This window comes from Streptomyces sp. NPDC093094, from assembly GCF_044754345.1.
In the GTDB taxonomy this organism is placed as follows: domain Bacteria; phylum Actinomycetota; class Actinomycetes; order Streptomycetales; family Streptomycetaceae; genus Streptomyces.
Window position 1 is genome coordinate 1 of record NZ_JBIVOX010000003.1, and the last position, 54464, is coordinate 54464.

The 54464-nt window shown below is 72.2% G+C and carries 55 protein-coding genes, 1 rRNA gene, 2 pseudogenes and 1 riboswitch (1 of these 59 running past the window's edge); of the genes and pseudogenes, 36 read left to right on the forward strand and 22 right to left on the reverse strand.

Annotated features, from left to right (window positions below):
- The 11 genes from rrf to ACIQGV_RS06025 form a co-directional block, all read left to right on the forward strand.
- Positions 1-93: ribosomal RNA gene (gene rrf / locus ACIQGV_RS05975) — 5S ribosomal RNA — on the forward strand; the annotation flags it as partial.
- Between the two features lie 111 nt (positions 94-204).
- Positions 205-813 (forward strand): CDP-alcohol phosphatidyltransferase family protein, encoded by a 609-nt coding sequence (locus ACIQGV_RS05980; protein WP_402491079.1) that lies wholly within the window; start codon positions 205-207, stop codon positions 811-813.
- Between the two features lie 114 nt (positions 814-927).
- Positions 928-3423, forward strand: a complete 2496-nt coding sequence (locus ACIQGV_RS05985; protein ID WP_402491082.1) for a sugar phosphate nucleotidyltransferase — start codon at positions 928-930, stop codon at positions 3421-3423.
- 98 nt (positions 3424-3521) lie between these two features.
- Complete coding sequence (locus tag ACIQGV_RS05990) at positions 3522-4445, forward strand: DUF881 domain-containing protein (RefSeq protein WP_402491085.1); 924 nt, start codon at positions 3522-3524, stop codon at positions 4443-4445.
- A complete protein-coding gene (locus ACIQGV_RS05995) occupies positions 4442-4774 on the forward strand; it encodes a small basic family protein (protein WP_003988855.1) in 333 nt (110 codons plus the stop codon). The genes ACIQGV_RS05990 and ACIQGV_RS05995 overlap by 4 nt, the downstream gene beginning before the upstream one ends.
- A gap of 5 nt (positions 4775-4779) precedes the next feature.
- A complete protein-coding gene (locus tag ACIQGV_RS06000) occupies positions 4780-5616 on the forward strand; it encodes a DUF881 domain-containing protein (RefSeq protein ID WP_402491088.1) in 837 nt (278 codons plus the stop codon).
- Between the two features lie 61 nt (positions 5617-5677).
- Positions 5678-6613 (forward strand): FHA domain-containing protein, encoded by a 936-nt coding sequence (locus ACIQGV_RS06005; protein ID WP_402491090.1) that lies wholly within the window; start codon positions 5678-5680, stop codon positions 6611-6613.
- Between the two features lie 43 nt (positions 6614-6656).
- Complete coding sequence (locus ACIQGV_RS06010) at positions 6657-7394, forward strand: MerR family transcriptional regulator (RefSeq protein WP_402491093.1); 738 nt, start codon at positions 6657-6659, stop codon at positions 7392-7394.
- 86 nt (positions 7395-7480) lie between these two features.
- On the forward strand, positions 7481-7954 hold the full coding sequence (locus tag ACIQGV_RS06015; RefSeq protein WP_067026588.1) for a bifunctional nuclease family protein: 474 nt from the start codon (positions 7481-7483) through the stop codon (positions 7952-7954).
- A gap of 262 nt (positions 7955-8216) precedes the next feature.
- A complete protein-coding gene (locus ACIQGV_RS06020) occupies positions 8217-8861 on the forward strand; it encodes a MerR family transcriptional regulator (protein ID WP_402491097.1) in 645 nt (214 codons plus the stop codon).
- Between the two features lie 65 nt (positions 8862-8926).
- A complete protein-coding gene (locus tag ACIQGV_RS06025) occupies positions 8927-10360 on the forward strand; it encodes a DNA polymerase IV (RefSeq protein WP_402491100.1) in 1434 nt (477 codons plus the stop codon).
- Between the two features lie 157 nt (positions 10361-10517).
- On the opposite strand, the gene ACIQGV_RS06030 is transcribed toward ACIQGV_RS06025, so the two are convergent.
- Complete coding sequence (locus ACIQGV_RS06030) at positions 10518-10907, reverse strand: PRC-barrel domain-containing protein (RefSeq protein ID WP_402492386.1); 390 nt, start codon at positions 10905-10907, stop codon at positions 10518-10520.
- A 115-nt stretch (positions 10908-11022) separates the two neighbouring features.
- A riboswitch (glycine riboswitch) is annotated at positions 11023-11118 on the forward strand.
- Positions 11119-11296: 178 nt separating this feature from the next.
- Between ACIQGV_RS06030 and gcvP the strand changes: the two genes are divergently transcribed.
- Positions 11297-14182: an aminomethyl-transferring glycine dehydrogenase gene (gene gcvP, locus ACIQGV_RS06035; RefSeq protein WP_402491103.1), complete on the forward strand. Its 2886-nt coding sequence runs from the start codon at positions 11297-11299 to the stop codon at positions 14180-14182.
- 262 nt (positions 14183-14444) lie between these two features.
- On the opposite strand, the gene ACIQGV_RS06040 is transcribed toward gcvP, so the two are convergent.
- A complete protein-coding gene (locus tag ACIQGV_RS06040) occupies positions 14445-14651 on the reverse strand; it encodes a DUF5999 family protein (protein ID WP_402491105.1) in 207 nt (68 codons plus the stop codon).
- Positions 14652-15034: 383 nt separating this feature from the next.
- Positions 15035-15622 (reverse strand): hypothetical protein, encoded by a 588-nt coding sequence (locus ACIQGV_RS06045; protein WP_402491108.1) that lies wholly within the window; start codon positions 15620-15622, stop codon positions 15035-15037.
- A 578-nt stretch (positions 15623-16200) separates the two neighbouring features.
- On the opposite strand from ACIQGV_RS06045, the gene ACIQGV_RS06050 reads away from it, so the two are divergent.
- Both ACIQGV_RS06050 and ACIQGV_RS06055 read left to right on the forward strand, forming a co-directional pair.
- A complete protein-coding gene (locus ACIQGV_RS06050) occupies positions 16201-17718 on the forward strand; it encodes a glutamate--cysteine ligase (RefSeq protein WP_402491111.1) in 1518 nt (505 codons plus the stop codon).
- A gap of 171 nt (positions 17719-17889) precedes the next feature.
- Complete coding sequence (locus ACIQGV_RS06055; protein WP_402491114.1) at positions 17890-18690, forward strand: CPBP family intramembrane glutamic endopeptidase; 801 nt, start codon at positions 17890-17892, stop codon at positions 18688-18690.
- A 75-nt stretch (positions 18691-18765) separates the two neighbouring features.
- On the opposite strand, the gene ACIQGV_RS06060 is transcribed toward ACIQGV_RS06055, so the two are convergent.
- Entirely contained in the window at positions 18766-19575 is an 810-nt protein-coding gene (locus ACIQGV_RS06060) for a PhzF family phenazine biosynthesis protein (protein ID WP_402491117.1), read from the reverse strand.
- Between the two features lie 165 nt (positions 19576-19740).
- Here ACIQGV_RS06060 and ACIQGV_RS06065 point away from each other — a divergent pair, with 165 nt between their 5' ends.
- Positions 19741-20346 (forward strand): PadR family transcriptional regulator, encoded by a 606-nt coding sequence (locus ACIQGV_RS06065; protein WP_402491120.1) that lies wholly within the window; start codon positions 19741-19743, stop codon positions 20344-20346.
- A gap of 90 nt (positions 20347-20436) precedes the next feature.
- On the opposite strand, the gene ACIQGV_RS06070 is transcribed toward ACIQGV_RS06065, so the two are convergent.
- Positions 20437-20865: an SRPBCC family protein gene (locus ACIQGV_RS06070; RefSeq protein WP_402491123.1), complete on the reverse strand. Its 429-nt coding sequence runs from the start codon at positions 20863-20865 to the stop codon at positions 20437-20439.
- Positions 20866-21187: 322 nt separating this feature from the next.
- Between ACIQGV_RS06070 and ACIQGV_RS06075 the strand changes: the two genes are divergently transcribed.
- Both ACIQGV_RS06075 and ACIQGV_RS06080 read left to right on the forward strand, forming a co-directional pair.
- Positions 21188-21751, forward strand: a complete 564-nt coding sequence (locus tag ACIQGV_RS06075; RefSeq protein ID WP_402491126.1) for a Clp protease N-terminal domain-containing protein — start codon at positions 21188-21190, stop codon at positions 21749-21751.
- A 72-nt stretch (positions 21752-21823) separates the two neighbouring features.
- Positions 21824-22828 (forward strand): EamA family transporter, encoded by a 1005-nt coding sequence (locus tag ACIQGV_RS06080; RefSeq protein ID WP_402491128.1) that lies wholly within the window; start codon positions 21824-21826, stop codon positions 22826-22828.
- Between the two features lie 77 nt (positions 22829-22905).
- Here ACIQGV_RS06080 and ACIQGV_RS06085 read toward each other — a convergent pair whose 3' ends face one another.
- Entirely contained in the window at positions 22906-23538 is a 633-nt protein-coding gene (locus tag ACIQGV_RS06085; RefSeq protein ID WP_402491131.1) for an FMN-binding negative transcriptional regulator, read from the reverse strand.
- Entirely contained in the window at positions 23538-24221 is a 684-nt protein-coding gene (locus ACIQGV_RS06090; RefSeq protein ID WP_402491133.1) for a pyridoxamine 5'-phosphate oxidase family protein, read from the reverse strand. The genes ACIQGV_RS06085 and ACIQGV_RS06090 overlap by 1 nt, the downstream gene beginning before the upstream one ends.
- A 35-nt stretch (positions 24222-24256) precedes the next feature.
- On the opposite strand from ACIQGV_RS06090, the gene ACIQGV_RS06095 reads away from it, so the two are divergent.
- A complete protein-coding gene (locus ACIQGV_RS06095; RefSeq protein ID WP_402491136.1) occupies positions 24257-25588 on the forward strand; it encodes an aminotransferase class I/II-fold pyridoxal phosphate-dependent enzyme in 1332 nt (443 codons plus the stop codon).
- A 376-nt stretch (positions 25589-25964) separates the two neighbouring features.
- Here ACIQGV_RS06095 and ACIQGV_RS06100 read toward each other — a convergent pair whose 3' ends face one another.
- Positions 25965-27002, reverse strand: coding sequence for a DMT family transporter (locus tag ACIQGV_RS06100; RefSeq protein ID WP_402491139.1), 1038 nt, complete (start codon positions 27000-27002; stop codon positions 25965-25967).
- A gap of 74 nt (positions 27003-27076) precedes the next feature.
- On the opposite strand from ACIQGV_RS06100, the gene ACIQGV_RS06105 reads away from it, so the two are divergent.
- A complete protein-coding gene (locus ACIQGV_RS06105; protein WP_402491142.1) occupies positions 27077-28036 on the forward strand; it encodes a LysR family transcriptional regulator in 960 nt (319 codons plus the stop codon).
- Here the strand turns inward: ACIQGV_RS06105 and ACIQGV_RS06110 are convergent.
- Complete coding sequence (locus ACIQGV_RS06110) at positions 27999-28466, reverse strand: pyridoxamine 5'-phosphate oxidase family protein (RefSeq protein WP_402491144.1); 468 nt, start codon at positions 28464-28466, stop codon at positions 27999-28001. The two genes, ACIQGV_RS06105 and ACIQGV_RS06110, sit on opposite strands and share 38 nt — an antisense overlap.
- 126 nt (positions 28467-28592) lie before the next feature.
- On the opposite strand from ACIQGV_RS06110, the gene ACIQGV_RS06115 reads away from it, so the two are divergent.
- On the forward strand, positions 28593-29228 hold the full coding sequence (locus ACIQGV_RS06115) for a cysteine hydrolase family protein (protein WP_402491147.1): 636 nt from the start codon (positions 28593-28595) through the stop codon (positions 29226-29228).
- A gap of 35 nt (positions 29229-29263) precedes the next feature.
- Here ACIQGV_RS06115 and ACIQGV_RS06120 read toward each other — a convergent pair whose 3' ends face one another.
- Positions 29264-29689: a Rieske (2Fe-2S) protein gene (locus ACIQGV_RS06120; protein WP_402491150.1), complete on the reverse strand. Its 426-nt coding sequence runs from the start codon at positions 29687-29689 to the stop codon at positions 29264-29266.
- A 158-nt stretch (positions 29690-29847) separates the two neighbouring features.
- Between ACIQGV_RS06120 and ACIQGV_RS06125 the strand changes: the two genes are divergently transcribed.
- The 7 genes from ACIQGV_RS06125 (at position 29848) to ACIQGV_RS06155 (ending at position 36027) form a co-directional block, all read left to right on the forward strand.
- A complete protein-coding gene (locus tag ACIQGV_RS06125) occupies positions 29848-30603 on the forward strand; it encodes a HipA family kinase (protein ID WP_402491153.1) in 756 nt (251 codons plus the stop codon).
- Positions 30604-30632: 29 nt separating this feature from the next.
- Complete coding sequence (locus ACIQGV_RS06130; RefSeq protein ID WP_402492387.1) at positions 30633-31049, forward strand: DUF3037 domain-containing protein; 417 nt, start codon at positions 30633-30635, stop codon at positions 31047-31049.
- A 192-nt stretch (positions 31050-31241) separates the two neighbouring features.
- Positions 31242-32003: a 3-oxoacyl-ACP reductase FabG gene (fabG, locus tag ACIQGV_RS06135; protein WP_402491156.1), complete on the forward strand. Its 762-nt coding sequence runs from the start codon at positions 31242-31244 to the stop codon at positions 32001-32003.
- An 11-nt stretch (positions 32004-32014) separates the two neighbouring features.
- Positions 32015-32776: an SDR family oxidoreductase gene (locus ACIQGV_RS06140; RefSeq protein WP_402491158.1), complete on the forward strand. Its 762-nt coding sequence runs from the start codon at positions 32015-32017 to the stop codon at positions 32774-32776.
- 238 nt (positions 32777-33014) lie between these two features.
- On the forward strand, positions 33015-34598 hold the full coding sequence (locus ACIQGV_RS06145) for an ABC transporter substrate-binding protein (RefSeq protein WP_402491161.1): 1584 nt from the start codon (positions 33015-33017) through the stop codon (positions 34596-34598).
- Positions 34599-34677: 79 nt separating this feature from the next.
- The gene (gene ung, locus ACIQGV_RS06150) at positions 34678-35364 is read left to right on the forward strand and encodes a uracil-DNA glycosylase (protein WP_402491164.1); all 687 of its coding nucleotides are present in this window, start codon (positions 34678-34680) and stop codon (positions 35362-35364) included.
- 138 nt (positions 35365-35502) lie between these two features.
- Positions 35503-36027, forward strand: a complete 525-nt coding sequence (locus tag ACIQGV_RS06155) for a hypothetical protein (RefSeq protein ID WP_402491167.1) — start codon at positions 35503-35505, stop codon at positions 36025-36027.
- A gap of 42 nt (positions 36028-36069) precedes the next feature.
- On the opposite strand, the gene ACIQGV_RS06160 is transcribed toward ACIQGV_RS06155, so the two are convergent.
- The 3 genes and pseudogenes from ACIQGV_RS06160 to ACIQGV_RS06170 form a co-directional block, all read right to left on the reverse strand.
- Positions 36070-36579, reverse strand: a complete 510-nt coding sequence (locus ACIQGV_RS06160) for a hypothetical protein (protein WP_402491170.1) — start codon at positions 36577-36579, stop codon at positions 36070-36072.
- Between the two features lie 112 nt (positions 36580-36691).
- Positions 36692-37204: a DinB family protein gene (locus tag ACIQGV_RS06165; RefSeq protein WP_402491171.1), complete on the reverse strand. Its 513-nt coding sequence runs from the start codon at positions 37202-37204 to the stop codon at positions 36692-36694.
- 124 nt (positions 37205-37328) lie between these two features.
- Positions 37329-37625, reverse strand: a pseudogene (locus ACIQGV_RS06170) (TetR/AcrR family transcriptional regulator); the annotation flags it as partial.
- Between ACIQGV_RS06170 and ACIQGV_RS06175 the strand changes: the two are divergent.
- Positions 37621-38481 (forward strand): annotated as a pseudogene (locus tag ACIQGV_RS06175) (FAD-dependent monooxygenase); the annotation flags it as partial. The pseudogenes ACIQGV_RS06170 and ACIQGV_RS06175 overlap by 5 nt on opposite strands.
- Complete coding sequence (locus ACIQGV_RS06180; protein WP_402491174.1) at positions 38453-39364, forward strand: Gfo/Idh/MocA family protein; 912 nt, start codon at positions 38453-38455, stop codon at positions 39362-39364. The pseudogene ACIQGV_RS06175 and the gene ACIQGV_RS06180, both read left to right, overlap by 29 nt.
- On the opposite strand, the gene lnt is transcribed toward ACIQGV_RS06180, so the two are convergent.
- The 4 genes from lnt to ACIQGV_RS06200 form a co-directional block, all read right to left on the reverse strand.
- Positions 39282-40853: an apolipoprotein N-acyltransferase gene (lnt, locus tag ACIQGV_RS06185; protein ID WP_402491177.1), complete on the reverse strand. Its 1572-nt coding sequence runs from the start codon at positions 40851-40853 to the stop codon at positions 39282-39284. The genes ACIQGV_RS06180 and lnt overlap by 83 nt on opposite strands.
- A 111-nt stretch (positions 40854-40964) precedes the next feature.
- On the reverse strand, positions 40965-41444 hold the full coding sequence (locus tag ACIQGV_RS06190) for a nuclear transport factor 2 family protein (RefSeq protein WP_402491180.1): 480 nt from the start codon (positions 41442-41444) through the stop codon (positions 40965-40967).
- Positions 41445-41532: 88 nt separating this feature from the next.
- Positions 41533-41715, reverse strand: a complete 183-nt coding sequence (locus ACIQGV_RS06195) for a hypothetical protein (protein WP_402491182.1) — start codon at positions 41713-41715, stop codon at positions 41533-41535.
- A gap of 559 nt (positions 41716-42274) precedes the next feature.
- Positions 42275-43150: an undecaprenyl-diphosphate phosphatase gene (locus ACIQGV_RS06200; protein ID WP_402491185.1), complete on the reverse strand. Its 876-nt coding sequence runs from the start codon at positions 43148-43150 to the stop codon at positions 42275-42277.
- A 269-nt stretch (positions 43151-43419) separates the two neighbouring features.
- Between ACIQGV_RS06200 and ACIQGV_RS06205 the strand changes: the two genes are divergently transcribed.
- Positions 43420-44214, forward strand: coding sequence for an alpha/beta fold hydrolase (locus tag ACIQGV_RS06205; RefSeq protein WP_402491187.1), 795 nt, complete (start codon positions 43420-43422; stop codon positions 44212-44214).
- On the opposite strand, the gene ACIQGV_RS06210 is transcribed toward ACIQGV_RS06205, so the two are convergent.
- Positions 44201-44668: a winged helix-turn-helix transcriptional regulator gene (locus ACIQGV_RS06210; RefSeq protein ID WP_402491190.1), complete on the reverse strand. Its 468-nt coding sequence runs from the start codon at positions 44666-44668 to the stop codon at positions 44201-44203. The two genes, ACIQGV_RS06205 and ACIQGV_RS06210, sit on opposite strands and share 14 nt — an antisense overlap.
- A gap of 147 nt (positions 44669-44815) precedes the next feature.
- Between ACIQGV_RS06210 and ACIQGV_RS06215 the strand changes: the two genes are divergently transcribed.
- Entirely contained in the window at positions 44816-45985 is a 1170-nt protein-coding gene (locus ACIQGV_RS06215; protein WP_402491192.1) for a thiolase family protein, read from the forward strand.
- 114 nt (positions 45986-46099) lie between these two features.
- Here ACIQGV_RS06215 and ACIQGV_RS06220 read toward each other — a convergent pair whose 3' ends face one another.
- On the reverse strand, positions 46100-46888 hold the full coding sequence (locus ACIQGV_RS06220) for a TVP38/TMEM64 family protein (RefSeq protein WP_402491195.1): 789 nt from the start codon (positions 46886-46888) through the stop codon (positions 46100-46102).
- 66 nt (positions 46889-46954) lie between these two features.
- Here ACIQGV_RS06220 and ACIQGV_RS06225 point away from each other — a divergent pair, with 66 nt between their 5' ends.
- The 3 genes from ACIQGV_RS06225 to ACIQGV_RS06235 all read left to right on the forward strand — a co-directional run bounded on the left by ACIQGV_RS06225 (position 46955) and on the right by ACIQGV_RS06235 (position 50041).
- On the forward strand, positions 46955-47695 hold the full coding sequence (locus tag ACIQGV_RS06225) for a DNA alkylation repair protein (protein WP_402491198.1): 741 nt from the start codon (positions 46955-46957) through the stop codon (positions 47693-47695).
- A 237-nt stretch (positions 47696-47932) separates the two neighbouring features.
- Positions 47933-49102: an elongation factor Tu gene (tuf, locus tag ACIQGV_RS06230; protein ID WP_402491201.1), complete on the forward strand. Its 1170-nt coding sequence runs from the start codon at positions 47933-47935 to the stop codon at positions 49100-49102.
- Between the two features lie 93 nt (positions 49103-49195).
- Positions 49196-50041 (forward strand): spermidine synthase, encoded by an 846-nt coding sequence (locus ACIQGV_RS06235; RefSeq protein ID WP_402491203.1) that lies wholly within the window; start codon positions 49196-49198, stop codon positions 50039-50041.
- On the opposite strand, the gene ACIQGV_RS06240 is transcribed toward ACIQGV_RS06235, so the two are convergent.
- Positions 50003-51376, reverse strand: coding sequence for an MFS transporter (locus ACIQGV_RS06240; RefSeq protein WP_402491206.1), 1374 nt, complete (start codon positions 51374-51376; stop codon positions 50003-50005). The genes ACIQGV_RS06235 and ACIQGV_RS06240 overlap by 39 nt on opposite strands.
- An 87-nt stretch (positions 51377-51463) precedes the next feature.
- On the reverse strand, positions 51464-52507 hold the full coding sequence (locus ACIQGV_RS06245) for a hypothetical protein (protein ID WP_402491209.1): 1044 nt from the start codon (positions 52505-52507) through the stop codon (positions 51464-51466).
- Between the two features lie 144 nt (positions 52508-52651).
- Between ACIQGV_RS06245 and ACIQGV_RS06250 the strand changes: the two genes are divergently transcribed.
- On the forward strand, positions 52652-53089 hold the full coding sequence (locus ACIQGV_RS06250) for a DUF4442 domain-containing protein (RefSeq protein ID WP_402492389.1): 438 nt from the start codon (positions 52652-52654) through the stop codon (positions 53087-53089).
- 242 nt (positions 53090-53331) lie between these two features.
- Positions 53332-53976, forward strand: a complete 645-nt coding sequence (locus tag ACIQGV_RS06255; protein ID WP_402491212.1) for a DedA family protein — start codon at positions 53332-53334, stop codon at positions 53974-53976.
- A 309-nt stretch (positions 53977-54285) separates the two neighbouring features.
- On the opposite strand, the gene ACIQGV_RS06260 is transcribed toward ACIQGV_RS06255, so the two are convergent.
- Positions 54286-54464, reverse strand: the 3' end of a protein-coding gene (locus tag ACIQGV_RS06260) for a gamma carbonic anhydrase family protein (RefSeq protein WP_402491214.1). 337 nt of this gene lie beyond the right edge of the window; the window shows 179 of its 516 coding nt (coding positions 338-516); its start codon lies beyond the right edge, outside the window — the gene reads right to left on this strand; its stop codon occupies positions 54286-54288.

Here is a 54464-nt window from a genome sequence, read left to right on the forward strand (position 1 = left end):
ACGCCCGGTTACATTCCGAACCCGGAAGCTAAGCCTTACAGCGCCGATGGTACTGCAGGGGGGACCCTGTGGGAGAGTAGGACGCCGCCGAACAATTCTTATGCAGCTCTGGCCCTCAGGTGATTCACCTGAGGGCCAGAGCTTTTTTGCGTTGAGGTAGGGTCAGGGGGCATCGTTGGCACGTTTACCGCAGGAGGCCCCCGGGTGGAGGTCCAGGAGACCCGAGTCCAGACGGACAGGGTGCTCACCATCCCGAACATCCTCAGCATGGCGCGTCTGCTCGGCGTACCCCTCTTCCTGTGGCTGATTCTCAGGCCCGAGTTCGGCGGGCCGCAGAGCGACGGCTGGGCGCTTCTCGTACTGGCCCTGAGCGGGGTCACCGACTATCTGGACGGCAAGCTCGCCCGCCGGTGGAACCAGATCAGCAGTCTTGGCCGGCTCCTGGACCCCGCTGCCGACCGGCTCTACATTCTCTCGACCCTGGTCGGACTCACCTGGCGCGAGATTCTGCCGCTCTGGCTGACCGCGGTACTGCTGGCGCGAGAACTGGTCCTCCTGGTGATGGTGGGTATCCTCCGGCGCCACGGGTACCCGCCGCCGCAGGTGAACTTCCTCGGGAAGGCAGCTACATTCAACTTGATGTACGCCTTCCCCCTCCTCCTGCTCAGTGACGGGAGCGGTTGGATCTCGTCACTCGCCGCTGTTTTCGGATGGGCGTTCGCAGGATGGGGTACAACCCTCTACTGGTGGGCAGGAGTGCTCTATGTAGTGCAGGTCCGCCGTCTCGTTCGTGCGGACTCCATGGCCGATTGAGTTCGCGGATTGCCGCGGACGTGACCGAGCGATCGCCCGCAACGAAATGTGCGGGACGATTCGGGCGGGTGAAGTCGGCTAGACCGTCGTCTCTTCGAGGAGGACGCTTCCGACATGAAGGCCGTCGTGATGGCCGGTGGCGAGGGCACACGCCTTCGCCCCATGACCTCAAGCATGCCCAAGCCGCTCCTGCCAGTGGCCAATCGGCCGATCATGGAGCATGTCCTGCGGCTGCTCAAAAGGCATGGGCTCACCGAGACCGTCGTCACTGTCCAGTTCCTGGCGTCGCTGGTGAAGAACTACTTCGGTGACGGTGAAGAGCTCGGGATGGAGCTCACCTATGCCAACGAGGAGAAGCCACTCGGTACCGCCGGAAGCGTCAAGAACGCCGAAGAGGCGCTGAAGGACGACGCTTTCCTCGTCATCTCCGGTGACGCGCTCACCGACTTCGACCTCACCGAGTTGATCAACTTCCACAAGGAGAAGGGCGCGCTCGTCACGGTCTGCCTGACACGTGTGCCCAATCCGCTGGAATTCGGCATCACCATCGTCGACGAAGAAGGAAAGGTCGAGCGCTTCCTCGAGAAGCCGACCTGGGGGCAGGTTTTCTCCGACACGGTGAACACCGGCATCTATGTCATGGAGCCGGAGGTATTCAACTATGTCGAGGCCGATGTCCCGGTGGACTGGTCCGGTGACGTCTTCCCTCAGCTGATGAAGGAAGGCAAGCCGGTCTACGGCTTCGTGGCCGAGGGCTACTGGGAGGACGTCGGCACCCACGAGAGCTACGTCAAGGCGCAGGCCGACGTTCTGGAGCGCAAGGTCGACGTCGAGATCGACGGCTTCGAGATCTCGCCGGGAGTGTGGGTGGCGGAGGGCGCCGAGGTGCACCCCGACGCCGTGCTGCGCGGGCCGCTCTACATCGGTGACTACGCCAAGGTCGAGGCCGGCGCCGAGATCCGCGAGCACACCGTCGTGGGATCGAACGTGGTCGTCAAGAGCGGCGCCTTCCTGCACAAGGCCGTGGTGCACGACAACGTGTACGTCGGACAGCACAGCAATCTGCGCGGATGTGTCGTCGGCAAGAACACCGACATCATGCGGGCCGCCCGGATCGAGGACGGCGGGGTCATCGGTGACGAATGCCTGATCGGTGAAGAATCGATCGTGCAGGGCAATGTGCGGGTCTACCCGTTCAAGACGATCGAGGCCGGTGCCTTCGTCAACACGTCGGTGATCTGGGAGTCCAGGGGGCAGGCGCATCTCTTCGGCGCCCGTGGTGTCTCCGGGATCCTGAACGTGGAGATCACTCCTGAGCTGGCCGTGCGGCTCGCGGGCGCGTACGCGACGACTCTGAAGAAGGGCTCCACCGTCACCACGGCCCGTGACCACTCCCGTGGCGCACGCGCACTGAAGCGGGCTGTCATCTCCGCGCTGCAGGCCAGCGCCATCGACGTACGGGACCTGGAGAACGTACCGCTGCCCGTGGCACGGCAGCAGACGGCCAGGGGCAGCGCCGGCGGAATCATGATCCGGACGACGCCCGGGGTGCCGGACTCGGTGGACATCATCTTCCTCGACAGCCAGGGCGCCGACCTGTCGCAGGGCAGCCAGCGGAAGCTGGACCGGGTGTTCGCGCGGCAGGAGTACCGGAGGGCCTTCCCCGGAGAGATCGGGGACCTGCACTTCCCGGCGAGCGTCTTCGACTCGTACACAGGTTCGCTGCTGCGGAACGTCGACACCACCGGTATCGCCGAGTCGGGGCTGAAGGTCGTCGTCGACGCGTCGAACGGAAGCGCCGGTCTGGTGCTGCCCAGCCTGCTGGGCAAGCTCGGGGTGGACTCGCTGACGATCAATCCCGGTCTCGACGAGTCCAGGCCGACCGAGACGGCCGAGGCGCGACGGTCGGGGCTGGTGCGGCTCGGCGAGATCGTGGCGTCCGCGCGGGCCGCGTTCGGCGTGCGGTTCGACCCGGTCGGTGAGCGGCTGTCGCTCGTCGACGAGAAGGGGCGCATCGTCGAGGACGACCGGGCGCTACTGGTGATGCTCGACCTGGTGGCCGCCGAGCGGCGCAGCGGGCGGGTGGCCCTGCCGGTGACGACGACACGGATCGCCGAGCAGGTGGCGGCGTACCACGGGACGCAGGTGGAGTGGACGACGACGTCGCCGGACGACCTCACGCGGGTCGGGCGGGACGAGACGACCATCTTCGGAGGCGACGGCAAGGGCGGCTTCATCGTCCCCGAGTTCAGCAGCGTGTTCGACGGTACGGCGGCGTTCGTGCGGCTGATCGGGCTGGTGGCGCGGACCCAGCTCACGCTGAGCCAGATCGACGCGCGCATTCCGCGCGCGCACGTCCTCAAGCGCGATCTGGCGACCCCGTGGGCGGTCAAGGGCCTGGTGATGCGGAGGGTCGTCGAGGCGGCCGGAGACCGCTCCGTGGACACCACGGACGGCGTGCGGGTGGTGGAGACGGACGGACGCTGGGTGATGGTCCTTCCCGATCCCGCGGAGGCCGTCACCCATCTGTGGGCGGAGGGTCCCGACGACGCCTCCGCGCAGGCTCTGCTCGACGAGTGGTCGGCTGTCGTGGACAGCGCCGGGCGGTAGAAAGGGCAGCACACGCGCGTGCCGGACAAGTGCCCCCAAGGGGGCCTGTCCGGCACGTCGGTGGGGCCATTCGGAGGTACCGGCCGCGACGTGCGACGATGTGCGGCATGTCGCAGCAGCCCCCCGTTCGGAGCAGTCCCGGCGTTCCGCGCCCGGACGCGTCCATGTCGCTGCTCACCAATGTCATGGACCACAGCCTCGACGACGGCTACGCGGAGGCCGCGGCGCGCAGGGAGGCCGCGGGCGAGGGCGGACTGCCCAGGACGCTCAGGGCGAAGCTCGGCCTGGCGGCCGGCCTGGTGCTCGCGGCGCTCGTGGTCACGGTCGGAGCGGCGCAGGCCAGGGTCGCGGCTCCCGTGGTGGCCAAGGAGCGCGAGGAGCTGATCGACCGCATCGGGCGCGAGACGGACGCCGCGGACGAGCTGGAGGAGTCCGTGGAGTCGCTGCGGGACGACGTCGGGGCGCGGCAGCGGGCGGCGCTCAAGGACAGCGGCGGCAGCGGCCAGGCGGAGCTGGTGGGGCTGCTCTCGGGCGCCGTGGAGGTCCACGGTCCCGGGGTGAAGCTGGTCGTCGACGACGCCGAGGGCACTTCCGACGGCGGGGACGGTGACCCGCGCGGGTCGTCCGGGTTCTCCGACACGGGGCGGGTGCGCGACCGTGATCTCCAGCGTGTGGTGAACGGGCTGTGGGAGTCGGGTGCCGAGGCCGTGTCCATCAACGGGCAGCGGCTGACGGCGCTGTCCGCGATCAGGGCCGCGGGTGACGCGATACTGGTCGACAACAGACCGCTGGTGCCTCCGTACACGGTGCTGGCGGTGGGGGACGGCAAGAAGCTGAGCACCCGGTTCCAGGACAGCGCGGACGGGCTGTATCTGCATGTCCTCCAGGAGAACTACGGGATCCGGACCGCCCTCTCCGTCGAGGACGACCTGCGGCTGCCCGCTGCGCCGAGCCTGATCGTACGTACAGCACAGCCGAGAACCGAGACAGCACAGCCGCAAGCTGAGAAGGGCACATCGTGATCGCCGTACTGGGCCTCGTCGTGGGAGTCGTGGCCGGCCTGTTGGTCCGGCCTGAGGTTCCGGCGGTGGTCGAGCCTTACCTGCCCATCGCCGTCGTGGCGGCGCTGGACGCCGTGTTCGGTGGTCTGCGGGCCATGCTCGACGGGATCTTCGACGACAAGGTGTTCGTGGTGTCGTTCCTGTCGAACGTGGTCGTCGCCGCGTTGATCGTGTTCCTCGGGGACAAGCTGGGCGTGGGCGCCCAGCTGTCCACGGGTGTGGTGGTCGTGCTCGGCATCCGGATCTTCTCCAACGCCGCCGCGATCCGGCGGCACGTGTTCCGGGCGTGAGGCCGATGAGCAACCAGGACGAGGCGCCCGAGAACCGCCTGCGCAAGGAGCTTCCCGAGGAGGTGCCCGCGGCGGCCGCTCCGGCGGAGCCGCCGGCCGAGGAGCCGGCGGAGGCCGCGCTCACGGGCCGCCAGCGGCTGGGCAAGGGTTTGTGGCCGCCGCGTGTCACACGGGCCCAACTCATCGTCGCTGTGCTGTTGTTCGGTCTGGGCTTCGGTCTGGCCGTGCAGGTGGCGTCCAACAGCGACGACGACACCGCCCTGCGCGGCGCGCGTCAGGAAGATCTTGTTCGCATCCTCGATGAACTGGATGACCGTACTCAGCGTCTTGAGGACGAGAAGCAGGGTCTGGAGAAGCAGCGGGACGAGCTGGAGAACAGCTCCGACCAGGCGGAGGAGGCCCGGCGGCAGACGATCGAGAAGGAGAGGCAACTCGGCATCCTGGCGGGCACGGTGGCCGCGCAGGGGCCCGGGATCACGATGACGATCGACGACACCAAGGGGACGGTCGAGGCGGACATGCTGCTGGACGCGGTCCAGGAGCTGCGCGCCGCCGGCGCCGAGGCGATCCAGGTCAACGATGTGCGTGTGGTCGCGGGAACCTATCTGACGGATTCCGACGACGGCGTGAGCGTCGACGGGAACAAGATCAACGCACCTTATCGTTTCAAGGTCATCGGCAAGCCCCAGGATCTCGAACCGGCCCTCAACATCCCAGGAGGTGTGGTGCAGACGCTGGAGAAGGAGCAGGCCACGGTCACCGTGGAGCGCTCCGACAAGATCGTCGTGGACGCCTTGCGGACGGTGAAGCGGCCTGACTACGCTCGGTCGTCCTCGCAGTGAACCGGGGGTGCATGGGGGCCGTCCGTCGAGGGCATGAGGTTGCGGGGGGTCGGCGCACCGAATGGGTGGTGCGTGGTGGAAACTGTCTGGTGGCGACGGACGTTGTGAGGATGTCCGGGTCTGCCATGGAGTGCAGTCAGGGTTCGTCCTGCCCCACGGGCGGGTCTATTTCGGTCAAGGGGAATCGCCCGTGAAGTTGTTTGCGAAGTTGTTCGGCAAGAGCGCGCGAGAGGGCAGCGACAGCAGTGCCACTGCTCGTCATCGCGCACAGCCCGATGCGGAGAGCCGCCCGCTGTTCCGCGACCAGGTCGCTGGTCCGGGCGCGTCGTCGGTTGACCCTGCCCAGGCCGGAGGCATAGGTTTCGGGCAACCGTCGACCTCAAGTACGGGTGGAGGGTTCCCTCACGACCCGTACGCGTCCAACGCCCCGGCGGGGCAGCCGCGGCAGGAGGATCCGTCCATGTCGGCCCTGGTGTGTACGAGGTGCGGTCACCGCAACGCGGAGAACAGCCGCTTCTGCTCGAACTGCGGTGCTCCGCTGCGGCCGGGCGTCACCCCGGAGCGTCCGTCGGAGACGACGTCCACGATCTCCATCAGTGGTCTGGAGGCGTACGACGCCGAGGTGACCGGCCAGACGGCCGTTCCCGCGCTGTCGCCCGAGGCGCAGGCCGCCGTGGACGCGCTGCCGCTGGGTTCGGCGCTGCTGGTCGTGCGCCGGGGTCCGAACTCGGGCAGCCGCTTCCTGCTGGACGGCGACCTGACCACGGCCGGGCGGCACCCGCAGAGCGACATCTTCCTGGACGACGTCACGGTCTCGCGCCGCCATGTGGAGTTCCGGCGCGCGGGGGACGGCACGTTCACCGTCGCCGACGTGGGCAGCCTGAACGGCACGTACGTCAACCGTGAGCGGATCGACCAGGTCGCTCTGTCCAACGGTGACGAGGTGCAGATCGGAAAGTACCGGCTCGTTTTCTACGCGAGCCGGCAGGGCATCTGACCCGCCCCGGACCTGAGTCCGGGGGAACCCCCAGGGAAGGTCCATGCTTCAAACACCGAGCGGCGGTGCCGGGAGCGGCACCGCCGCCGCGGACAGTGGACTGATGAGTATCGGCACGGTGCTGAACGTGCTGCGCGAGGAGTTCCCCGAAGTCACCATCTCCAAGATCCGTTTCCTGGAGTCGGAAGGGCTCATCGACCCGCAGCGCACCCCTTCGGGGTACCGCAAGTTCAGCGCGGGCGATGTCGAGCGCCTCGGTCATGTGCTGCGGATGCAACGGGACCACTATCTGCCGCTGAAGGTGATCCGCGAGTACCTCGACGCCGTCGAGCGCGGTGAGGACGTGCGGCTTCCTGCGCTCGGCCGGCAGCGTGACGGCGAGGGCCTTCCGGAGGCGGTCGAGGCGCCCGCGGCGGCCCGGATCGGGCGGGCCGAGCTGATCGCCGCGGCCGGGATCGAGGAGTCCGAGCTGGCGGAGTGGGAGTCGTACGGGCTGATCACGCCGCTGCCGGACGGGGTGTACGACGCCGAGACGGTGACGGTGGCGTCCCTGGTGACGGAGCTGGGCCGGTTCGGGATCGAGCCGCGTCATCTGCGGATGATGAAGGCGGCGGCCGACCGGGAGGCCGGGCTGGTGGACCAGGTCGTGGCCCCGCTCAGACGGCACCGGAACCCGCAGACCCGCGCCCACGCCGAGGCCCGCGCCAAGGAGCTCGCGGGGCTCACCCTGAAGCTGCACGCGGCGCTGATCCGGACCGCGCTCGGGGTCCGTCTGCCGTGACCGGGGACGCCTCCGCGGCGGCCGGATCGGGCTCGCGCGTCCGGCCCGACTACCCAAACGTCCCGGGCACGGCCTAGGGTTGCTGTGTGAACGAGCTCGATGTCGTAGGTGTCCGGGTCGAAATGCCCTCCAACCAACCGATCGTGCTCCTGCGCGAAGTGGGAGGCGACCGCTACCTCCCCATCTGGATCGGGCCGGGGGAGGCGACGGCGATCGCCTTCGCCCAGCAGGGCATGGCCCCCGCACGGCCGCTGACCCATGACCTGTTCAAGGACGTGCTGGAGGCCGTCGGCCAGGAGCTCACCGAGGTGCGCATCACGGACCTGCGTGAGGGCGTGTTCTACGCGGAGCTGGTGTTCGCCAGCGGCGTCGAGGTGAGCGCCCGCCCGTCCGATGCCATAGCGCTGGCCCTGCGCACCGGCACGCCGATCTACGGCAGTGACGGGGTGCTCGACGACGCGGGCATCGCGATCCCGGACGAGCAGGAGGACGAGGTGGAGAAGTTCCGCGAGTTCCTCGACCAGATCTCGCCCGAGGACTTCGGCACCAGCAATCAGTGAGACGCGGCGGGCCGGCCGGGCGGAGAGGTTCCGCCGGGCCGGCCGTACGCTGTCGGATCGGCTCGGACCTCGGCACATGCCACCGGCGATCGAGTGCGTCCTGCGGCCCCTTCCGGGCGCATTCGGCTAGCCTTTCCCCGCGGTTGGGTACGGGAAACCACTCCTGGGGTGATTATCACTCGGCGTGCCGAGTGTGGCGATCGTTGACGCACCCTTGGTGACTGCCTACCGTCGAGAGGGCAGGTCAAGGACGGAGGTCGGCGTGAGAAGCAGCGGCGACGGTACGGCTGGGGGTGCTCCCGGACGCGGTCCGGGGGAGGGCGGTCCGTACCCGCTTCATGGCAGCGCGTCCGATCGTGCTCCCCAGCGGCCCGTGGCGGTGCCCAGCGGCGCGGGGGCGGCGCCGGTGGCGCCCGAGCAGATCGGTTACCGGGGGCCGACGGCCTGTGCGGCCGCAGGGATCACCTACCGGCAGCTGGACTACTGGGCGCGCACCGGACTGGTCGAGCCCAGCGTGCGGCCCGCGTACGGGTCCGGGACCCAGCGCCTGTACAGCTTCCGGGACGTCGTCGTCCTGAAGATCGTCAAGCGGTTCCTGGACACGGGTGTGTCCCTGCAGAACATCCGCACCACGGTCCAGCATCTGCGCGAGCGCGGTTTCCGCGACCTGGAGCGCATGACGCTGATGAGCGACGGCGCCACCGTCTACGAGTGCACGTCGCCCGACGAGGTGCACGCGCTGCTCCAGGGCGGTCAGGGTGTCTTCGGCATCGCCGTCGGTGTGGTGTGGCGGGACGTGGAGAACGCGCTGTCGCAGCTGCACGGTGAGCGCATCGACACCGGCGAGACGCTCGTCGGGCACAACCCGGCGGACGAACTGGCCAGGCGGCGCAACAAGGCCGTGTAGCGCCGTGCCCGGCGCCGCGCCGCGGCGGCGGGGCATTGTCAGTGGCATGGTGCAGCATCGGAGACGTGAGAACCGCGCCCACGATCATGCATCTCGACATGGACGCCTTCTTCGCCTCGGTGGAGCAGGCATCCAAGCCGAGCCTGCGCGGGAAGGCCGTCGTCGTGGGCGGGCTCGGGCCGCGCGGGGTGGTGGCGACCTGCTCCTACGAGGCCCGGGTGTTCGGGGTGCACTCCGCGATGCCGATGGGACAGGCGCGGCGGCTCGCGCCGAACGCCGCGTATCTGGTGCCGCGCTTCCAGCTGTACCGGACGATCAGCGAGCAGGTGATGGGGTTGCTGCGGGCCCTGTCGCCGCTGGTGGAGCCGCTGAGCCTGGACGAGGCGTTCGTGGACCTGGAGGCCGCCGGGGCGGCCTGGGACGCGGAGTCGGCCCGGCTGGCCGGGGCCGGGCTGCGGACGGCGATACAGGACGTCACCGGACTGACCGGGTCGGTGGGGCTGGCCGCCTCCAAGATGCTGGCGAAGATCGCCTCGGAGCAGGCCAAGCCCGACGGCCTCGTGCTGATCGAGCCGGGGACCGAGCGGGCGATGCTCGGGCCGATGTCCGTGCGGACCCTGCCGGGGGTGGGACCGGCCACGGGGGACCATCTGAGACGGGCGGGCGTCCACACCGTCGGGGAACTGGCCGAGGCGGGGGAGGACGAACTGGTCCGGCTGCTCGGGAAGGCGCACGGGCACGCCCTGTACGCCATGGCGCTGGCCCGGGACGAGCGGCCGGTGGTGGCGGAGCGGGAGACGAAGTCGGTGTCCGTCGAGGACACGTACGACGTGGACATCCACGACCGGGTGCGGGTCGGCCTGGAGGTGCAGCGGCTGGCCGACCGGTGCGTGGGGCGGCTGCGGGGGGCCGGGCTGTCCGGGCGGACGATCGTGCTGAAGGTGCGCCGCTACGACTTCTCGACGCTGACCCGGTCCGAGACGCTGCGCGGGCCCACGGACGATCCGGCGGTCGTGCGGGAGGCCGCGCTGCGGCTGCTGGAGGCCGTGGACACCACGGGCGGGGTGCGGCTCCTCGGTGTCGGGGTGAGCGGACTGGCCGACTTCACGCAGGAGGACCTGTTCGCGCAGGCCGCGGGCGAGCAGGAGCAGCCCGCGCAGGAGGAGCGTGTCGAGGAAGGGGTGCGGGAGCCGGCCGAGCCGGAGGAGCGGAGATGGTCACCCGGGCACGATGTCCGGCACGACGAGTACGGGCACGGCTGGGTGCAGGGCAGCGGCCTCGGCAGGGTGACGGTCAGGTTCGAGACGCCCGGGTCGGAGCCGGGCCGGGTGCGGACGTTCCGGGTCCAGGACCCTCACCTCCGCCCGGCGGAGCCGCTGCCCTTGGTGGCGGGGGCGGAAGGGGCCGGGGAGGGTGTCGCCGGGGCTGCCGGGGCTGCCGGGGCTGCCGGGGCTGCCGGGGCTGCCGGGGCTGCCGGGACGCCGGACCGGGTTTCGTGAGGGAGCCGTCGGGCCCCGCTGCGGCCCGGCCTCGGGGCGCGCCGCAGCGGGGCCGGGCGCGCTGCGGGTCCGCGCGAGCCGCGGCGCCCCGTGCGGAGCGCGGCACGCTCCACCGGGGCCTCGCCCTGCCGAGGCCCCGTACCGCCGGGGGCGCGTGTTACCGGGGTCCGCCCTTCTGAGGCTCGTCCTGGCCGGCCACCTGCCCGAAGTCGCGGTCGGGGAACGACGGCGGTGGGGCCACGTCCAGGCCGTAGTGGTGGTACAGCTGGAGTTCCTGTTCGGGGGAGAGATGGCGGCCCACGCCGAAGTCGGGGGCGTCCTTGATGAGGGTCCGGTCGAAGGGGACGTGGAGCGTGCCCTCGATCAGCTCGCTGGGCTCCAGGGGGACGAAGGCGTCTCTGGAGAACAGGCCGGTGCGTATGGCCGCCCATTCCGGCACGCCGGTCGCGTCGTCGAGGTACACCTCGTCGATCGTGCCGATCTTGGTGCCGTTGCGGTCGAACGCCTTGCGGCCGATCAGGTTGCGCGGATCGATGTCGGTCTGCACGAGCCCCTCCACTTGGTCGCAACTCATCCGTAAGCACTACGAAAGAGCACAATGGTGAGCATGGCCACTCGAAGGCCCGTCCGAGAACCTCGCTGGTAGGCTTGCAGGCGGCTGCTGACCCCGTGCGGGAGAGTCCTCCGGACATCACCGGAGGCGCCGAAGGAGCAAATCCTCCCCGGAATCTCTCAGGCCCCTGTACCGCACGGACGAGGTCACTCTGGAAAGCAGAGCGGGTGTCGACGGTGTCCGCTCTCACCGACGGTGAAAGCCGGATGTGCCTTCGGGCTGTCCGGTGAAACTCTCAGGTTGAGATGACAGAGGGGGAGGCCGTCGGGGCACCCGCGCCGTGGTGCCCCTCGAAGGTCGCGTCAGACCAGGAGGCCTCCGCAATGACCGCCCAGCGCATTCCGCTCTCCGAGCTCGAACAGGGCATCCCCTTCGAGCAGCGTCACATCGGGCCCGACCAGGAGGCGCGGGCCAAGATGCTCGCGCAGGTCGGCTACGGCTCGCTCGACGAGCTCACCGCCGCCGCGGTGCCGGACGTCATCAAGAACGCCGACGCCCTGGACCTGCCGGGTGCGCGCACCGAGGCCGAGGTCCTCGCCGAGCTGCGCTCGCTGGCCGACCGCAACCAGGTCCTCGGCTCCATGATCGGGCTCGGTTACCACGGCACCTTCACGCCGCCCGTCATCCTGCGCAACGTGATGGAGAACCCGGCCTGGTACACGGCGTACACGCCCTACCAGCCCGAGATCTCCCAGGGACGTCTGGAAGCCCTGCTGAACTTCCAGACCGTCGTCGCCGAGCTCACCGGGCTGCCGACCTCCGGCGCGTCGCTGCTCGACGAGGGCACCGCCGCCGCGGAGGCCATGGCGCTGTCGCGGCGTATGGGCAAGAACAAGAAGGGCCTGTTCCTCGTCGACGCGGACGCGCTGCCGCAGACCGTCGCCGTGATCGAGACCCGTGCCGAGCCGACCGGTGTCGAGGTCGTCGTCGCCGACCTCAGCGAGGGCATCCCGGCCGACATCGCCGCGCGTGAGATCAACGGCGTACTGATCCAGTACCCGGGCGCCTCCGGTGCCGTACGGGACATCAAGGCGCTCGTCGACCAGGCCCACGAGCTCGGCGCGCTCGTGACCGTCGCCGCCGACCTGCTCGCTCTGACGCTGCTGAGGTCGCCGGGCGAGCTGGGCGCGGACATCGCGGTCGGCACGACGCAGCGCTTCGGTGTGCCGATGGGCTTCGGCGGTCCCCACGCCGGCTACATGGCCGTCCAGGACAAGTTCGCGCGCAGCCTGCCGGGCCGCCTCGTGGGCGTGTCCGTCGACGCCGACGGCCACAAGGCGTACCGCCTGGCGCTCCAGACGCGTGAGCAGCACATCCGCCGGGAGAAGGCCACCAGCAACATCTGCACCGCCCAGGTGCTGCTCGCCGTGATGGCCGGTATGTACGCCGTCTACCACGGGCCCGACGGGCTGCGGACCATCGCCCGGCGCACCCACCGCTACGCCGCCGTCCTGGCTGCGGGTCTGGCCGCCGACGGTGTCGAGCTGGTCCACGGCTCCTTCTTCGACACGGTGACCGCGCGTGTCGAGGGCCGGGCCGCCGAGGTCGTGGCCGCCGCACGCGCGAACGGTGTCAACCTGCACCTCGTCGACGCCGACCACGTGTCCGCCGCCTGCGACGAGACCACCACCCGGGAGCAGCTGAAGGCCGTCTGGTCCGCGTTCGGCGTGGACGGCGACGTCGAGGCGCTCGACGCGACGGCCGGGGACACGCTGCCGGACGCGCTGCTGCGCACCGACGACTACCTCACCCACCCCGTCTTCCACCAGCACCGCTCCGAGACGGCGATGCTGCGTTACCTGCGCCGGCTGTCGGACCGCGACTACGCGCTCGACCGCGGCATGATCCCGCTGGGCTCCTGCACCATGAAGCTCAACGCGACCACCGAGATGGAGCCGGTTACCTGGCCCGAGTTCGGCCAGCTGCACCCGTTCGCGCCCGAGGAGCAGGTGGAGGGCTACCTCACGCTCATCCGTGAGCTGGAGGACCGTCTCGCCGAGGTCACCGGCTACGACAAGGTCAGCCTTCAGCCCAACGCCGGTTCGCAGGGCGAGCTGGCCGGTCTGCTCGCCGTGCGCGGGTACCACCGCGCCAACGGCGACGAGCAGCGCACGGTGTGCCTGATCCCGTCCTCCGCGCACGGCACCAACGCCGCCAGCGCGGTGATGGCGGGCATGAAGGTCGTCGTCGTGAAGACCGCCGAGGACGGCGAGATCGACGTCGAGGACCTGCGGGCGAAGATCGAGCAGCACCGTGACGAGCTGTCGGTGCTGATGATCACCTACCCGTCGACGCACGGTGTGTTCGAGGAGCACGTCGCCGACATCTGCGCCCAGGTGCACGACGCCGGCGGCCAGGTGTACGTCGACGGCGCCAACCTCAACGCGCTCGTGGGCCTGGCCAAGCCGGGTCACTTCGGCGGCGACGTCTCGCACCTGAACCTGCACAAGACGTTCTGCATCCCGCACGGCGGCGGTGGCCCCGGTGTCGGCCCGGTCGCGGTCCGTGAGCACCTCGCGCCGTACCTGCCGAACCACCCGCTCCAGCCGTCCGCCGGCCCGGAGACGGGTGTCGGCCCGATCTCCGCCGCGCCGTGGGGCTCCGCGGGCATCCTGCCGATCTCGTGGGCGTACGTCCGGCTGATGGGCGGCGAGGGCCTCAAGCGGGCCACCCAGGTGGCCGTGCTCTCCGCCAACTACATCGCCAAGCGCCTCGAACCGCACTACCCGGTCCTCTACAACGGTCCGGGCGGTCTGGTGGCGCACGAGTGCATCATCGACCTGCGTCCGCTGACCAAGGCGACCGGTGTGACCGTGGACGACGTCGCCAAGCGGCTCATCGACTACGGCTTCCACGCGCCGACGATGTCCTTCCCGGTGGCCGGCACGCTGATGATCGAGCCGACCGAGTCCGAGGACCTGGGCGAGCTGGACCGTTTCTGCGAGGCGATGATCGCCATCCGCGCGGAGATCGAGAAGGTCGGTGCGGGCGAGTGGCCGGCCGAGGACAACCCGCTGCGGGGCGCTCCGCACACCGCCGCAGCGCTCGGCGGGGAGTGGAACCACGCGTACTCGCGCGAGGAGGCCGTCTTCCCGGCCGGCGTGTCCCCCGCCGGCAAGTACTGGCCGCCGGTGCGCCGGATCGACCAGGCATTCGGCGACCGCAACCTGGTGTGCTCCTGCCCGCCGCTGGACGCGTACGAGGACTGAGAGCCGTCCTGACGGTCTGACGGTCCCGGTTCGTGACGAGGCCCCCACCCCGCCCGGGGTGGGGGCCTCGGCCCGTCGGGAGGGCGGGCGCCCTGCGTGTCTGTGGGGCGAGTGCCCTGCGTGTCCGGAGGGGATACGCGCGGTGACCGGGGGCGGACATGCTTCGGGGCCGGTTCGCGGCGGGTTCGCAGCGAGCCGGCCCCTTCGTGCGTCGGGCGTCGCGCGCCCGGTCCGTGCCGGGCGGTGCGGGCGTCCGGTGGTGTCAGGCGGCCGTCACGACCCTGCTGGCGTCCAGCGGGCGGTGCGGGGCGATGACCTGGCCGTCCGGCAGGAGCTCACCGGTGTCCTCGAAGGCGACGACGCCGTTGCACAGCAGGCTCCATCCCTGCTCGGGGTGGGCCGCCACGAGTCGGGCGGATTCCCGGTCGGCGGAGTCGGCTGAAGGACACGATGGCTGGTGCTGGCACATGGGTGGGATCTTTCGCTCTGTCGTGGTGGGTGTGATCGCTGTGGTGCCTGTCTCGCGGCGTGAAGCCTCGTTCATGGCCGCCCCCCGTTGTGATAAGTCGGTCGAACCAAGTGTTGCCCCACGGGCGTCGATCCGCAGGGATTTCACAGCACCGCTTCTCACAGGTTCAGGACGCGCTCACCCACGCGGACGGTTCACCTCAACTGGACTGTCCTTTCGGGTGGTTCGTGGTGGCCACAAATGCCTAGTCCGGACGGGTGGGCATGGCCGACGGGCTCGTAGGAGCGGCAAATCGCTCGTACGAGTGGGCAAGCCGCCGCCCGTGGACGACGGACGGCCCCGCGGCACGGACGGGTGCGGCGGGGCCGTTCGGTGCGGGTGGCTCAGGCGGGTGAGCCGAGGAGCGGCACGGCCGGGGTGACCCTGCGGGTGAGCACCGGGAGCAACTCGGCGACGGGGTGGGGGCGGTGGGAGGCGATCCCGGGCGGGGCCGGGGCCAGGGGGACGAGCAGGTCCGCGGGCTTGAAGCCGCCCGCCGATCCGTCGGCGGCGCAGTCGGCGTGCAGCCACAGGGTCAGCATGTACAGGCCGGGCACGGACAGCAGGCGCGGCTGGTACGCCTGCGGCAGTGTCTCGGCATGGCGCAGGGCGCGTTCGGTCGAGGCGATGTACGGGCCTTCGAAGAAGTGTGCGAACGCCCAGCCGTCGGGCGTGAGCCGGGTCTCGGCGGCGGCCAGCGCGCGGTCGCCGCTGACGATCGTGAAGCGCCAGCCGGCGAGCCGGGTGGCGGGCGTGCCCTCGGCGGCGATCCCGTCCAGGACATGCACGGGCAGGGGCATTTCGGGTGCCACGGGTCCCTGGGCGGTGCGCAGGGACGGGGTCGGAGCCTCGCGGACCGCGGTGGGGGAACCGAGTGCCGTGAGAACCGTGCGCAGGGCGGGCGCGGGAGCCGGGGGGACATGCAGCGGCATGGTGGGTCGCCTCTCATTCGACGACAGGCAGGGTGGCGCGATGGCGGGGGCGGACGGCGCTGTCTGCTCACGAGGTCAGAGAGGCGGAGGCCGGGGTCCGTGACGAAAGGGTGGGCGGTTTCGCCTGATGTCGGCTCGACGGCAGGCCGTTCGACCGCGGGCGCCAACCTTCTCTGCCTTGCTCGCGGAGTTTATACGACAAGTGTTTGGTATGTGTTTCGTCTAGCTGTTACCGGGAAGTTCGGCAAGGAGCAATTCGGCCGTGGACGGGGTTGCCGGTATGCGGGGATGATACCGGCGGCGGATGCGTCACAGGGCTTTGACCTCGGGCTCCGTGTGCGGCGCGGTCGGCCAGTTCTCGTCGGCGTTTTTCACGAGTCGCGAGTGGACGAAAATCCGGGGAGCGCCGTGTGCCCGTGGAATGTGCCATCGGCCGCACTGCGACACGTGTTACCAGAGTAGCGGCGGGAGAGCGGCCGTGTGGGCGTTATGGATCGCTCGGGCTGGGCATCATCCTCCCTGACCCAGGACCCAGGCGGCCGGTTCCGCGGCCCGCCCATCCGAGGAGGGACGCTTCGATGGGGGAGAAGGTCGTGGCAGGTGCGCTGGACCTGTCCGATCGGCAGCGCTACCGCGACAAGCTCCGGCGATGCCTGAGGGGGCTGGAGCGGCTCCTGGAGGAGAAGCGGTTCGATCGGCCGAAGAACCTCGTGGGTCTGGAGATCGAATTGAATCTCGCCGGGTCCGACGGCATGCCGAGAATGTTGAATGCGCAAGTCCTGGAGCGGATCGCGAGCCGTGATTTCCAGACGGAACTCGCCACGTTCAACCTTGAGGTGAACATTGCGCCGCACCGGCTCGGCGGCCGGGTATTCGATCGGCTGGCCGAGGAGTTGCGCACCGGTCTGGCATATGCACACAGGAAAGCGGCGGAACTCGACGCCGGAATCGTGATGATCGGCATTCTGCCCACCCTCGACCGTGACGACCTCGTGTCGTCGAACCTCTCCGCGTCGGACCGCTACACCTTGCTCAACGACCAGATAGTCGCCGCCCGCGGTGAGGACTTCGAGCTCGACATCGACGGGGTGGAGCGTCTGACCTGCACCTCCAGGTCGATCGTGCCCGAAGCGGCCTGTACGTCCGTGCAGTTGCACCTCCAGGTGACACCGGCCCGGTTCTCCGACGTGTGGAACGCCGCCCAGGTGGCCTGCGCGGCGCAGATAGCCGTCGGCGCCAACTCGCCCTTCCTGTTCGGCCGGGAGCTGTGGCGCGAGTCGCGCCCGCCGCTGTTCCTGCAGTCCACCGACACACGGCCGCCGGAGCTCCAGGCGCAGGGCGTGCGGCCGCGCACCTGGTTCGGCGAGCGCTGGGTGAACTCGGCGTACGAGCTGTTCGAGGAGAACCTGCGCTTCTTCCCGGCGCTGCTGCCGATCTGCGACGACGAGGACCCGCTGGAGGTGCTCGACGCCGGCGGCGTCCCGAGCCTCGCGGAACTGGTGCTGCACAACGGCACGGTCTACCGCTGGAACCGGCCGGTCTACGGCATCGCCGACGGCGTCCCGCACCTGCGGGTGGAGAACCGGGTACTGCCCGCGGGGCCGACCGTCACCGACGTCGTCGCCAACGCCGCCTTCTACTACGGGCTGGTGCGGTCGCTGGCCGAGGAGTCCCGGCCGGTGTGGACCCGGATGCCGTTCGCGACGGCGGAGGCCAACTTCGACGCCGCCTGCCGGCTCGGCATCGACGCCCGCTTCCGCTGGCCGCGGCGGGGCCGCTACGGCGGGATCGGGGAGGTCGACGCCGTCACCCTCGTCCGCGAGGAACTGCTGCCGCTGGCCGAGGCCGGGCTGGACGCGTGGGGGGTGGAGCCCGCCGACCGCGACCGGTACCTGGGAGTGATCGACGAGCGCTGCCGCCGCCGCGTCAACGGCGCGTCCTGGCAGGCCGCGACGTTCCGCACGGCCCTGGAGGCGGGGCTGAGCCGGCCCGAGGCGCTGGCCGCGACGACGCGTCGCTACACCGAGCTGATGCATCGGGACGAGCCCGTCCACACCTGGCCCGTGGGCCTGCCGGAACCGGCACCGTCCGCGTGAGCGGACTCCCCTGACGTACCGGCCCGGGGTCCGATCCGGGTCCTCCTGTGGTGAGGAGCCTTCCTGCGCCGTGCGGGAGGGCTCCTGCCGTGTGCGGGCCCCGCGGCGTCTGCCGCCTTCCCGGCAGGTGATGATGGGGGGCGAGGTGCGGGCGAGCGGCGGGAGGCCGGGGTGCGGGCGGAAGCGGGATCGGCGGACGGACCGATGGCGGGGGAGGGACTGTCCCGGCGGATCCTCCGGGACGAGACGCTGCTCGTGCTGGCCCTCTCGCTCGGTGCGAGCGGTGTGTCGGCGCTGATCAGCTTCGCCGGGTCGGTCACCCGGCCCGGCGGCCTGAAGGACCAGGCGGCCACGCTCAACGCCTCGGCCGCGCCCGGCCGCCCCTGGCTGGACCTGGCCTGGCAGCTGTTCGGCATCGCCTCGGCCCTCGTGCCGGTCGCGCTCGTCGCGCACTTCCTGCTGCGTGAGGGGCGGAGCCTGCGCACCCTCGGCTTCGACCGCACCCGGCCCTGGCCCGACCTGGGCCGCGGCGCGGCGGTCGCGGCGGTGATCGGCAGCACCGGCATCGCCTTCTATCTCGCCGCGCGCGGCCTCGGCTTCAACCTCACCGTGGTGCCCGAGGCCCTGCCGGACGTGTGGTGGAAGTACCCGGTGCTGATCCTGTCGGCCGTGCAGAACGCCGTCGTCGAAGAGGTCATCGTGGTCGGCTATCTGCTGCGCAGGCTGCACCAGTTGGGCTGGTCGCCGGGCAGCGCGCTGATGGCCAGCTCCGTGCTGCGCGGCTCGTACCACCTCTACCAGGGCATCGGCGGCTTCATCGGCAACATGGTGATGGGCGTGGTGTTCGTCTGGCTGTACCGGCGCTGGGGCCGGGTCGGCCCGCTGGTCGTGGCGCACTCGCTGCTCGACATCGGGGCGTTCGTCGGATACGGGCTGCTGGCGGGCCGGGTGGACTGGCTGCCGACCGCGTAGGGCCGGGACGCGTGAGAAGGGGCGTACGAGACCGTCGTACGCCCCTTCTCGTGTGTCCCGGCGGGTTCGCGTGTCTCAGGCGAGCAGCTCGCCGTCGATCACCGTGACCGCGCGGCCGGTCAGCAGGGTGCGCTCGCCCTGGAGGCGGGTGCGGACCAGACCGGAGCGGGGCGATGCCTGCAGACCGGTCAGTTCGGTGCGGCCGAGGCGCTCGGACCAGAACGGGGCGAGGGCGGTGTGGGCGCTGCCGGTGACCGGGTCCTCGTCGATGCCGACGTTGGGGAAGAAACAGCGCGAGACGAAGTCGTGGCCGAGGGCGGGATCCCCGGTGGGGGCGGTGGCGATGATGCCGCGCGAGGAGTGGCGGGTCAGGGCCCGGTGGTCGGGGCGCAGACCGTGGACGGTCCTGGCGTCGGGCAGTTCGACGAGCAGGTCGCCGACGTTCGGCCCGGTGTCGTAGGCGCTCAGCGGCTGGGCGCCGAGGGCCTCGGCGATGCCGTCCGGGACGTCGACCCGGGTGAGCGGGGCGGTCGGGAAGTCCAGGGTGATCCAGCCGTCCTCGCCGGGCGTCGCGACGAGGACGCCGCTGCGGGTGGCGAACCGCACCGGGCCCTCGTGGGCGCCGGTGGTGTACAGCACATGCGCCGTGGCGAGGGTGGCGTGGCCGCACATCGCGACCTCGGTGACGGGAGTGAACCAGCGCAGCGCCCAGTCCGCGTCGCCGCCCTCGGGGAGGCGGTGGGCGAAGGCCGTCTCGGCGTGGTTCACCTCCGTCGCGATGTTCTGGAGCCGCTCGTCGGCCGGGAAGGTGTCCAGCAGCAGGACTCCGGCCGGGTTGCCCGTGAAGGGGCGGTCGGTGAAGGCGTCGACGATTCGAATCCGCATGATCGTGAACGTTAGACGGGCCGCGAAGCCGCAGGCCAATGCCAATCCGCAGGCACTGGACCGGGTGCCGGACGGAGGGAGCCGTGGACGGGGATTGTCGTACGAGCTATTCCGATATATCGTTGAAGCATCGCGACAGATCAACGATGGAGTGGAGTGAGTGCGATGCGTAGGCACGGATTCGAGCGTGGACATGGCCGGCGTGGCTTCGAGGGGCAGCGGGCGGCCTTCGGTCCGTTCGGGCCCGGCGGCCCCGGCGGGGGTCCTGGATTCGGTCCCGGCTTCGGTCCCGGTCCCTGGGGCGGCCGCGGGCGCGGAGGTCCGCGGGGGAGGGCGCGGCGCGGAGATGTCCGGGCCTCGATCCTCGCCCTGCTCAGGGACCGGCCGATGCACGGCTACGAGATGATCCAGGAGATCGCCGAGCGCAGCGGCGGGGCCTGGCGGCCCAGCCCGGGGTCGGTCTACCCGACCCTTCAGCTGCTGGAGGACGAGGGCCTGATCGTCAGTGAGAGCGAGGGCGGCAAGAAGCTGTTCTCCCTCACCGAGGCCGGCCGTGCCGCGGCCGAGGAAGGCCCCGACGCGCCCTGGGAGGAGGCCGGGCGCGGGGTCGACTGGGAGGCCCTCGGTGAGATCCGGCAGGCCGGGTTCGGTCTGATGGAGGCATTCGGGCAGGTCTGGAAGACCGGCAGCAAGGAACAGCGGGAGAAGGCGCTCGGAGTCGTCAACGAGGCCCGCAGGAAGCTGTACCTCATCCTCGCCGACGAGGACTGACCTCTCCTCGGCGCAGGGCGCCTTCCACGGAGCCCGGGGCGCCCCGCGGTCCGCCGCGGGGCGCCTTGCGCGCGTGCGCGGAACGTGCCCTCAGGCCACCAGGGCGCCCAGCTTGCGCAGCGACTCCTCCAGGGCCGCCGTCGCCGAGTCCCTGAGGCGGCCCGCCATGAGAGAGACCGCCGCGCCCGTGAACGCCCCGTCGATCCGCAGCGAGGTGGCCTCGCCCGCCGGGCTGAGGGTGTAGCGCGTGGCGAGGTCGACGGCCATCGGGCCCTTGCCGCGGACGGCCAGCAGACGGGCGGGTTCCAGTTCCTCGACCGTCCACTCGACCTCGGCGGGGAAGCCCATCAGCTTCATGTTCTCGGTGAACGTAGCGCCCACCGCCAGGGGCTCGGGCCCGCCCGCCGGGAAGCCGGTGTGCGTCACGTTCCACTCGCCGTGGGCGGACCAGTCGGTGAGCCGCGCCCACACCTTCTCCGCCGGTGCCTCGATCCGTGCCTGAGCGCTGACTTCGGCCATGCGACCACCTCTTCGTGCTCCGTGTCGGGCTGCGGTGCCGCGGAACGTAGCCCCGAGGACGCGAACCTTCAATACTGACGAGCCGCCAGATGCGCCGCGAGGGCCGGACCCGGTCCGCCTCGGCCGGTCCCGGCGGAGACGAGGGGTGCATGCCTGACGGCCGTCCGCGGGTGAGGCAAGTCGGCGCGCGCCTCTTTCGGGGGTGCGGCCTGATCTCATCCCCGAGGAGGAGATCGGGCCGCCCGTCTCCACTCCCCGTGGGACGCGGGAATGCTCCCAGCCGGGGATGACCTCGGCGGTACGGGCTGATGGGGTGGAGACTGTGCGACCCCGTATTCCCCGGCAGTCGACCGGTGACCAGGTCGGCCCCCGCGCCGACGCCGATGCCGGGCTGAGCGCCGAGCTCGCGGCGGTGCTGGCGGGTGCCCGCAGGAGAGCCGTGCGGGACGGGGACCGCCAGATCGACACCGCCCATGTGCTGCACTCGCTGCTGGAGTGCCCCGACGTCTGCGCCGCCTTCGAGGGCGAGGCGCAGGTCGCCCGGCTGCTCGGCTATCTGGTCCAGCGCAGCATCGGCTACGGACTGCGCTGGCAGAGCACCGTGGAGGACTCCGGCGCCGTCCCGGCGGTGAGCGGCGCCGAGGGCTACTCGCCGCTCGCCTCGGCCGCGTTGGAGCGCGCACGCGCGCGGGCCGCGCGGTTCGGCGACGAACGGGCCCGCGGCCTCGACCTGCTCGCCGCCGTCGTGGCCGATCCGCAGGCGCGTGCCGTCGAGGTGCTCACCCGGGCCGGGATCGACTCCGGCGAGCTGTTCCTGCGCGTCGAGAGCCGGCCGCGCGGATCCGGGCGGTACGCGGACAGCGGCAGCGGCGAGCCCGCCACCTGAGGCGGGCGGCGGCGTCCGTACGGCGAGACAGGTGTCATCCGGGGTGACGCTCATGTCGTCGCCTGTCATCATGTGCCGGTGCATACGACGAACAGCAGTGCGGGCGGTCGCGGGAAGGGCGTCGGGCTCGGTCTCGCGCTCGGCTCGGCGGTCGCCTTCGGCGGGTCCGGAGTCGCGGCCAAGCCGTTGATCGAGGCGGGCCTGGACCCGCTGCACGTGGTGTGGCTGAGGGTGGCCGGCGCGGCCCTGGTGATGCTGCCGCTCGCGGTGCGCCGTCGCGCGCTGCTGCGCCGCCGTCCCGCGCTGCTCGCCGGGTTCGGCCTGCTCGCGGTGGCCGGTGTGCAGGCGTGCTACTTCGCGGCCATCTCGCGCGTCCCGGTGGGTGTCGCGCTGCTCGTGGAGTATCTCGCCCCCGCGCTCGTCCTCGGCTGGGTGCGGTTCGTGCAGCGCCGGCCCGTGACCCGTGCGGCGGCCCTGGGCGTGGTGCTCGCGGTCGGCGGCCTCGCCTGTGTGGTCGAGGTGTGGGCCGGGCTGGGCTTCGACGCGCTCGGTCTGCTGCTGGCGCTGGGGGCCGCCTGCTGCCAGGTGGGCTACTTCGTCCTGTCCGACCAGGGCAGCGACTCCGGCGAGGACGCGCCGGACCCGCTCGGCGTCATCGCCTACGGGCTGCTGATCGGCGCGGCGGTCCTGACGGTCGTGGCCCGGCCGTGGGGCATGGACTGGTCCGTGCTGGGCGGTTCCGCCGACATGGACGGCACCGGCGTACCGGCCCTGGCGCTGCTGGCGTGGATCGTGCTGGTCGCCACGGTCGTCGCCTACGTCACCGGGGTGCTCGCGGTGCGCCGGCTGTCGCCGCAGGTCGCCGGGGTGGTCGCGTGTCTGGAGGCGGTCATCGCCACCGTGCTGGCATGGGTGCTGCTGGGCGAGCACCTGTCGGCCCCGCAGATCGCCGGCGGCGCGGTCGTCCTGGTGGGTGCGTTCATCGCCCAGTCCTCGGCCCCGGCGAAGGGGTCCGCCGAAGCGGTGGCGAGCGGTGAGCCGGAGCGTGAGCGGGACGGGCGGCGGGTGGCCTCGTAGGAGGCTTCAGGGGCCGTGGGGCCTCGTCCGGTTCCGGCCGGGCGGGCCCCACCCCCGTGCGGGCCCGCCCGGCCCGGTCATGCGGGGCGGCGGCGGAGCAGATGCTCGCGCGCGGCCGCGTCCCCGGGGCCGCCGCGTTCGGCGAGCCGGTCCGCGATACGGTCCTGGACCTCCGGCACCTTGCTCCCGGCGTACTTGAACTTCGCGCGCACCCCCGTCACCTCCAGGCGCAGCCCGCGGATGCCGGACAGCAGCCGGCCGTACGGTGCCTCGCCGGCCGCCGCGCGGGCCGAGCCGCCCTCGGGCTGGAAGTGCCCCATCTGCCGGTTCAGCAGCTCGGCCTTCTCCGCGGGATCGTCCACGACCTGTGCGCGGCAGCGCAGCTGGACGGCCGCGTAGAGGCTGGTCGGCGTGCCGTGCTCGGGCGGGGTGCCCGGGGCGGCCTGCCAGGGGCCGGGGACGTAGACGTAGTCGTCGACGACGCCCAGCACGACGTCCGGGTCCGCCTCCAGCGCGGCCCAGAGCGGGTTCGGGCGGGCCAGATGGGTCACGGCCTCTCCCCGCCCGGCGTCGTAGGCGAAGTGCAGCGGCTGGAGGTACGGAGGCTCGCCGGGCAGCCCGTTGACGACGAGCTGCCCGAAGTCGTGCACGGCCAGCCAGCTCTGCCACTCGGCGTCGTCGCGGGGCGCGTCCCAGGGGTGGATCAGCATCACAGCGCCTGGACGAGATAGGGCGGGAGGGCGGTGCCCTCGGCCAGCCGGGCGTCCGGGAGCGGGGTGTCGTAGCCCTTGCGCAGCGGGACGACCCCGGCCCAGTGGGGGAGGGCGTAGTCCTCCGGCTCCTCGTTCACGCCACCCGTGCGGATCTTGGCGGAGACCTCGTCCAGGTCCAGGCTGATGACCGCGGTGGCGGCGAGTTCCTTCTTGTTCGCGGGGCGGGAGTCGGCGGCCCGGCCCGGGACCACGTGGTCGACCAGCGCGTCGAGCGCGGCGCGCTTCTCCTCCGGGTCGGTCACGTCGTGGGCGACGCCGTGCACGACGACCGAGCGGTAGTTGATCGAGTGGTGGAAGGCGGAGCGCGCCAGCACCAGGCCGTCGACATGGGTCACGGTCAGGCACACCGGCAGCCCCGGGTCGGTCTTCCCGGTCATCCGCAGCGGGCGCGAGCCCGTCGAGCCGTGGACGTAGAGCCGCTCGCCAACCCGGCCGTACAGCGTGGGCAGGACCACCGGGGCGCCGTCGCGGACGAAGCCGAGGTGGCAGACGTAGCCCTCGTCGAGTATCGCGTGCACCACCTCCTTGTCGTAGGCGGCCCGTTCGGCGGACCGGGTGGGGACCGTGCGCTCGGTCGGCGTGTAGGCGGCGGGTGCCGTCGGCTGCGGGGTCCCCTGCATGGCGTTCTCCATTGCACTAGTGCATAATTTGGTTTGTGCTAGGAGAGTATCCGATCAAGGGGCGGCGTGCAGCCGAGATTTCCGCCAGCGTCGAGCAGGCGGTGGCCGCGGGCGAGCTGGAACCGGGGCATCTGCTGCCGCCCATGCGTGAGCTGGCCGACCGGCTCGGGGTGAACCCCAACACGGTCGCGGCCGCCTACCGCACCCTGCGCGAACGCGGTGTCATCGAGACGCACGGCCGCCGCGGCAGCAGGGTGCGGTCCAAGCCCGCCACCACCGGGCGCGAGCAGCTCCGGGTCGACGTGCCCGAGGGCGTGCGCGACGTCTCGGACGGCAACCCGGACCCGGCGCTGCTGCCGCCGCTGGCCCCCGCCTTCGCCGAGGCGGCGGCGCACGGCGACCGGGAGCCGGTCCTGTACGGCGACGAGGCCGTGGAACCGGAGCTGGCCCGCCTCGCCCGGGCCGGGCTGGACGCCGACGGGGTGCCGGACGGGCCGGTGGCCGTCACCTCGGGGGCGCTGGACGCCGTCGAGCGGGTGCTGGGGGCCCATCTGAGGGCCGGTGACGCCGTCGCGGTGGAGGACCCCGGCTGGGGCAGCCTCCTCGACCTCGTCCCGGCGCTCGGGCTGCGCACGCACCCCGTCGGCGTCGACGACGAGGGTCCGCTGCCCGACGACGTGGCCGCGGCCCTCGCGGCGGGGGCCCGCGCCCTGATCGTCACCTGCCGTGCGCAGAACCCGTCCGGCGCGGCGGTGTCGGCCTCGCGCGCGCGTGCCCTGCGGGCCGTGCTCCGCGAGCATCCGGACACCCTGCTGATCGAGGACGACCACGGCCACCGCTTCGCCGACCTGCCGCTGCATCCGCTGGCCGGCACGACCCTCAGCTGGGCCTTCGTGCGCTCGGAGGCCAAGGCCCTCGGCCCGGATCTGCGTCTCGCCGTGCTCACCGGCGACGCGCTCACGCTCGACCGGGTCCGCGGGCGGCAGCGGCTGGGGATCGGCTGGGTCAGCAGGATCGCCCAGCGTGTGGTGGTGCGGCTGGTGGCCGACGGAGCGGTCGACTCGGCGGCCGTGGCGGCACGGTACGGGCGGCGCAGGGGCGCGCTGATCGAGGCACTGGCCGAGCGCGGGATCGCCGCGCACGGGGCCAGCGGCATGAACGTGTGGATCCCGGTGCCGGACGAGACGGGCGCCGTCGCCCGGCTGCTGCACGCCGGCTGGGCCGTCGCACCCGGAGCGCGGTTCCGGATGAAGTCGCCGCCCGGGATCCGGATCACCGTCTCACGGCTGGCCGAGGACGACATCGGCCCACTCGCGGACGCGGTCGCCGCGGCGCTGGGGCGGGCGCCGACACGGCGGTACGTCTGACGGAGCCGCCCGGCGGACCGGAGCCGCCCGGCGGACCGGAGCCGCCCGGCTGGTGGGGTCGCCCGGCGGACCGGGCCCGTCCGGCTGGTGGGGTCGCCCGGCGGACCGGGCCCGTCCGGCTGGTGGGGTCGCGTTCGGCGGGTGGGGTCGCGTCCGGCGGCCGGGGCTGGTTCGGCGGCCGGGGCTGGTCCGGTGGACAGGTCTCGTCCGGGGGGCGAGGGCTGTCCGTTCGGCGGGCGGGGTCCGTCCGGTGAGCCGGGCTGCCCGTCCGACGGGCCGTGGCCGCCGGTTCGGCCGGCGGGGCTCACTCGCCGGACGGGCCCCGCTCGGTGGGCCGGGCCGCGTTCAGGAGGGCCGTGCGGGGGCCGGCCCGGGTTCAGGAGGGCACGCGCTCGACCCGGTCGCCCGTCCCGGTAGGTGTCTCGGTGCCGGTGCCGGCACCGGCGTCGGCACCGGTCCGGGCCTCCGTCTCGGTGCCGGGCGCGGCCGGTTCCGCCGGTTCCCGCCGCGTCCGCCGGCCGGGGCGGGCCTGGGTGAGGGCCGCGCCGGCCAGGACGACCGCCGCGCCGACGGGTGTCGACCAGGTCAGGGACTCACCGAGCAGCGCGACACCGGCGGCCGTGGCGATCACGGGGATGAAGTAGGTGACCATCTGCGCCGTCGTCGGGCCGACCTCCGCGACCAGGCCGTACTGGACGAGGACCGCCAGGCCCGTGCCGAGCGCGCCGAGCGCCGCGATCGCCAGCAGCGGACCCGGTGCGAAGCGCGTCGGCAGCGAGGTGAACAGCGGCGTGACGACGGCCAGTTGCAGGGTCGCGAGCAACAGCTGCGCGCCGGTCAGGGACAGATGCGAGTGCCCTGACCCGGCCAGGGTGCGACGGACGTAGATCCAGCCGACCGGGTAGCTCAGCGAGGCCAGCAGAGCCATGGCCGTGCCCCTGGCGTCCAGGCCGCTGAACCCCTGCCAGGCGCCGAGCACCGTCAGCACCCCGAGGAAGCCGATGCCCAGGCCGGCGACCCTCAGCCGGCTCGGCCGGTCCTCGGAGAGGGCGACCAGCGACAGGGCCATCCCCCACAGCGGCGAGGTGGCGTTGCAGATGCCCGCCAGGGTGGAGGGGATCGTCAGCTCCGAGTAGGCGAACAGCGAGAACGGCAGCGCGTTCAGCAGGAACGCCGCGACCGCCAGATGCACCCAGGTCCGCGGGGTGCGCGGCAGCCGCTCCCGCCTGACCGCCATCGCCGCCGCCAGGACCGCCGTACCGAAGACCAGACGCCCGAGCGTGACCTGGAAGGGCGCGTAGCCGTCGGTGCCCACCTTGATGAGCAGGAAGCTGAACCCCCAGATCAGCGAGAGCGCGGCGAAGCGGAGCCGCCAGTCGAGGCGGGGGCGGGCGGGTGCGGCGGCGGTTGTCATGCCGTCCACGATGCCGGGCATGATCTCGTAGCACAATCGAGATTTCGCGCACATTATCTCGTAGCATCACTTACATGTTGAACCTGGAGCGTCTGCGCACCCTCGACGCCCTCGCCCGGCACGGCTCGGTCAGCGGTGCCGCCGAGGGACTGCACATCACCACGTCGGCCGTCTCCCAGCAGATGGCCAAGCTGGAGCGGGAGGTCGGGCAGCAGCTGCTCGCCAAGCACGGGCGGGGTGTCCGGCTCACGGACGCGGGCCGGCTCCTGGCCGAGCACGCGGCCCGCATCCTGTCGCAGGTGCAGCTCGCCCAGTCCGATCTGGAGGCGCAGCGCGGACAGGTCGCCGGCGAGCTCAGGCTGTCGGCGTTCCCGACGGCCGCGCGCGGGCTGTTCCCCACCGCGCTCGCCGCGCTGCGCGCCGAGCACCCGGCACTGCGGATCCGCTCGTGCGAACTGGAGCCGGAGAACGGCATCCGTGCCGTGGTGCGCGGCGATCTGGACCTCGCCGTGGTGCTCGACTGGTACAACAAGCCGATGCCGCTGCCCGACGGGCTGGTCAAGGCGCCCCTGCTGGACGACCCGGCCGATGTTGCGATGCCCGCCGGGCACCGGCTCGCCGGCCGGGACGAGGTGGACCTCGGGGAGTTCGCGGACGACGAGTGGATCACCTGGGGCGAGGGCGAGTTCTGCCACGAGTGGCTGCTGTTCACCCTGCGGTCCCGGGGCGTGGAGCCGATCGTCGGTCACCGCGCGGGCGAGACGCACACCCAGCTCGGGCTCGTCGCCGCGGGCCTCGGGGTGTGCGTCGCCCCGTTGCTCGGCAGGCATCCGATGCCCGAGGGCGTCGTCACCGTGCCGCTGCGGCAGCGTGTGCGGCGGCACGTGTACGTCGTGTGGCGCGCGGACGCCGACCGGAGGCCGTCGATCCGGGCGGCGGTACGGGCGCTGCGGGCGGCGGGCGAGTCGGTCGGTTCGGCCGCGGCGACCTGCGGGACTACAGCGCCGCCAGCTTCCGGAAGTCCCACGACCTGACCGCCTCCGGCACCAGCCGGAGCCAGGCGTGCCGCCCGTCGTGCGGAAGCTCGTCCAGGGCGAAGTACTTGCGGGCGAACAGCCGTTCCACCGAGGCGAGTCCGGGGTGCGGCTCACCCGTGCGCGGCGCCTCGCCCACGAACTCGACCGAGCCGGTCAGCTCGACACCGCGCAGTTCGTCGTACTCGTGCCCGGCGTCGACCGTCACCGCCACGCGCGGGTCACGGCGCAGATCTGCCCAGCGCTTGCTGCGGGTGATCGAGTACAGCCACAGCGCGTCGCCGTCCCAGGCGAACCACAGGGGGCTGACGTGCGGGGCGCCGTCGGCGGAGACCGTGGCCACCCGGCAGGTGCGTTCGGCGGCGAGGAAGGCGTCCCTCTCCTCCGCTGTCATCATGATCTTCCGGCCGCGGCGCTGAACGACGGGCATGAGGGCCTCCGCAGGCGTGGTCGACGGAACGTGACAGGAGCATGGCCGGTCTTCCGTACGTACGCAACGGTCGCTACCCTCACCCCGCCCGGCCGCAGCCGACAGCACCGCCGACGAGGGGGAGCCATGCCGTCGTACGCCGAACTGCGCGAGATCCTGGACCCCGCCCGCACCGTGCTGCTGACCGTGGAGTGCCAGCGCGGTGTCGTCGGACCCGGCGCGGCCCTGCCCGAACTCGCCCGTGCGGCGCGGGAGTCGGGTGCCCTGGACAATGTGGCGAGGCTGGTCGCGGGAGCCCGTGCGAGCGGGGCACGGGTGATCCACGCCGTCGCCGTGCGGCGGCCCGACGGTGTGGGATCCGGCCGTAACGCGCGCTTGTTCCGCGCCGCCGAGCGGCTGCCCGTACGGCAGCTCATCGGCTCCGCCGCGGTCCGGATCGCCCCGCCGATCGAACCGGCCGAGGAGGATCTCGTCGTGACGCGGCTGCACGGACTGTCACCCGTGCACGGCACGGAGGTCGACGCCCTGCTGCGCAGCCTCGGCTGCCGCACCCTGGTCGTCGCGGGCGTCTCGGCCAATGTGGCCGTGCCCAACGCGGTGTTCGACGCGGTGAACCTCGGCTACACCGCGGTGGTGCCCACCGACGCGGTCGCCGGGGTGCCCGCCGAGTACACCGCCGCGATGATCCGTCACACGCTCGCCCTGGTGGCCACCCTCGTCACCACCGACGAGCTGCTGGGATGCCTGGAGCAACCGCGCTGACGGGCATGCAGGCATGCGCTCAGGCGGGCATGCGGTCAGACCAGGGTGATGTTGCCGCCCTCCACCGTGATCTTCTTGGCCGGCAGCGGCTTGGTCGCCGGGCCCTTCTTCACGCTGCCGTCCGTCGCCGAGAACTCGCTGAGGTGACAGGGGCAGTGGATGATGTCGTCCGCGATGTCCTTCACCGTGCAGCCCTGGTGGGTGCACGTGGAGGAGAACGCCTTGAACTCGCCCGCCGCGGGCTGGGTGACCACCACGCCCGCGTCGGCGAAGACCTTGCCGCCGCCCTCGGGGATGTCCGAGGTCTTGGCGAGCACGCTGCCCGTGCTCGTCGCCGACCCGCTGTCGCCGTCGTCCGATCCGCACGCGGTCAGGGCCACCACGGCCCCCGCGGCCCCGGCCGCCGCGATCACGGTGCGCCGGGCCGGGCCCGTCGCGGGACGAACCGATTCGCTGCTCATGACTGCCGTTCCCCTCACCTGTCGTCGCCTGGCTCCGTAAAGGGTTACGGTTCGTGCGGCACAGTCGTTCAGCCGCCACGCGCGCCGTCACCCGAACGTACCGCGCGGCCCGCCGGGGCGCGTCCGGGCGATCGTGAACGCCCCAGTAACCTGGGGCGATGCTGAAGGAAGTCACCGCGACCCGGTTCGTCACCCCGTTGCGCGAGGGCGGCTCGCTGCCGGGTCTGGTGGAGGCCGACGACCTCGGGACCTACGTCCTGAAGTTCACCGGCGCGAGCCAGGGCCGCAAGACCCTCGTGGCGGAGGTCGTCGCCGGCGAACTCGCCCGCAGGCTCGGCTTCCGGGTGCCGCGCCTGGTGACGGTCGGGCTGGATCCGGTCCTGGGGCTCGGGGAGCCCGAACAGCACGTCCAGGACCTGCTGAAGTCCAGCGGCGGCAGCAACCTGGGCATGGACTTCCTCTCCGGCGCCCTCGGCTTCGACCCGCTGGCCTTCGCCGTGGATCCCGGGGAGGCCGGACGGATCGTCTGGTTCGACGCGCTCGTGAACAACGTCGACCGCTCCTGGCGCAACCCCAACATGCTGATGCGGCGGGGCGAGCTCTGGCTCATCGACCACGGCGCGACCATGATCTGGCACCACAACTGGCCCGGCGCACACACCTCCGCCGCCCGCCCCTACGACGCCTCCGACCACGCCCTCGCCGTGTTCGGGCCGGACGTGGCCGCGGCCGCCGCGGAACTGGCACCGAGGGTCACTCCGGAACTGCTCGCCGAGGTGACCGCCGAGATCCCCGAGGCGTGGCTGGCGGACGAGCCCGGGTTCGACTCCGCCGACGCGCTGCGGCGGGCCTACGCCGAACCGCTCGTCGCCCGGGCGGCCGTCGTCCACGAACGCATCGAGGGGATCAAGTGAGCAGCAGCCGCATCAACGTCGCGGGCCACATGACCGAACGGCACATCACCCGGGCGGGACAGGGCGGCGACCGGGACGTGTACGAGTACGCCCTGCTGCGCGTCGTGCCGCGCGTCGAACGCGGTGAGTGCATCAACGCGGGCGTGCTGGTCTACTGCCGCGCCCGCGGGTACGTCGGCGCCCGCACCCACCTCGACGAGTCCCGGCTGCTCGCCCTGGACCCGAGGGCCGACACGGCCGGGATCCGGGCGGCGCTGCGTGCCGTGGAGGCCGTCTGCGGCGGCGGTGCCCCCGCGGGCCAGGCCGCGGGCGACGACCCGGGCCGCCGCTTCCGCTGGCTGGTCGCCCCCCGCTCCACGATCGTCCAGCCGGGCCCGGTCCACACCGGACTCACCACCGACCCCGGCGCCGAGACGGAACGCCTGCTGGACCTCCTGGTGAGGTGACGCGCCCCTTCCCGGCGGCCCGGGCGCGCGGTGGCGCCGCCTTCGGCCGGGGGGCCGGTGGCGGGGAATGGATCACATGGGCCCGTGGGACGTTGACACGGGGTGCCAGGGCTTCTAGCGTCACGTCAGCTGAAGGTACTAAGCGGTCGCTCACCGCACGTCACGTTCTCTCAAGGGCGAGGAGATCCAGCAATGTCCACCACTGAGCAGCGGGTCGCAGTAGTCACCGGTGCCGCGCGCGGCATCGGCGCCGCCACCGCCGTACGGCTCGCGGCCGAGGGTCACGCCGTCGCGGTGATCGACCTCGACGAGGCCGCCTGCAAGGACACCGTGGAGAAGATCACCGCGGCGGGCGGCAGGGCCGTCGCCATCGGCGCGGACGTCTCCGACGAGGCGCAGGTCGAGGCGGCGATCGCGCGGGTCGCCGACGAACTGGGCGCACCCACGATCCTCGTGAACAACGCGGGCGTCCTGCGCGACAACCTGCTGTTCAAGATGAGCGTCTCCGACTGGGACACCGTCATGAACGTGCACCTCAAGGGCTCGTTCCTGATGACCCGCGCCATCCAGAAGCACATGGTCGACGCCGGCTTCGGCCGTATCGTCAACCTCTCCTCGTCCTCCGCGCTCGGCAACCGCGGCCAGGCCAACTACTCCGCCGCCAAGGCCGGTCTGCAGGGCTTCACCAAGACCCTGGCCAAGGAGCTCGGCAAGTTCGGCATCACCGCCAACGCCGTCGCCCCCGGCTTCATCGCCACCGACATGACGGCGGCCACCGCCGAGCGCGTCGGCATGGGCTTCGAGGACTTCAAGGCCGCGGCCGCCACGATGATCCCCGTGGCGCGGGTCGGCGAGCCCGACGACATCGCCAACGCCGTCGCCTTCTTCACCGGCGAGGCGGCCGGATTCGTCTCCGGCCAGGTGCTGTACGTCGCCGGCGGACCGCTCGACTAGGGATCACGGACATGACTGGACTTCCCGAACTCTCCGGCAAGGTCGCCCTCGTCACGGGCGCCAGCCGCGGCATCGGCTACGGCGTCGCCGAGGCGCTCGTCGCCCGCGGCGACCGTGTGTGCATCACCGGCCGCAACGAGGACGCCCTGAAGGAGGCCGTCGACAAGCTCGGCGCCGACCGCGTCATCGGCGTCGCCGGCAAGGCCCACGACGAGGCCCATCAGGCCGTCGCGGTCGAGCGCACCATGGAGGCGTTCGGCCGCGTCGACTTCCTGGTCAACAACGCCGGGACGAACCCCGTGTTCGGCCCGATCGCCGACCTCGACCTCAACGTGGCGCGCAAGGTCTTCGAGACCAACGTGATCTCGGCGCTCGGCTTCGCCCAGCGCACCTGGCACGCCTGGCAGAAGGACAACGGCGGCGCGATCGTCAACATCGCCTCCGTCGCGGGCCTCTCGCCCTCGCCCTTCATCGGCGCCTACGGCGTGAGCAAGGCCGCGATGATCAACCTGACGATCCAGCTCGCGCACGAGTTCGCGCCCAAGGTGCGGGTCAACGCCATCGCCCCGGCCGTGGTGAAGACCAAGTTCGCCCAGGCCCTGTACGAGGGCCGGGAGGCGGAGGCCGCCGCGGCCTACCCGCTCGGCCGGCTCGGCGTGCCCTCGGACATCGGCGGCGCGGCCGCTTTCCTCACCTCCGGGCAGTCCGACTGGGTCACCGGACAGACGCTCGTGGTGGACGGCGGAATCTTCCTCAACGCCGGTGTCGCGTGAGCGGCTGACCCCCGCGCGGGCGCTCCCGGACCCGGGCGCCGTTTCCTCCGGACCTCCGTCGTGACGGATTTCCGGTTTACGGAAACGGCGCCCGTGTCGTTCTTCAGCAGCTCACAGGGCCATGACAACGTAGTCACCGCCGAAGTGATCAAGTTGCTCCCGAACGGACACTCCACCCGATGCGAACGCTGCGATAGGGTCTGCCGACCCTTGGTATGGCAGATCGAGGAGCGTGCGCGTGTTCAACCGGAACCGATACCTGCGGACAATCGCAGCGATCGCGTCCATATCCCTGGTGACCGGATGCAGCCTGTTCTCGGACGGCAGTGACGACAGCCAGGGACCGATCGTGGTGGGGACCACCAGTGCCCCCAGCACGTTGGATCCGGCCGCTTCGTGGGACGGCTCCTGGGAGCTGTTCCGAAACGTCTACCAGACCCTGCTCAGCTACCCCGACGGCGCGACCGTTCCCGAGCCCGACGCCGCCGAGAAATGCGCCTTCACGGACACCACGAACCGCACCTACCGCTGCAAGCTGCGCGACGGGCTGAAGTTCTCCAACGGACATTCCCTGGACGCCGCAGCCGTCAAACACTCCGTCGACCGGATCCTCAAGATCAAGGCGCCCTCCGGCCCCGCCGGACTGCTGGGCAGCCTGGACCGCGTGGAGACCCGCGGCGACCAGGAGGTCCTCTTCCAGCTGAAGACGGCCGACGCCACCTTCCCGTTCGTGCTGGCCACCCCGGCCCTGTCGATCGTCGACCCCGCGGACTACCCGGCGGACGAGCTGCGCGACAGCGAAGGCCGTGTGACGGGTTCCGGCCCGTACACGCTCCAGTCGTACTCCGAGAACGACAAGGCCGAACTCGTCCGCAACGACCGCTACAAGGGCAGCGCGGAACGCCGCAACGACGCGGTGACGATCCGCTACTTCCAGGACTCGTCCACCATGGTCAAGGCCCTGCGCGACCAGAGCATCGACGTCACCTACCGCGGTCTCGCCGCCGACGACATCGTCGACCTGCAGAGCAAGGACGCCGACGAGGACCTCCAGCTCCTCGAGGGAACCGGCACCGACATCAGCTACCTGGTGTTCAACCCCGCGGACAAGTGGGCGGGCAAGGAGGCGGTGCGCAAGGCCGTCGCCCAGATCATCAACCGGCCGGCGATCGCGCACAAGATCTACAAGGACACCGTGGACCCGCTGTACTCCATGGTCCCCACCGGTCTGACCGGCCACACGACCGGCTTCTTCGACGACTACGGCGACCCCGACGCCGGCAAGGCCCGCGAGCTCCTCACCAGGGGCGGCATCACCGAGAAGGTCCCGCTCACCTTCTGGTACGCCACCGACCGTTACGGCTCGGAGACCGCGGTGATGTTCAAGGAGCTCAAGCGGCAGCTGGAGGAGTCCGGCCTGTTCGAGATCACCCTCAAGAGCCGCCCCTGGAAGACCTACGTCGAGGGCTACCAGAAGGGCGAGTACCCGGTGTTCGGCCGTGGCTGGTTCCCCGACTTCCCGGACGCGGACAACTTCATCGCCCCCTTCGTCGGCAAGGACAACGCTCTCGGCACGCCCTACCCGGCGCCCGAGATCACCGGCGTGCTGCTGCCCCGCTCCCGCCGCGAGAGCGACCGCGGGCAGGTCGTGCGGGACTTCGAGCAGGCCCAGCAGATCCTCGTCAACGACGCCCGGCTGATCCCGCTGTGGCAGGGCAAGGCGTACGTCGCCGCCAGCGGGGAGATCTCCGGCGGGGCCCAGGCGCTGGACCCGTCGACGATCATGATGATGTGGGCGCTGCACCGCAAGACCAGCTGGTAGCCGGTTCAGGGGCCCGTTGTCAGTGGGCCCCTGTAGGTTCTGAGTGCTGGAACCGACCGCACACCGTAAGGAAGTTGACGTGACCGACACCGCCATGCTGCCCGAGTCCTGGCGCGGGGTCCTGGGCGACGAGCTGCAGCAGCCCTACTTCAAGGAGCTGACCGAGTTCGTCGAGGAGGAGCGGGCGAAGGGTCCCGTCTACCCGCCGCGCGAGGAGGTGTTCGCCGCGCTGGACGCGACGCCCTTCGACCAGGTGAAGGTTCTCGTCCTGGGCCAGGACCCGTACCACGGCGAGGGCCAGGGCCACGGCCTGTGCTTCTCGGTGCGGCCGGGGGTGAAGACCCCGCCGTCCCTGCGCAACATCTACAAGGAGATGCAGGAGGAGCTGGGCCTGCCCGTCCCGGACAACGGCTATCTGATGCCGTGGGCCCGCCAGGGCGTCCTGCTGCTCAACGCGGTGCTCACCGTCCGTGCCGGTGAGGCCAACTCCCACAAGAACAAGGGCTGGGAGAAGTTCACCGACGCGGTGATCTGCGCGGTGGCCGACCGGCCCGACCCGGCGGTCTTCGTGCTGTGGGGGAACTACGCGCAGAAGAAGCTCCCGCTGATCGACGAGAGCCGGCACGTCGTGGTGAAGGGCGCCCACCCCTCGCCGCTGTCGGCGAAGAAGTTCTTCGGCTCCCGTCCCTTCACCCAGATCGACGCGGCGGTGGCGGCCCAGGGCCACACCGCGATCGACTGGCGCATCCCGAACCTCGCCGGCTGATCCGGCGCCCGCCGGGCCGGTCCCTCGCTGGGCCGGCCCGGTGCCGTACGGTCCCGCCTGGCCGGGATCCGGGCCCGCTGCGGTTAGCGTTCGAAGCGTTCTGACCGGAGATGTGTCGGGGAGACTGCGGAGGACCCGGTGGCGGAGCGACAGGAGCAGGCGGCGCCGGACGCCGTGATGACACGGATCGGTCAGGTCGTGATGCTGCATCACGCGGGCGACCGGGAAGAGGCGCGCGGCCGTTTCCTCACCCTGTGGGCGGAGATCGGCGCGCACGGCGACCCGCTGCACCGCTGCACACTCGCCCACTACATGGCCGACACCCAGGACGACCCCGACGCCGAACTGGCCTGGGACCTGCGGGCGCTCACGGCCGCCGAGGAGCTCACGGACGACCGCCTCGCCTCCCACCAGGGAGCGCCCGCGGTCCGCGCGCTGTATCCCTCGCTGCATCTGAACCTCGCCGCGGACTATGTGAAACTCGGGCGGCCCGACGCGGCCCGTGTCCATCTCCGGCGGGCCCGGCACGCCTCCGAGGCCCTGGCCGACGACATGTACGGCGACGGGGTCCGCGCGGCCATCGGCCGGCTGGAGCTACGGCTGGACCGGGAGGGCGGGGACGGCACACCGGGGGAGGGCCGGCCACCGCGCCGACGGCCGTAGGGCTCGTGCGCGTCGGGTCCGGGTGTGCGCCGGGCCCCGCGGTCAGCGGCCGTAGGCCCGTTCGCAGGCCACCGTCTCCGGGCTGCCGGCCCGCCAGCCGCCGTACTTCCTGCCGAGGGCGCAGACGTCGGCGTTCCGGCGGACCGACTCCCTGAGGCCCTCCGGGATCCGCGGCGCGGGCGCCTGGTCGCGAGAGTGCCGCGGTTCGTCCGGGCGGGGCTGGACGTGCCCGCGGGGCCGCTCCGGGTGAGGGGCACGGGGCGGCGGCTCGGCGACGGCACCGCGCGGTGCGGACCGCTGCGCGCCGGGGCCGCTCGGCCCGGACGACGGCTGAGGCGCCGGGGTCCGGCCGCTGCCCGCCGCTTCCAGGGCCTCACGGGCCGGTGCCTGCACGACCTGCGGCCCCGCGCGGCCGTCCGCGTGCGGCACGGCCGGCTGGGACGGTGCCGCCGGGGGCCCGGCCGTGGGCGGGCGCTGGACCGTCACACAGCCCGTGAGGGCCGACACGGCCACGGTGACCAGGAGCGTTGCGGTGGTCGTCGTTCGATGCACCCGCGCAACTCTGCTGTGTCGGCCCCCGTTCCGGACGGCGGACAGGCGCAGGATGCCCCGCACGGGTGATCTCCCGCCCCGTACGGAGGGCGCGGCCGCCTCTCGGGTGACGTCAGAAGCCGGTGGCGCCGTCGAGGCGCTCGCGGAGCAGGTCGGCGTGCCCGTTGTGGCGGGCGTACTCCTCGATCATGTGGGTGTAGATCCAGCGCAGGCTGGGCGGCATGTCGCTGTGCCGGGTGCGTCCCTCGGCGAGGTCGTCGAGGCCGAACGCGGCGGCGTTGCGCCGGGCGGCCTCGATCTCGGCCCGCCAGACGGCGTGGGCGTGGGCCCAGGTGTCCGCCTCGGTGAGGTGGAACTCGCCGTCGGGGTCCTCCTCGCTGAACCAGATCGGCGCGGCGGACTCGTCGCGCAGGACCTTGCGGAACCAGATCCGTTCCACCTCCGCCATGTGCCGGACGAGCCCCAGCAGCGTCAGCCTGGAGGGCCGGACCGATGCCGTGCGCAGCTGTTCGTCGGTCAGACCCTCGCACTTGCGGGCGAGGGTCTGCCGGTGGAACTCCAGCCAGCCCTCCAGCATGTCCCGTTCGCCGGCGTTCCCGGAGGGCATGGTGCGCTCGATGGCCATGCCCCGATGATCGCCCACCGCGGTGAGTGCTTCCATGCCTTTTCACCGAAGGCCGTCTCCCGGGGCGGCCTCTCGCCGGGCTCCCCGGGGGCGGCCTCTCACCGAGGGTCTCAAGGGCGGCCTCTCACCGAGGGCCGTCCCGGCGGGAGCCGAGCAGGCCGTCGAGCAGTTCGCGCAGCCCGGTCCGCACCTCGTCCAGGTCCGGCACCTCGGCGTTGAAGGATCCCGCCACACAGGAGAACAGCAGCCCGTCCGCCCAGGCGACCAGCGACAGCACATGCCGCTCCGGCGCGGTCGAGCCCATCGCGACGACGAGGCCCCTGAGCTGTTCACGGAAGACCGCGCCGGTGGCGTCGAAGAAGGCGCGCAGTTCCGGGCGCCGGGTGGCCTCCAGGGCCAGTTCGTAGCGGGCCAGGGTCAGTACCGGCGCCGCCGCCACGGTCACCGACCCCGGGGACGACCACCGCCCCGCCCGCGTCTCCACACCCGACGGCGACCTGGAGGCCGGTCTGGTGGTGGCCGCCGACGGCATCCGCTCGGCCGCACGCGCCACGCTGTTCCCGGCGCACCCCGGCCCCGTCCACTTCGGCTTCACCACCTGGCGGCTCGTGATCCCCGTGCCCGGCGCGCAGTTCGCCTCGCACGAGACCTGGGGCCGCGGCCGCATCTGGGGCAGCCACCCGCTCAAGGACGGCAGGGTCTACGCCTACGGCGCCGCCCCGGCCCCGGCGGGGGAGCACGCGCCCGACGACGAACGGGCCGAACTGCTGCGCCGCTACGGCGACTGGCACGACCCGATCCCCGCGATCCTCGCCGCCGCCCGGCCCGAGGACGTCCTGCGCCACGACGTCCACCACATCGCCACGCCGCTGCCCGCCCACCACCACGGCCGGGTCGCCCTCGTCGGCGACGCCGCCCACGCCATGCCGCCGGCCCTCGGGCAGGGCGGCAACCAGGCCGTCGAGGACGCCGTCGTCCTGGCCCACCACGCCGACGACCTGCCCGCCTACAGCGCCGCCCGCCTCCCGCGCACGACGGAGATCGCCCGCCGGGCCGTCCGGGTCGCCCGCCTCAACATGACACCCAGCCGCACGCTGGGGGCCGTGCGCGACACGCTGATCGCGGGGCTGTCGGCCGCCGGGCCCGCGCTGTTCCTGCGGTCCTTCGACGGAATCGCCGACTGGCGCCTGCCGCAGGCCCCGTATGCTGCCGAGCAGACCACGGCAGACAAGCGCTGGAGGAGTACCTGTGAAGGTCGGCTGCATCGGACTCGGTGACATCGCGCAGAAGGCGTACCTGCCGGTGCTCGGAAGCCTGCCGGGGATCGAGCTGCACCTCCAGACCCGTACCCCGGCCACCCTCGACCGGGTCGGCGACAGCCTGCACCTGCCCGCGGGGCAGCGGCACGCGGATCTCGACGGCCTGCTCGCGCAGGGGCTCGACGCGGCGTTCGTGCACGCCCCGACCTCCGTGCACCCGCAGATCGTCACCCGGCTGCTGGAAGCGGGCGTACCGACCTACGTCGACAAGCCGCTGGCCTACGAACTCGCCGACTCCGAGCGGCTCGTGCGGCTCGCCGAGGAACGGGGCGTGTCACTGGCGGTCGGCTTCAACCGGCGCTGCGCGCCCGCGTACGCCCAGTGCGCGGACCATCCGCGTGAGCTGATCCTGATGCAGAAGAACCGCGTCGGGCTGCCCGAGGAGACGCGCTCGATGATCCTCGACGACTTCATCCACGTCGTCGACACCCTGCGCTTCCTCGTACCCGGCCCGGTCGACGACGTGACGGTCCGCGCCCGGGTCGAGGACGGGCTGCTCCACCACGTGGTGCTCCAGCTCGCCGGTGACGGCTTCACCGCGCTCGGCGTGATGAACCGGCTCAGCGGCTCGACCGAGGAGATCCTGGAGGTCTCCGGACAGGACAGCAAGCGGCAGGTGCTCAACCTCGCCGAGGTGATCGACCACAAGGGCCAGCCGACCGTGCGGCGGCGCGGGGACTGGGTGCCGGTGGCCCGTCAGCGCGGCATCGAGCAGGCCGTGCTGGGCTTCCTCGACGCCGTCCGCGCGGGCAAGGCGCTCAGCGCGCGGGACGCGCTGGCCACTCACGAGCTGTGCGAGCGGGTGGTACGAGCGGTTCAGGAGCGTTCCGGCGCGGTCTGAGCGCCCTTACGCACTCCGCCACGCACAGCGCCCCGAGCACGAGCAGGGCCGCGTGGACCGGCCAGTCGCCGAACCGGACGTAGGGCGTGGTGCCGTACGCCAGCGGCACCTCGTACACCCGCGTGGCGCTCGCCTCCGTGCCGAGCCACGAGCCGGCGCGGGCGCCGTCCGGGCCGTACACCGCGGAGACGCCGGTCAGGGTCGCGTGCACCATCGGCCGGCCGCTCTCGGCGGCGCGCAGCGCGGCCAGCGACGCATGCTGCTCCGGCGCCCAGCTGTGCTGGAACGTCGAGGTCGCCGACTGGGCGATCAGCACCTGTGCGCCGTCCCTCACCAGCCGGCGGCTCATGTCCGGGAACGCCGACTCGAAGCAGACCATCGGGCCGGTCCTGAGCCCGCCGACGTCCATCACCACCTGCTCGGTGCCGCGCCTGCGGTCCTCGCCCGCCGCCTTGCCCACGGAGGTGGCCCAGCCGAGCAGGGAGCGGGCGGGCACGTACTCGCCGAACGGCACCAGGCGCATCTTGTCGTACCGGTCGCCGGTGAGGCCGTCGGGACCGACCAGGACGGAACTCTTGTAGATCCCGGGCCGGTCCGAGCGCCGGGCGTCGACATTGACCAGGATGCCGGCGCCGGTCGCCCGGGACAGCGCCGAGAGCCGGCGGGCCAGATCGGGCCGGTCGCCCAGATCGAAGCCGACGCTGCTCTCGCCCCAGACGATCAGGTCCGGGTTCCTCCCGGCGAGCGTGCGGGTGAGCTGCTCCTCGCGGTCGAAGCGACGGTCCCCGCCGGCGTCGCCCCCGATCATCCCCGGCTGCACGACGGCGATCCTGACCCGGTCCGTCACCTTGGGACGGGGCGCCCACAGCCACGCCGCCGAGGTCGCGGCGGCCACGGCGAGCAGCGCGGCGAGCGCGGGCAGCCGGGCGGCCCGCACCACGATCAGGACCGCGACGGCGGTGTTCACGGCCACCAGCAGCAGGCTCAGCAGCCACACACCGCCGACCGACGCCAGCCGCAGCGCGGGCGCCACCTGCCACTGACTGGCGCCGAGCATGCCCCACGGCCCGCCCAGCCCCTGCCAGGACCGCACCAGCTCCACGGCCAGCCAGGCCGAGGGCAGGGCGAGCAGCGCGACGGCGACCCGGCGGGGCCGCGGCTCACCGGCCAGACAGCGCCGCACCAGCAGACCCCAGGGCGCCCACAGCGCGCCCAGCAGAGCAGCGATGACGAACGTGAACACATGAAGACTCGGCACCAGCCAGTGATGCACGGCCAGCATGAAGCCGAACCCGCCCCACCAGCCGTCGTACGCCGCTCTGCGCGCGGTCGGCGCCGAGCGCGCCAGCAGGATCCACGGCACCAGCGCGACGGGCGCGAACCACCACAGCGCCGGTGCCGGGAAGGCGAGCATGGGCAGGGCCCCGGCGAGTGCGGCGAGCGCCGAGCGCCGCCAGGGGGAGGTGAGCCAACGGCCGAACGTCCTCATACGGCGTCTCCCTACCCCGAGGGCCTCCAGTGTCACCCCGCCGACGATCTCGGTACAGGGGGCGCCGGGCAGCCGGGTGCCCGGCGCCGTGCGGAGAGCGGGCCGGTCGGCTCAGTTGATCACAGGAGTCCCGGGGCGGTCCGGCAGGCGCCGCCATTTCTCGCGCACGATCACCTCGCGCAGCCGCCAGCCGTCGTCCGTCCTGAGCAGGCCGAACGCGTACCGGCCGCCGCACACGAGGTCCGGCGGGGCCGAACCGTCCCCGAGCCGGCCCATGGGGTTGATGTAGTCGGCCTGGACCCGGGCGGTGTCGCCGGTGTCGCGTTCCAGGATCCCGAACCGCACCCGTCGGTTGACGATCAGGTGCTGGCGCATCGGGAACACCCGCAGGCTCTCCGCCAGCCATGCGGAGATCTCTCGCGCAGCTCCCTCGATGCCGCCGGCCGACCGGTAGTCGGCCCGTCCCTCCGGGGCGAACAGCGCCCGGTACGCCTCCCAGTCCCCGTCGTCCACGGCCACGGCGTAGTCGGTGATCAGCCCGTCCACGGCCAGCCGGTCCATCACGGTCGCGAGCTCCACGCGCTGCGTCATCGGCTCAGTGTCGGGCCGCAGGGACGAGGAGCCAAGGGGTGTGACGGGGGTTTGCCCCGGCACCCCGGGCCCGGTGGCCGCGGCCGCCTCAGGCGGCCGCCTCCATGACCTCGTCGCGTACGGCCTCGGCCCACGCGACCACCAACAGCTCGTACTCCGCGCGCTGTTGGGCGGACAGCGAGCCGCCCGCGCGCCGCCACAGCGCGCGGATCCGCTCGTTGACCTCCGCCGCGGAGCGCACGGAACCAGGGGCCTCGGATTCGGGGGACATGCGGGCAAGCCTAGGGGCAAGCACTGACAGAGCGCTACCGAACGGCTACGCGGACGGTATGGGATCGGCCACGTGCATGTGCCGGTACTGACCGTCTGCTCAGCGCGTCCGTGCGGTGGCGCGTGCCCGTGCCGGGCGGCCGTGGCGGGAAGGCGCCGTACCGCCGCGAGGTGTCCGGCCTGGTGATCGCGGGGACCGGGGGGATCGCCGCCGTGGCACCGGCCGGAACCGCACCGTACGGATGCCTCAGTGAAGGCGGCGCGACGCGCGGCGAGGATCGTGTTCAGGTCGAGTTCACCGGGTCGGCGGGCCATCCTGACGTGCGACGGCCGGGGCTCCCTGCGGCGTGATGCCGCGGGAGTCTCTGGGTGGCCCGGTCTCGGCCTCCACGCGAAAGGCCCCCGCGGAGCGAAGCTCGCGGGGGCCTTTCGCGTTCCCTCGGCCGGGAGGGGTGGGAGTCGACCGGGAGCCGATCACGGGAAGAGGCCGCGGACGACTGCTGGATTCCGCTGCCGCCCGCCAGGCGCCGACAGCGGCAGACAGCGGCCCGGCAACCCGGTCAGCCGGCGGATTCGGCGGCGTGCGGACTGAGCACACCTGTGATGACCAGGCCGATCAGCACCACACCCAGGATGATGCGGTACCAGACGAAGGGCATGAAGCTCTTGGTGGAGATGTACTTCATGAACCATGCGATCACGGCGTATCCCGTCGCGAAGGCGATGATCGTGGCGAAGATCGTCGGGCCCCAGGAGACGTGGCCGCCCTCCATCGCGTCCTTCAGCTCGAACGTGCCGGAGGCGAGCACCGCCGGGATCGCGAGCAGGAAGGAGTAGCGGGCCGCGGCCTCGCGCTGGTAGCCCATGAACAGGCCGCCGCTGATCGTGGCGCCGGAGCGGGAGACGCCCGGGATGAGGGCGCATGCCTGGCAGAGGCCGAAGATCAGGCCGTCGCGGACGCCGAGCTCCTGAAGGGTCTTGCGGCTCCGCGCGGCACGGTGCCGGCCGCCCTCCTCGTCGCGTGCCGCGAGCCGGTCGGCGACGCCGATGACGATGCCGACGACGATCAGCATGGTCGCGGTGACCCGCAGATCACGGAACGGCCCCTCGATCTGGTCCTTCAGCGTCACGCCGAGCACGCCGATCGGGATCGAGCCGACGATCACCAGCCAGCCCATCTGCGCGTCGTGGTTCTTGCGCCACGCCTTGTCGAACAGCGAGCGCGACCACGCCGACAGGATCCGGCCGATGTCCTTGCGGAAGTAGATCAGCACCGCTGCCTCCGTGCCGATCTGCGTGATCGCCGTGAAGGCCGCTCCTGGGTCCTCCCAGCCCGAGAAGGCCGCGGTCAGCCGCAGATGCGCGCTGGAGGAGACGGGAAGGAACTCGGTCAGCCCCTGGACGAGTCCGAGGATGAGTGATTCGAACCAAGACATGAAAGTTACGGAGTCCAAGTGCCGATCGTGCAACGGGCGACGGACACAGCGGACCCCCGTGCGCGGGGGTCCGGTGTGTTGAGGGGCAGCGTAGCGCCCTCGGGTGACGGGGGCGGACGCAGGGCCCGCGGGAATGATCGTCCGATGATCGGTTCCGGGTGCCGACGCTCAGCCGGGGCGCCGTCCGTCCGGAGGAGCACCCCTGGTGAGCGCCAGCCCCTCCCCGGCGCCGCCGTGCCGGGTGCCGGGGAGGTGCCTAGCCTGGTGTCATGGCCTCCGTACAGGTGGGTGGCGTCGATGTCGCCTACACGCGTGTGGGGCACGGGCCGCCGTTGCTGCTCGTGCACGGGGCGGGTGCCGACGGCCGGATGTGGCGGCCGCAGCCGGACGGTCTGGCCGGCGAGTTCACGGTCGTGGTCTGGGACGAGCCCGGCGCCGGGCGCTCCTCGGATCTGCCGGAGGGGTTCGGCCTCGCGGACTTCGCCCACTGCCTGGCCGCGCTGGTCGAGGAGCTGGGGCTCGGCCCGGCCCATGCGGCCGGGCTGTCCTGGGGCGGGACGGTCGTGCTGGAGCTGTACCGGCATCACCCCGAACTGGTGCGGTCGCTGATCCTGGTGGACACCTACGCGGGCTGGAAGGGCTCGCTGCCGCCGGAGGAGGTCGCGGCACGGGTCGAGGGCGCGCGGCGGATGCTCGCGGTGCCGCGGGAGGAGTTCGATCCGACCCTGCCGGGGCTGTTCGCGGACGGCCCGCCCGCCCGGTTCGCCGCGCTGCTCGACGCCATGGCGCGTGACGTGCGCCCCGAGACCATGGGGGCCGAGCTGGCCCTGATGGCCGAGGCCGACGAGCGCGATGTGCTGCCGCGGATCGCCGTGCCGACCCTGCTCCTGTGGGGCGAGCGGGACGAGCGGTCGCCGCTGGACGTGGCGCGGGCCCTGCTGGAGGCGATCGAGGGCGCGCGGCTCGTGGTGCTGCCCGGCGCGGGGCACATGAGCAACCTGGAGGCGCCGGAGGACTTCGACCGGGCGGTCCGCGCCTTCCTGCACTCCCTCAGGCCGCTGTAGGTCCCGACAGGGTCCAGCCGGGACTCTGCGGACGGGCGGTCAGGTCCTCGTGCCGGACCTCCTCGCCGCAGGCCCCGCAGGTGACGACCGGGACCAGTTCGCGGCCGCAGCTGTGCTCGACCACCATCGGGCGGTCGTCCGGGCGCAGATGCCGGTCGCCCCATTCCTTGAGGATCATCAGGAGCGGCTCCAGTTCGAGCCCCGCCGGGGTCGGCCGGTACTCGAAACGCTGCGGGCGCTCGCTGTAGGCGTGCTTGACGAGGATCCCCGCGTCCACGAGGCGGCGCAGGCGGGTGGTCAGGACGTCGCGCGGGGCGCCGATGTTGCGCACGAGCTGGTCGAAGCGCCGGTTGCCCAGGCAGACCTCGCGCAGCACGAGCAGGGAGTACTTCTCGCCGACCAGCGCCAGGGTGTCGGCGATGGAGCAGGGGCGGGGGTCCTTGGTGGCGGCCATGCGCCGAGTCTACGTGAGGGTTTGATTTTCCAACTCGCAACGCTATGGTGAGTTCGGATTTCCTACTCACCGGTAATCGTGCCGGTCGCCGCACAGCACCCCGGCGGCACCGACCGGCCGCCCCTGCCCTCACAGGAGGCCCCGCACATGCGTGACGCAGTGATCGTCGAAGCCGTACGCACCCCCATCGGCAAGGGCAGGCCCCAGGGCTCCCTCGCCCACGTCCACCCCGTCGAACTCCTCGCCCACACCCTGCGCACCCTCGTCGAGCGCTCCGGCGTCGACCCCGCCCTGATCGACGACGTCATCGGCGGCACCGTCGACCAGGTCGGCGAGCAAGCCATGAACACCACTCGCTACGCCGTGCTGTCGGCGGGCCTGCCCGAGTCCGTCCCGGCGACCACGGTGGACCGCCAGTGCGGCTCCTCCCAGCAGGCCGTGCACTTCGCCGCCCAGGGCGTCCTCTCGGGCGCGTACGACATCGCGGTCGCCTGCGGGGTGGAGTCCATGAGCCGCGTGCCGATGTGGTCCAACGTGCCGCCCGGCGCCGACCCCTTCGGCCCCGGCGTCGCCGAGCGCTATCCCGACGGGCTGGTCCCGCAGGGCATCAGCGCCGAACTGATCGCCGCCAAGTGGTCCCTCACCCGGGAACGGATGGACGCCTTCGCCGCCGCCTCGCACCACAAGGCGGCCGCCGCCTGGGACAGCGGCCTCTTCGACGCCGAGGTGGCGCCCCTGGAGGGCGTCTCGCGCGACGAGTGCGTACGCCCGGGAACCACCCCGGAGATCCTCGCCGGGCTGAAGTCCGCCTACCACGACCCCGCCTTCGCCGAGCGGTTCCCGCAGATCGAGTGGAACGTCACCGCGGGCAACGCCAGCCCGGTCAACGACGGTGCCTCCGCCGTCCTGATCACCTCCGGCGAGACCGCGGCCCGCCTCGGACTGCGCCCCCTCGCCAGGCTGCACAGCTTCGCCGTCACCGGATCCGACCCGCTGCTGATGCTCACCGGCGTCGTCCCGGCCACCGAGAAGGTGCTGCGCCGGGCCGGGCTGGCCCTCGACGACATCGACCTGTTCGAGGTCAACGAGGCGTTCTCCAGCGTCGTCCTTGCCTGGCAGCAGGAGACCGGCGCCGACCTCGCCAAGGTCAATGTGCACGGCGGGGCCATCGCGCTCGGCCACCCGCTCGGCGCCAGCGGCACCCGGCTGACCACGACCCTGGTGCACGCCCTGCGCGAGCGCGGCGCCCGCTACGGGCTCCAGACGATGTGCGAGGCGGGCGGCCTGGCCAACGCGATGATCATCGAAGCGGTCTGATCCGCCGGAGCGGTCCGATTTCCCGGAGCGGTCCGATTCCCCGGAGCGGTCCGATTCCCCGGGCCGCTCCGGCCTCTTGGTCCGGTCCGGGGGGCCGGACCGGTCACCGGGTGGTCACTGCGACGCCGGGACCCGGCGTCCGCGCAGCTGATGGCGCTTGCGCCAGGCCACCACCGCACCCGCGAGCGCCGGTACGGCGATGCAGGCCATCGCGATCAGGAAGGCCGGGGAGGTGGGGGTGGAGGCACGCGCGCCCGCGACGACGTAGGCGGCGGTGTTCGGGACCGACCCGAGGGCTGTCGCCAGCAGAAACGGCAGCCAGCCCATCCGGGACACCGCGGCGCAGTAGTTCGCCGCCGAGAACGGCACCCCGGGGAACAGCCGCACCGCCAGCATCGAGCGGAACCCGTGCCGGCTGAGCTGCCCGTCCGCGGCCGTCAGCAGCCGGCCCCGCACCAGCGGACGCAGCGCGTCCTGGCCGAGGACCCGGCCCAGGCCGAAGGCGACCCCGGCGCCGAGCACCGTGCCCGCCACGGCCGCGCCCAGCCCCAGCTGGGTGCCGAACAGCGCCCCCGCGGCGAGGTTCAGCAGCGGCCGCGGCACGAACGCCACCGTGCACAGTCCGTACGCCGCGGCGAACACCAGCGCCGCCGCGGCACCGCCCAGCTGGGGTGGCCAGCCGTCCGACAGCAGCCGCTGCGGCTCGAACAGCAGCACGGCCGTCGCGGCGCCCGCGAGCACCGCCACGAGCAGCGACAGACGTGCCCAGGGCGAGAGCAGCGCTCTGCCGCAGCGCCCCGCGAGACCGGCGGGGACGGGCACAGGGACGACGGCGAGCTCCGTGGCGGCGGCCCGGGGAGAGGCCGTGGCGGTGCCCCCAGAGCGGGTGGTGGCATCGAGCATCCGGTGACATTAACCGACGGACGTGTGTGATCGCCGTATGGTTCGTCCCATGAGCTGGTTCGTCTCATGAGCGTCACAGGTGCCGGCCCGGCCGCCGTGCCCCCCAGCGTTCTGGCCGACACCCTGCTGGAACGGCTGACCGACGTCTACGCCGCCGCGGCGGACCCCGAGCGGGCCGTGGCCATGCGCGCGTACATGAAGGACGTGGCCCCCTTCCTGGGCCTGACCACCCCCGAGCGGCGCGCTCTGTCCCGCACGGTCGTCAAGGGCACGCCCCGCCCCGACGAGACCGACCTGACCGCGCTCGCGCTGCGCTGCTGGCGGCTGCCGGAGCGCGAGTACCACTACTTCGCCGTCGACTACCTGCGCCGTCACGTCGGCCGCTGCTCCTCCGGGTTCCTGCCGGTGACCCGGCAGCTGATCGCCACCGTCTCCTGGTGGGACACCGTCGACCTGCTCGCCGCGCATGTCGTCGGCACGCTCGTCGCGGCCGACCCCGCGCTCACCGCCGACATGGACGCCTGGATCGTCGACGACGACCTGTGGATCGCCCGCGCGGCCCTGCTGCACCAGCTGCGCCGCAAGGAGCACACCGACACCGAGCGCCTGTTCAGCTACTGCCTGCGGCAGTCCGGCCACCCCGACTTCTTCGTCCGCAAGGCCATCGGCTGGGCCCTGCGCGAGTACGCCAAGACCGACCCGGAGGCCGTACGCGGTTTCCTCGCGCGTGAGCGCGGGCGCTTCGCCCCGCTGTCCGTGCGCGAGGCGCTGAAGAACATCGGCGCCCGACCGCCCCGCCGGACGTGAAAACCGTTCGACGCGGGGCGCGTCGTCGGCCAGGATCTACGGCATGTTCCGGCACGCCTTCCTCCTTGCGGCATCCGCGGTCGCGGATGCCCCGAAGGCTGCCGTCCTGATCTTCCCGGCCGCTGCCGACGGCGCCCGAAGCTGACCCTTCCCGGACAGTCCGGCGGACCCCGCAGGGGGAGGGTCGGCCGGTCCCGGGGGTCCCGCTCTCCTTCGCACACGCTTCGAGGTACAGCCATGCCCAAGACCGCGTACGTCCGCACCAAACCGCATCTGAACATCGGCACCATGGGTCATGTCGACCACGGCAAGACCACCCTGACCGCCGCCATCACCAAGGTCCTCGCCGACCGGGGCACCGGCACCTTCGTGCCGTTCGACCGCATCGACCGCGCTCCCGAGGAGGCGGCGCGCGGCATCACCATCGACATCGCGCACGTCGAGTACGAGACCGACACCCGGCACTACGCGCACGTGGACATGCCGGGCCACGCCGACTACGTCAAGAACATGGTCACCGGGGCCGCGCAGCTCGACGGGGCGATCCTCGTCGTCTCCGCGCTCGACGGGATCATGCCGCAGACCGCCGAACACGTGCTGCTCGCCCGGCAGGTGGGCGTGAACCACGTCGTGGTCGCGCTCAACAAGGCCGACGCGGGCGACGAGGACCTGATCGACCTGGTCGAGCTGGAGGTCCGCGACCTGCTCACCGCGCACGGCTACGGCGGTGACTCCGTGCCCGTCGTACGGGTGTCGGGGCTCAGGGCCCTGGAGGGCGACCCGCGCTGGACGGCGTCGGTCGAGGCGCTGCTCGACGCGGTGGACACGTACGTGCCCGTGCCGGAGCGGTACCTGGACGCGCCGTTCCTGCTGTCCGTGGAGAACGTGCTCACCATCACCGGCCGGGGAACCGTCGTGACCGGCGCGGTCGAGCGGGGTGTCGTCAGGGTCGGCGACCGGGTCGAGGTGCTCGGGGCCGCCGGCGAGACCGTCGTCACCGGACTGGAGACGTTCGGCCGGCCGATGGAGGAGGCGCAGGCCGGGGACAGCGTGGCGCTGCTCCTGCGGGGGGTCGCCCGCGACACGGTCCGCCGGGGGCAGGTCGTCGCCGCGCCCGGCAGCGTCACCCCGAGCCGCCGGTTCTCCGCGCGGGTGCACGTGCTGTCCGCGCGCGAGGGAGGCCGTACGACCCCGGTCGCCACGGGGTACCGGCCGCAGTTCCACATCCGTACGGCGGACGTCGTCGGGGACGTCGACCTCGGTGAGGCGGGTGTCGCCCGGCCCGGGGACACGGTCGAGATGACCGTCGAGCTGGGGCGGGACGTGCCGCTGGAGGCGGGGCTCGGCTTCGCGATCCGCGAGGGCGGCCGGACCGTCGGGGCCGGGACCGTGACAGCCGTTCTGTGAGAGCGGCCGAGGCACGGGGGACCGCGGGCCGTCCTGGCCGGTCGCGCGGTTCCCCGCACCTCCGGGCGCATCCGCCGCGGGCACAATGGGCGGGTGAACGAACCCGTACCCGTCAGCCGTGTCACCGACCACGGTTCCGCCAAGCTCATGCCCGACGTCGACCGGGAGCGCGCCTGGCTGCTGACCGTGGACGGGGCGCCGCAGTCGTACGTGGATCTGGACGAGCCGGCGTATCTGGAGTTCGAGTACGCGCGGCGGCTCGGGCACGTGCTGGACGTCGTCGCCGAGGAGGGGCGGCCGCTGGACGTGGTGCACCTCGGAGGCGGGGCGCTGACGCTGCCGCGCTATGTGGCGGCGACCCGGCCCGGGTCCCGGCAGGACGCCGTCGAGGCCGACCGGGGGCTGCTGGAGCTGGTGACCGAGCATCTGCCGCTGCCCGGCGGCTGCGGCATCGCGCTGCATCCCGCCGACGCGAGGGCCTGGCTGGAGGCGGCCCCGGACGCCTCCGCCGATGTGATCGTCGGTGACGTCTTCGGCGGGTCCCGGGTCCCGGCGCATCTGACCACCCTCGCCTATGCCCGTGAGGCGGAGCGGGTGCTGCGCGGCAGCGGTGTCTATCTGGCCAATCTGGCCGACTCGGCGCCGTTCGCGTTCCTGCGTTCCCAGCTCGCCACGTTCGCCGAGGTGTTCGAGGAGCTCGTGCTGATCGCCGAGCCGGGTGTGCTGCGGGGGCGCCGGTTCGGCAACGCGGTGCTGGCCGCCTCGCACCGGCCCCTCGACACCGCGGCGCTGGCCCGTCGCACCGCGGCCGACGCCTTCCCGGCCCGGGTGGAGGGCGGCGAGACGCTGCGGGAGTTCATCGGCGGCGCGCGTCCGGTGCGGGACGAGGACGCGGTGCCCTCACCCGTGCCCCCCGACGGGGCGTTCGGGATCGGCTGAGCCCTTCCGCGGACCCGCGTCGGGCGAGCCGTCCGGCAGGCCCGCGTCGGGCGAGCCGTCCGGCAGGCCCGCCGGAGGCCGCGCCGTCACCTCCCTGGTACGGCGGCGCAGCGTGCGGACCTCGGGCACGCACAGCACCAGTGCCGTGACCACCACGACCGACACGGCGCAGCCCCACAGGGCCTGTGTCCGCCCGAACGCGTTCTCGGCCGGTCCCGCGAGGGCCGTCGCCAGCGGCACCAGGGCGACCGAGCCGAACCAGTCGTAGGCCGAGACGCGGGACAGCTTGTTCTCGGGGATCTCCTGGTGCAGCGCGGTCATCCAGGAGACGCCGAACACCTCCAGGGTCACACCGGTCAGGAACATCACCGCGCACAGCACCCCCACCGGCACCGGCACGGCGAGCGCGGCGGAGGGAAGGGCCAGCGGGAACACGCACAGCGTGCCCGCGAGCAGCAGCCGGCGCGGCTTCCAGCGGGTCATCAGCAGGGCGCCGGCGACCGTGCCCGCGCCGAAGAAGCCCAGCGCCAGGCCCCAGGGGCCCGCTCCGCCGAGGTGGTCCCGGGCGACCAGGGGCCCGTAGACCGCGTCGGCGGCGCCGACGACCGCGTTGGCGATGGAGAACTGCACGACGATGCCCCACAGCCAGGGCCGCCCGGCGAACTCCTGCCAGCCCTCGCGCAGATCGGCGAGCAGCCCCCCGCCGGGTTCGCGCGGCGGGATGTGGCCGACGTCGAGGAAGGACCGCATCGCCCCCGCCACGGCGAACGCGGCGGCGTCCGCGGCGAGCACCCAGCCGGGGCCGATCACGGCGACCATGGCACCGCCGAGCGCCGCACCGCCGACCGCCGCGCCCTGCATGGCCATCCGGAACACGGCGAACGCGCGGCTCGCCTGCTCGCCGTCCACCGAGGACATCAGCATGCCCTCGGCCGCCGGGCTGAAGAACGCCTGCCCGGTGCCGCCGAGAGCGGTGAGCAGCATCATCTGCCACAGCCGTGGCTCGCCCGTCAGCACCAGCACGGCGAACAGGCCCTGGGAGACGCAGTTGAGGGAGTTGGCCGCGACCATCACCCGGTGCCGGGGGAGCCGGTCCGCGACCGCGCCGCCGATCAGCAGGAACAGCACGAGCGGCAGGGTGCGGGCCGCCGCCACCAGACCGACGTCGCCGCCGTCCCCGCCGGTCTCCAGCACGGCGAACGCGGCGGCGATCAGGGCGCCGTGGCTGCCGAGGTTGGTGACGACGGCGGCCGCGGTCAGCAGGCTGTAGTTGCGCCCGGCCCAGTGGGGTCCGCGCAGGCGGCGGGCGGGGCGGGAGTCGGCGGCGGAGTTCACCGGCCGACTATCCCCGCCCGGCACCGCGTTTGCCAAACCGGTTGTCCGGCTCCCCGACGACCTGCCGGGGGAGAGTGCCGGTCCCGGTCAGCTCGCGGTCGAGTCCCCCTGGAGGCGGACCGTGCTGAGGATCTTCAGGATGGTCTCCTTCGGAACCTCGCCCTTCACACCCTTGGCGCCGTAGAAGTTCCAGGCCACGAACGCGCCGTCGGCGTTCTTGAAACCGAAGGTGACGGCCTTGCCGTCGCTGGCGCACTTGCCCTTCTGCGGGGTGTTCGTCGACTCGGCCCAGGCGATGCTGCCCGTGATGCCGGAGGCGGTGGTGTAGGGCTTGGCCTTCTTGTCGAAGGTGAGGCTCTTCTTGTCGGGCTGGGTGTAGCCGCCGTAGACCCACCAGGGGACCTGGTTGACCGCGACCTCGTCGGTGTTCTTGGCGCCGTCGGCGCCCTTCGTGCCGACCGCCGCCAGTTCCGAGTCCTCGGTCCGGCCGTCCTTGTTCTCGTCGGTGGTGCACCACTTCGACTTGTAGAAGGCGGGCGCCGACATCACGATGAGCGGCTTGCCGTCCTCGGACTTGTCGTCCTCGAAGCCGATCGACAGCGTGGGGGACTTGACCTCCCAGTCGGCCGGCACGTCGAAGGCGATGCCCCACTTGGGGTTCACGACGACCTTCCAGCCGTCGATCGTGGGCTTGACGTCCTCGCCGCCGCGCGGGTTGTCGTCCGACCCGCTCGTGGAGGGGCTGGGCGAGGCGGACACGGTCGGCGACTGGCTCGCCTTCTTCTTCTCGCCACCGCCGCCGGCGGTGTCGTCCTTGTCCCCGCCGAGCACCAGGAAACCGGTGACACCGGCGGTCACCACCACGGCCGACGCCGCGATGATCGCCACCAGCTTCGTCCGGTTCCCGCCACCGCCACCGCCACCGCCACCGCCGCCGAGGCCCGGCTGCGTCGGGGGCTGCGGTGAGCCCGCCGGCTGGGGAGCCCCCCACTGCGGCTGCTGCTGCGTGTACGGGCCGGTCTGCTGGTAGCCGGGCTGCTGGTACGGATTCGGCTGCTGGTACCCCGGCTGCTGGTACGGGTTGTTCTGCGGGTTCTGCTCGCCCCCGGGCGGCTGCTGTCCTGGCCACATGTGCGGTAACCCTAGTGCCGCCAGGGACACGATTCGGTCACTGCCCCTTGTCAGGGACGTACCAACACGGAAAAGGGGAGGTCCGGCAGATCTGGCCACGGTCGGCTACTCGTGGGTAACATCCTCGTCATGAGCGCAGATCAGATGTCCATCGGCGAGCTGCTCGCCGCCACGGTGCCGATGGTTCGCACCCTGAACCTCGCATACCTGGAGACCACCCCGGAGAAGGCCGTGCTGGCCCTGCCGGACCAGAGCGAGTACCGCAACCACGTCGGTGGGCCCCACGCGGGCGCGATGTTCACCCTCGGCGAGTCGGCCAGCGGCGCGATCGTGCTCGCCGCCTTCGGCGACCAGCTCTCGCGGGCGGTGCCGCTGCCGGTGCATGCCGAGATCGCCTTCAAGAAGATCGCGCTCGGCCCGGTCACGGCCACGGCCACGCTCGGCCGTCCCGTCGCCGACGTGGTCGCCGAGCTCGACGAGGGCAAGCGGCCCGAGTTCCCCGTGGCGGTCTCCATCCAGCGCGAGGACGGTGCGGTGACCAGCGAGATGACGGTCGTCTGGACCCTGCGCCCCAACGGCTGAGCGACACCCCGGCTCAAGGCCCCGGCCCCGCATCGGCGGGCCGGGGCCTTCCGTGTGCCGCGCCGGACAGCCTTCGGCCGCCGGGCGGCGTACGGGGGCGTGGGGTGGTGTCCGGGGGCTCCGGGGCAACCTTCCGGGCTCCGGGGCCGTCACACCGACCGGGTAGGCTGCCCCGGCACGCGTCCACCGCGGGGTGCGTGCCGGGAACACTCGGGTCGACGCGGATTTGGGAGGAAGCGGCGTTGCACGTCCAGGAATGGCTCGAAACGGTGCCCCCGCTCGCCATCTATCTGCTGGTCGGCGTCGTCATCGGCCTGGAGAGCCTGGGGATCCCGCTGCCCGGTGAGATCATCCTGGTCTCCTCGGCGCTGCTCGCCTCGCAGCACGGTGAGATCGACCCGGTGGTCCTCGGTGCCTGCGCGACCGCGGGCGCGATCATCGGCGACTCCATCGGCTACGCGATCGGCCGCAAGGGCGGACGGCCCCTGCTGGCCTGGCTCGGGGGGAAGTTCCCCCGGCACTTCAGCGAGGGGCACATCGCGACGGCCGAGCGCTCCTTCCAGAAGTGGGGCATGTGGGCCGTCTTCTTCGGCCGCTTCGTCGCCCTGCTGCGCATCTTCGCCGGCCCGCTCGCGGGTGTGCTGCGCATGCCCTACTGGAAGTTCCTGATCGCCAACGTCCTCGGCGGCATCGTCTGGGCGGGCGGCACGACGGCGGTCATCTACTACGTCGGCGTGGTCGCCGAGTCCTGGCTGAAGCGCTTCTCCTGGCTGGGCCTGGTCCTCGCCGTCCTCTTCGGCCTCACCTCGATGCTCGTCGTCAAGCGCAAGGCGAAGAAGGCCACGGCGACCCGGCAGTCCCCCGAACCCGTCGGCGCGGGCGAGTAGGACGCCCTCGGGGGTGCGGGGAGCTGCGCGAGCGGCCACCCGTGTCCTGCGGACGGCGTCCGGGTCATGTGCGGGACCGGTCTCGGTGCGTCCGTGCCGGGTCCGCACGAAGAGGGCCGTGGCGCCCGTCGGCGCGGGCGAGTAGGACGCCCTCGGGGGCGCGGGGAACTGCGCGAGCGGCCGTCCGCCTCCTGCGGTCGCGGACGGCCGCGCGACCGTGCACGGCGGCGGCGCGTGGGGCATGCGTACGACGCCCGGGGCGTGTAACGGCACCCGGGGGGCGTGCAGCCCCCGGTCCGCGCCCGGGGGTCAGTTGTCGTGCACCTCTCGGTGCGCCCGAGCCAGGTCCGCGTACATCACGCCGTTCAGCGTGACGCCTTCCCGCTCCTCCGGGGTCAGCTCGCGCCTGACCTTCGCCGGTACGCCCGCGACGAGCGAGCCGGGCGGCACCCGCATGCCCTGCGGCACCAGCGCCTGCGCGGCCACCA

Excerpts from the sequence above, each read along its gene's own strand:
- ACIQGV_RS05985 (WP_402491082.1), top strand. The coding sequence starts at position 928 with ATGAAGGCCGTCGTGATGGCCGGTGGCGAGGGCACACGCCTTCGCCCC.
- ACIQGV_RS05990 (WP_402491085.1), top strand. The coding sequence starts at position 3,522 with ATGTGCGGCATGTCGCAGCAGCCCCCCGTTCGGAGCAGTCCCGGCGTT.
- ACIQGV_RS06000 (WP_402491088.1), top strand. The coding sequence starts at position 4,780 with ATGAGCAACCAGGACGAGGCGCCCGAGAACCGCCTGCGCAAGGAGCTT.
- ACIQGV_RS06005 (WP_402491090.1), top strand. The coding sequence starts at position 5,678 with ATGGGTGGTGCGTGGTGGAAACTGTCTGGTGGCGACGGACGTTGTGAG.
- ACIQGV_RS06010 (WP_402491093.1), top strand. The coding sequence starts at position 6,657 with ATGCTTCAAACACCGAGCGGCGGTGCCGGGAGCGGCACCGCCGCCGCG.
- gcvP (WP_402491103.1), top strand. The coding sequence starts at position 11,297 with ATGACCGCCCAGCGCATTCCGCTCTCCGAGCTCGAACAGGGCATCCCC.
- ACIQGV_RS06040 (WP_402491105.1), bottom strand. The coding sequence starts at position 14,651 with ATGTGCCAGCACCAGCCATCGTGTCCTTCAGCCGACTCCGCCGACCGG.
- ACIQGV_RS06045 (WP_402491108.1), bottom strand. The coding sequence starts at position 15,622 with ATGCCGCTGCATGTCCCCCCGGCTCCCGCGCCCGCCCTGCGCACGGTT.
- ACIQGV_RS06050 (WP_402491111.1), top strand. The coding sequence starts at position 16,201 with ATGGGGGAGAAGGTCGTGGCAGGTGCGCTGGACCTGTCCGATCGGCAG.
- ACIQGV_RS06060 (WP_402491117.1), bottom strand. The coding sequence starts at position 19,575 with ATGCGGATTCGAATCGTCGACGCCTTCACCGACCGCCCCTTCACGGGC.
- ACIQGV_RS06065 (WP_402491120.1), top strand. The coding sequence starts at position 19,741 with ATGCGTAGGCACGGATTCGAGCGTGGACATGGCCGGCGTGGCTTCGAG.
- ACIQGV_RS06070 (WP_402491123.1), bottom strand. The coding sequence starts at position 20,865 with ATGGCCGAAGTCAGCGCTCAGGCACGGATCGAGGCACCGGCGGAGAAG.
- ACIQGV_RS06085 (WP_402491131.1), bottom strand. The coding sequence starts at position 23,538 with ATGCTGATCCACCCCTGGGACGCGCCCCGCGACGACGCCGAGTGGCAG.
- ACIQGV_RS06090 (WP_402491133.1), bottom strand. The coding sequence starts at position 24,221 with ATGCAGGGGACCCCGCAGCCGACGGCACCCGCCGCCTACACGCCGACC.
- ACIQGV_RS06100 (WP_402491139.1), bottom strand. The coding sequence starts at position 27,002 with ATGACAACCGCCGCCGCACCCGCCCGCCCCCGCCTCGACTGGCGGCTC.
- ACIQGV_RS06105 (WP_402491142.1), top strand. The coding sequence starts at position 27,077 with ATGTTGAACCTGGAGCGTCTGCGCACCCTCGACGCCCTCGCCCGGCAC.
- ACIQGV_RS06110 (WP_402491144.1), bottom strand. The coding sequence starts at position 28,466 with ATGCCCGTCGTTCAGCGCCGCGGCCGGAAGATCATGATGACAGCGGAG.
- ACIQGV_RS06115 (WP_402491147.1), top strand. The coding sequence starts at position 28,593 with ATGCCGTCGTACGCCGAACTGCGCGAGATCCTGGACCCCGCCCGCACC.
- ACIQGV_RS06120 (WP_402491150.1), bottom strand. The coding sequence starts at position 29,689 with ATGAGCAGCGAATCGGTTCGTCCCGCGACGGGCCCGGCCCGGCGCACC.
- ACIQGV_RS06125 (WP_402491153.1), top strand. The coding sequence starts at position 29,848 with ATGCTGAAGGAAGTCACCGCGACCCGGTTCGTCACCCCGTTGCGCGAG.
- ACIQGV_RS06130 (WP_402492387.1), top strand. The coding sequence starts at position 30,633 with ATGACCGAACGGCACATCACCCGGGCGGGACAGGGCGGCGACCGGGAC.
- fabG (WP_402491156.1), top strand. The coding sequence starts at position 31,242 with ATGTCCACCACTGAGCAGCGGGTCGCAGTAGTCACCGGTGCCGCGCGC.
- ACIQGV_RS06140 (WP_402491158.1), top strand. The coding sequence starts at position 32,015 with ATGACTGGACTTCCCGAACTCTCCGGCAAGGTCGCCCTCGTCACGGGC.
- ACIQGV_RS06165 (WP_402491171.1), bottom strand. The coding sequence starts at position 37,204 with ATGGCCATCGAGCGCACCATGCCCTCCGGGAACGCCGGCGAACGGGAC.
- lnt (WP_402491177.1), bottom strand. The coding sequence starts at position 40,853 with ATGAGGACGTTCGGCCGTTGGCTCACCTCCCCCTGGCGGCGCTCGGCG.
- ACIQGV_RS06190 (WP_402491180.1), bottom strand. The coding sequence starts at position 41,444 with ATGACGCAGCGCGTGGAGCTCGCGACCGTGATGGACCGGCTGGCCGTG.
- ACIQGV_RS06195 (WP_402491182.1), bottom strand. The coding sequence starts at position 41,715 with ATGTCCCCCGAATCCGAGGCCCCTGGTTCCGTGCGCTCCGCGGCGGAG.
- ACIQGV_RS06200 (WP_402491185.1), bottom strand. The coding sequence starts at position 43,150 with ATGTCTTGGTTCGAATCACTCATCCTCGGACTCGTCCAGGGGCTGACC.
- ACIQGV_RS06205 (WP_402491187.1), top strand. The coding sequence starts at position 43,420 with ATGGCCTCCGTACAGGTGGGTGGCGTCGATGTCGCCTACACGCGTGTG.
- ACIQGV_RS06210 (WP_402491190.1), bottom strand. The coding sequence starts at position 44,668 with ATGGCCGCCACCAAGGACCCCCGCCCCTGCTCCATCGCCGACACCCTG.
- ACIQGV_RS06215 (WP_402491192.1), top strand. The coding sequence starts at position 44,816 with ATGCGTGACGCAGTGATCGTCGAAGCCGTACGCACCCCCATCGGCAAG.
- ACIQGV_RS06220 (WP_402491195.1), bottom strand. The coding sequence starts at position 46,888 with ATGCTCGATGCCACCACCCGCTCTGGGGGCACCGCCACGGCCTCTCCC.
- ACIQGV_RS06225 (WP_402491198.1), top strand. The coding sequence starts at position 46,955 with ATGAGCGTCACAGGTGCCGGCCCGGCCGCCGTGCCCCCCAGCGTTCTG.
- tuf (WP_402491201.1), top strand. The coding sequence starts at position 47,933 with ATGCCCAAGACCGCGTACGTCCGCACCAAACCGCATCTGAACATCGGC.
- ACIQGV_RS06245 (WP_402491209.1), bottom strand. The coding sequence starts at position 52,507 with ATGTGGCCAGGACAGCAGCCGCCCGGGGGCGAGCAGAACCCGCAGAAC.
- ACIQGV_RS06250 (WP_402492389.1), top strand. The coding sequence starts at position 52,652 with ATGTCCATCGGCGAGCTGCTCGCCGCCACGGTGCCGATGGTTCGCACC.